Annotated in this window: 39 protein-coding genes; 28 read left to right on the forward strand and 11 right to left on the reverse strand. The window is 73.2% G+C overall.

Translation table 11 applies throughout. From position 1 onward, the window contains the following. Positions 1–36 precede the first annotated feature (36 nt). Positions 37–399 carry a DUF1844 domain-containing protein gene (locus V9U70_RS13745; protein WP_336675154.1) on the reverse strand — a complete coding sequence of 121 codons (363 nt, stop codon included), beginning with the start codon at positions 397–399 and terminating at the stop codon, positions 37–39. 330 nt (positions 400–729) lie between these two features. Here V9U70_RS13745 and infC point away from each other — a divergent pair, with 330 nt between their 5' ends. The 7 genes from infC to pheT all read left to right on the forward strand — a co-directional run bounded on the left by infC (position 730) and on the right by pheT (position 8331). Further along, complete coding sequence (infC, locus tag V9U70_RS13750) at positions 730–1458, forward strand: translation initiation factor IF-3 (RefSeq protein WP_336675156.1); 729 nt, start codon at positions 730–732, stop codon at positions 1456–1458. 120 nt (positions 1459–1578) lie between these two features. Continuing rightward, positions 1579–1773 carry a 50S ribosomal protein L35 gene (gene rpmI, locus V9U70_RS13755; protein WP_336675158.1) on the forward strand — a complete coding sequence of 65 codons (195 nt, stop codon included), beginning with the start codon at positions 1579–1581 and terminating at the stop codon, positions 1771–1773. Between the two features lie 107 nt (positions 1774–1880). Continuing rightward, on the forward strand, positions 1881–2264 hold the full coding sequence (rplT, locus tag V9U70_RS13760; RefSeq protein WP_003970214.1) for a 50S ribosomal protein L20: 384 nt from the start codon (positions 1881–1883) through the stop codon (positions 2262–2264). Between the two features lie 121 nt (positions 2265–2385). After that, a complete protein-coding gene (locus V9U70_RS13765; RefSeq protein WP_336675160.1) occupies positions 2386–3231 on the forward strand; it encodes a TrmH family RNA methyltransferase in 846 nt (281 codons plus the stop codon). Positions 3232–3404: 173 nt separating this feature from the next. Further along, positions 3405–4562 carry a sensor histidine kinase gene (locus V9U70_RS13770; RefSeq protein WP_336675161.1) on the forward strand — a complete coding sequence of 386 codons (1158 nt, stop codon included), beginning with the start codon at positions 3405–3407 and terminating at the stop codon, positions 4560–4562. Positions 4563–4678: 116 nt separating this feature from the next. Further along, positions 4679–5818, forward strand: coding sequence for a phenylalanine--tRNA ligase subunit alpha (pheS, locus tag V9U70_RS13775; RefSeq protein ID WP_336675163.1), 1140 nt, complete (start codon positions 4679–4681; stop codon positions 5816–5818). Beyond that, positions 5818–8331 (forward strand): phenylalanine--tRNA ligase subunit beta, encoded by a 2514-nt coding sequence (gene pheT / locus V9U70_RS13780; protein ID WP_336675165.1) that lies wholly within the window; start codon positions 5818–5820, stop codon positions 8329–8331. Before pheS ends, pheT begins: the two co-directional genes overlap by 1 nt. A 302-nt stretch (positions 8332–8633) precedes the next feature. Here pheT and V9U70_RS13785 read toward each other — a convergent pair whose 3' ends face one another. After that, on the reverse strand, positions 8634–9494 hold the full coding sequence (locus V9U70_RS13785) for a 3-hydroxybutyryl-CoA dehydrogenase (protein WP_336675167.1): 861 nt from the start codon (positions 9492–9494) through the stop codon (positions 8634–8636). 197 nt (positions 9495–9691) lie between these two features. Between V9U70_RS13785 and V9U70_RS13790 the strand changes: the two genes are divergently transcribed. Further along, positions 9692–10972 (forward strand): glycoside hydrolase family 10-like protein, encoded by a 1281-nt coding sequence (locus V9U70_RS13790; RefSeq protein WP_473828695.1) that lies wholly within the window; start codon positions 9692–9694, stop codon positions 10970–10972. A gap of 78 nt (positions 10973–11050) precedes the next feature. On the opposite strand, the gene V9U70_RS13795 is transcribed toward V9U70_RS13790, so the two are convergent. Then, positions 11051–11260, reverse strand: a complete 210-nt coding sequence (locus V9U70_RS13795) for a DUF1918 domain-containing protein (protein ID WP_336675171.1) — start codon at positions 11258–11260, stop codon at positions 11051–11053. 47 nt (positions 11261–11307) lie between these two features. Beyond that, on the reverse strand, positions 11308–12327 hold the full coding sequence (locus V9U70_RS13800) for a DMT family transporter (protein ID WP_336675173.1): 1020 nt from the start codon (positions 12325–12327) through the stop codon (positions 11308–11310). On the opposite strand from V9U70_RS13800, the gene V9U70_RS13805 reads away from it, so the two are divergent. Together V9U70_RS13805 and V9U70_RS13810 are read left to right on the forward strand one after the other, a co-directional pair. Next, the gene (locus V9U70_RS13805; RefSeq protein WP_336675174.1) at positions 12326–13810 is read left to right on the forward strand and encodes an aminotransferase-like domain-containing protein; all 1485 of its coding nucleotides are present in this window, start codon (positions 12326–12328) and stop codon (positions 13808–13810) included. The two genes, V9U70_RS13800 and V9U70_RS13805, sit on opposite strands and share 2 nt — an antisense overlap. A gap of 299 nt (positions 13811–14109) precedes the next feature. Next, a complete protein-coding gene (locus V9U70_RS13810) occupies positions 14110–14607 on the forward strand; it encodes a peptidylprolyl isomerase (RefSeq protein WP_336675175.1) in 498 nt (165 codons plus the stop codon). Between the two features lie 113 nt (positions 14608–14720). Here V9U70_RS13810 and V9U70_RS13815 read toward each other — a convergent pair whose 3' ends face one another. Continuing rightward, a complete protein-coding gene (locus V9U70_RS13815; RefSeq protein ID WP_336675176.1) occupies positions 14721–15113 on the reverse strand; it encodes a DUF5997 family protein in 393 nt (130 codons plus the stop codon). Positions 15114–15171: 58 nt separating this feature from the next. Between V9U70_RS13815 and V9U70_RS13820 the strand changes: the two genes are divergently transcribed. Continuing rightward, complete coding sequence (locus tag V9U70_RS13820; protein ID WP_336675177.1) at positions 15172–15966, forward strand: LysR family transcriptional regulator substrate-binding protein; 795 nt, start codon at positions 15172–15174, stop codon at positions 15964–15966. Positions 15967–16083: 117 nt separating this feature from the next. Further along, positions 16084–17394 (forward strand): hypothetical protein, encoded by a 1311-nt coding sequence (locus V9U70_RS13825; RefSeq protein WP_336675178.1) that lies wholly within the window; start codon positions 16084–16086, stop codon positions 17392–17394. A 119-nt stretch (positions 17395–17513) separates the two neighbouring features. On the opposite strand, the gene V9U70_RS13830 is transcribed toward V9U70_RS13825, so the two are convergent. The 3 genes from V9U70_RS13830 to V9U70_RS13840 all read right to left on the reverse strand — a co-directional run bounded on the left by V9U70_RS13830 (position 17514) and on the right by V9U70_RS13840 (position 21753). Next, on the reverse strand, positions 17514–18839 hold the full coding sequence (locus tag V9U70_RS13830; protein ID WP_336675179.1) for an SPFH domain-containing protein: 1326 nt from the start codon (positions 18837–18839) through the stop codon (positions 17514–17516). Then, positions 18836–20545, reverse strand: coding sequence for an SPFH domain-containing protein (locus V9U70_RS13835; protein WP_336675180.1), 1710 nt, complete (start codon positions 20543–20545; stop codon positions 18836–18838). The genes V9U70_RS13830 and V9U70_RS13835 overlap by 4 nt, the downstream gene beginning before the upstream one ends. Positions 20546–21198: 653 nt before the next feature. Then, positions 21199–21753, reverse strand: a complete 555-nt coding sequence (locus V9U70_RS13840; RefSeq protein ID WP_336675181.1) for a helix-turn-helix transcriptional regulator — start codon at positions 21751–21753, stop codon at positions 21199–21201. Between the two features lie 401 nt (positions 21754–22154). Here V9U70_RS13840 and V9U70_RS13845 point away from each other — a divergent pair, with 401 nt between their 5' ends. The 11 genes from V9U70_RS13845 (at position 22155) to V9U70_RS13895 (ending at position 35074) form a co-directional block, all read left to right on the forward strand. Further along, positions 22155–22859 carry a hypothetical protein gene (locus V9U70_RS13845; RefSeq protein WP_336675182.1) on the forward strand — a complete coding sequence of 235 codons (705 nt, stop codon included), beginning with the start codon at positions 22155–22157 and terminating at the stop codon, positions 22857–22859. 9 nt (positions 22860–22868) lie between these two features. After that, positions 22869–24143 carry an FAD-dependent oxidoreductase gene (locus tag V9U70_RS13850; protein WP_336675184.1) on the forward strand — a complete coding sequence of 425 codons (1275 nt, stop codon included), beginning with the start codon at positions 22869–22871 and terminating at the stop codon, positions 24141–24143. Positions 24144–24146: 3 nt separating this feature from the next. Beyond that, a complete protein-coding gene (locus V9U70_RS13855) occupies positions 24147–24950 on the forward strand; it encodes a HisA/HisF-related TIM barrel protein (RefSeq protein WP_336675186.1) in 804 nt (267 codons plus the stop codon). Between the two features lie 56 nt (positions 24951–25006). Next, the gene (locus tag V9U70_RS13860; protein ID WP_336675445.1) at positions 25007–25966 is read left to right on the forward strand and encodes a zinc-dependent alcohol dehydrogenase family protein; all 960 of its coding nucleotides are present in this window, start codon (positions 25007–25009) and stop codon (positions 25964–25966) included. A 100-nt stretch (positions 25967–26066) separates the two neighbouring features. Further along, a complete protein-coding gene (locus V9U70_RS13865) occupies positions 26067–29180 on the forward strand; it encodes an amino acid adenylation domain-containing protein (RefSeq protein ID WP_336675188.1) in 3114 nt (1037 codons plus the stop codon). A gap of 47 nt (positions 29181–29227) precedes the next feature. Next, entirely contained in the window at positions 29228–29911 is a 684-nt protein-coding gene (locus tag V9U70_RS13870) for a heme oxygenase-like domain-containing protein (RefSeq protein WP_336675189.1), read from the forward strand. Between the two features lie 293 nt (positions 29912–30204). Then, positions 30205–31233 carry an N-acetyl-gamma-glutamyl-phosphate reductase gene (gene argC / locus V9U70_RS13875; RefSeq protein ID WP_336675190.1) on the forward strand — a complete coding sequence of 343 codons (1029 nt, stop codon included), beginning with the start codon at positions 30205–30207 and terminating at the stop codon, positions 31231–31233. After that, positions 31230–32384, forward strand: coding sequence for a bifunctional glutamate N-acetyltransferase/amino-acid acetyltransferase ArgJ (gene argJ / locus V9U70_RS13880; protein ID WP_336675192.1), 1155 nt, complete (start codon positions 31230–31232; stop codon positions 32382–32384). Before argC ends, argJ begins: the two co-directional genes overlap by 4 nt. Further along, positions 32381–33319 (forward strand): acetylglutamate kinase, encoded by a 939-nt coding sequence (argB, locus tag V9U70_RS13885; RefSeq protein ID WP_336675194.1) that lies wholly within the window; start codon positions 32381–32383, stop codon positions 33317–33319. The genes argJ and argB overlap by 4 nt, the downstream gene beginning before the upstream one ends. Continuing rightward, on the forward strand, positions 33316–34512 hold the full coding sequence (locus V9U70_RS13890) for an acetylornithine transaminase (RefSeq protein WP_336675196.1): 1197 nt from the start codon (positions 33316–33318) through the stop codon (positions 34510–34512). The genes argB and V9U70_RS13890 overlap by 4 nt, the downstream gene beginning before the upstream one ends. A 25-nt stretch (positions 34513–34537) precedes the next feature. Next, the gene (locus V9U70_RS13895; RefSeq protein ID WP_336675198.1) at positions 34538–35074 is read left to right on the forward strand and encodes an arginine repressor; all 537 of its coding nucleotides are present in this window, start codon (positions 34538–34540) and stop codon (positions 35072–35074) included. A gap of 21 nt (positions 35075–35095) precedes the next feature. On the opposite strand, the gene V9U70_RS13900 is transcribed toward V9U70_RS13895, so the two are convergent. Continuing rightward, positions 35096–35797, reverse strand: coding sequence for a L,D-transpeptidase family protein (locus V9U70_RS13900; protein ID WP_336675200.1), 702 nt, complete (start codon positions 35795–35797; stop codon positions 35096–35098). A gap of 180 nt (positions 35798–35977) precedes the next feature. Between V9U70_RS13900 and V9U70_RS13905 the strand changes: the two genes are divergently transcribed. The 3 genes from V9U70_RS13905 (at position 35978) to V9U70_RS13915 (ending at position 39828) form a co-directional block, all read left to right on the forward strand. Further along, on the forward strand, positions 35978–37171 hold the full coding sequence (locus tag V9U70_RS13905; RefSeq protein WP_336675202.1) for an argininosuccinate synthase: 1194 nt from the start codon (positions 35978–35980) through the stop codon (positions 37169–37171). Between the two features lie 86 nt (positions 37172–37257). Next, positions 37258–38685, forward strand: coding sequence for an argininosuccinate lyase (argH, locus tag V9U70_RS13910; RefSeq protein ID WP_336675204.1), 1428 nt, complete (start codon positions 37258–37260; stop codon positions 38683–38685). Between the two features lie 171 nt (positions 38686–38856). Further along, on the forward strand, positions 38857–39828 hold the full coding sequence (locus V9U70_RS13915) for an aldo/keto reductase (RefSeq protein WP_336675206.1): 972 nt from the start codon (positions 38857–38859) through the stop codon (positions 39826–39828). A 26-nt stretch (positions 39829–39854) separates the two neighbouring features. Here V9U70_RS13915 and helR read toward each other — a convergent pair whose 3' ends face one another. Together helR and rox are read right to left on the reverse strand one after the other, a co-directional pair. Further along, entirely contained in the window at positions 39855–42023 is a 2169-nt protein-coding gene (gene helR / locus V9U70_RS13920) for an RNA polymerase recycling motor ATPase HelR (RefSeq protein ID WP_336675208.1), read from the reverse strand. Positions 42024–42126: 103 nt separating this feature from the next. Beyond that, positions 42127–43560, reverse strand: a complete 1434-nt coding sequence (rox, locus tag V9U70_RS13925) for a rifampin monooxygenase (protein ID WP_336675210.1) — start codon at positions 43558–43560, stop codon at positions 42127–42129. A gap of 364 nt (positions 43561–43924) precedes the next feature. Between rox and V9U70_RS13930 the strand changes: the two genes are divergently transcribed. Beyond that, a complete protein-coding gene (locus V9U70_RS13930) occupies positions 43925–44476 on the forward strand; it encodes a TetR/AcrR family transcriptional regulator (protein ID WP_336675212.1) in 552 nt (183 codons plus the stop codon). Continuing rightward, positions 44473–46017: an MFS transporter gene (locus V9U70_RS13935; protein WP_336675214.1), complete on the forward strand. Its 1545-nt coding sequence runs from the start codon at positions 44473–44475 to the stop codon at positions 46015–46017. Before V9U70_RS13930 ends, V9U70_RS13935 begins: the two co-directional genes overlap by 4 nt. Positions 46018–46055 lie beyond the last annotated feature (38 nt).

Genomic DNA, 46055 nt, shown 5'->3' on the forward strand with positions numbered 1-46055 from the left:
GGGCTCTCTCGCGACGGAACGGGGAGGGGTGGACGATCAGCCGTAGACCGGCCCGGTGTACTTCTCGCCGGGGCCCTGGCCGGGCTCGTCCGGCACCAGCGAGGCCTCGCGGAAGGCGAGCTGGAGGGACTTGAGGCCGTCGCGCAGCGGGGAGGCGTGGAAGGTGCTGATCTCCGTGGCGCTCGCGTCCAGCAGCCCGCCCAGGGCGTGGACCAGCTTCCGGGCCTCGTCGAGGTCCTTGTGCTGCTCGCCCTCCTCGGTCAGGCCGAGCTTCACGGCGGCCGCGCTCATCAGGTTGACGGCGACCGTCACGATCACCTCGACCGCGGGGACCTCCGCGATGTCGCGGGCCATGTCGTCGAAGCCGGGGTTCTCACTGCTGGGGGTCGCGTCACTCATGTCCCACACGATAAGGCCAGGCTGCGGCCCTCCCGTCCGCGGGAGGGACCCCCGCCGGAAGGCGAGGCACAGGATTAGCGCCCGCGCGGACAGGCTGCTAACCTTGTGTAACGACCGGCCGGACACCTATGTGCCCGGCCCACAAGTGGAGGCTCCGATCTCCCACCTGGTCGCCCCTGCGGGGCGGCGGGTCACCGGTCAGGCGGCGACCATCGTTCCGTACGGACGATGGAGCCGCCCGATAGCCCCGCGGCTCACCGTGGCGGTGTTCCGGTAGTTCTGGAGCCCTGCCTGTGTCCCGTCCGGGGCCTTTTTGTGCTTCCGGCTCGGTTGGTCTTACACAACAGACGTTACGCGGCTGTCCGCCAGGCGGTCGCGTGGTGCTACCGAGGAGGATCCATCAGCGCCGAGCCCCGCATCAACGACCGGATTCGCGTTCCCGAGGTCCGACTTGTCGGTCCCAGTGGCGAGCAGGTCGGGATTGTTCCGCTTGCCAAGGCCCTGGAACTCGCACAGGAGTATGACCTCGACCTGGTCGAGGTGGCGGCGACAGCCCGTCCGCCCGTGTGCAAGCTCATGGACTACGGGAAGTTCAAGTACGAGTCGGCCATGAAGGCCCGTGAGGCGCGCAAGAACCAGGCGCACACGGTCATCAAGGAGATGAAGCTCCGGCCGAAGATCGACCCGCACGACTATGACACCAAGAAGGGTCACGTCGTCCGGTTCCTCAAGCAGGGCGACAAGGTCAAGATCACGATCATGTTCCGTGGTCGTGAGCAGTCCCGCCCCGAACTGGGCTTCCGACTGCTTCAGCGTCTCGCTTCGGACGTCGAGGACCTCGGCTTCATCGAGTCGAACCCGAAGCAGGACGGCCGGAACATGATCATGGTTCTGGGCCCGCACAAGAAGAAGACCGAAGCCATGGCCGAGGCCCGCGAGGCCCAGGCCGCCCGCAAGGCCGAGCGTCAGGGCCCGAGTGACGCCGCGCCCGAGAGCGGCACCGCCGAGGCTCCGGCCGACGCGCCCGAGGCTTCGGCCGAGACACCTTCCGAGGCGTGACCGCGGGAGCCGCCATCCAGGCGGCTCCGGGTCCCCCCGGAATTCCCATAGAGATCTGACGCCCCTGCTCCCCGGTGCCCGCACCGCGAGGGGCGCCACTGACGAGGAGAGAACGGCGCGATGCCGAAGAACAAGACGCACAGCGGTGCCAGCAAGCGCTTCAAGATCACCGGCTCCGGCAAGGTGCTCCGCGAGAGGGCCGGCAAGCGCCACCTTCTCGAGCACAAGTCGTCCAAGAAGACCCGCTCGCTGACCGGCACGGTCGTCATGGCTCCGGCCGACGCCAAGAAGATCAAGAAGCTTCTCGGCAAGTGAGGTCCGGCCTCCGGCCCCCGCCGGAGGCACGACCTCGATCACACCGGGACCAATTCGTTTCCGGGCCGTGTGAGGACCACCACGGCCCCGCTACAAGGAGTCAACAAGTGGCACGCGTCAAGCGGGCAGTCAACGCCCACAAGAAGCGCAGGGCGATCCTCGAGGCCGCCAGCGGCTACCGCGGTCAGCGCTCGCGTCTGTACCGCAAGGCCAAGGAGCAGGTCACCCACTCCCTGGTCTACAACTACAACGACCGCAAGAAGCGCAAGGGCGACTTCCGTCAGCTGTGGATTCAGCGCATCAACGCCGCTGCCCGCCAGAACGGCATGACGTACAACCGCCTCATCCAGGGTCTGAAGGCCGCCAACATCGAGGTGGACCGCAAGATCCTGGCCGAGCTCGCGGTCAACGACGCCAACGCGTTCGCCGCCCTCGTCGAGGTCGCCCAGAAGGCCCTCCCGAGCGACGTCAACGCCCCGAAGGCCGCCTGATCCAGGCACGACCTTCCAGGTACGCGAACCGGACCCGCAGGCGCACACCGCCTGCGGGTCCGGTGCGTTGCCCCGCCCCCCGCACCGCCACAGCCGTACGCAGAGAGGCTCGCCGCCGACCATGGGCACCCCCGAACTGATCTCGCCGCGTTCCCCGCGCGTCGCCGCCGCACGCCGGCTGGCCAGACGGAACTTCCGCGGCAAGGAGCGCAGGTTCATCGCCGAGGGACCCCAGGCCGTGCGCGAGGCCGCCGCCCACCGGGGGAGCGGCGGCGAGTCGACCCTCACCGAGCTCTTCGCCACCCCGGAGGCCGCCGACCGGTACGCCGACATCGTCGCCGCCGCCCACCGGGCCGGCGCCCGGGTGCACCTGGCCGACCGCGACGTCCTCGCCGACGTCTCCCAGACCGTCACCCCGCAGGGCCTGATCGGCGTGTGCCGGTTCCTGGACTCGCCGTTCCAGGAGATCCTCGCGGCCAAGCCCGCCCTGGTGGCCGTGCTGGCCCATGTGCGCGACCCCGGCAACGCCGGCACGGTCCTGCGTTGCGCGGACGCCGCGGGCGCGGACGCCGTGGTCCTGACCGACGCGTCGGTCGACCTCTACAACCCCAAGTCGGTGAGGGCCTCGGTCGGCTCCCTCTTCCACCTGCCCGTCGCCGTCGGCGTCCCGGTCGAGCAGGCCGTGCGGGGGCTCCGCGACGCCGGGGTGCGCATCCTCGCCGCCGACGGGGCCGGGGCCGACGACCTGGACGACGAGCTGGACGCGGGCACCATGGGCGGCCCCACCGCCTGGGTCTTCGGCAACGAGGCCTGGGGGCTGCCGGAGGAGACCCGCGCGCTCGCCGACGCCGTCGTCCGGGTGCCCATCCACGGCAGGGCGGAGAGCCTCAACCTGGCCACCGCCGCCGCCGTCTGCCTCTACGCCTCCGCCCGCGCCCAGCGCCCGCGCCGCGCCCCCGACGCGTAAGCGGGAGACGGCCCGAGGGCTCGCCGCCGGACGGTTGCGGCCCGGCGCGTGCCCGGCTCGCCGGCGTACCCCCGTCGCGCGCCCCCGCAGGGTGTCGCCGGTTCCCTGACGCCTAGTAAGGTGACGAACTCGGGGGCCCACTGCACCGGTTCGAGAGGTGGGGATACGGGAGAATGGCTGTCGGCATGAGCTCGCCGCGTCCGGCGCACACCGCTGCGGAGCGCGCCGCGAGCAGGGAACCGGACCGGCGGGCGATCGATCCGGACGGCTCCGGCTTCGGCGTCGACCCCGACGATCTTCCCGACGGCCTCGTCGTCGCCGACGAGAGCGGACACGTCGTCTGCTTCAACGCCGCCGCGGTCCGCATCACCGCCACTCCCCGCACCGAGGCGATCGGCCGCCCCCTGGAGACCGCCCTCCCGCTGGAGGACCTCAAGGGCAAGCGGTGGTGGCCCCTGACCGACCCCTACGGCGGTCTCGCCATCCGCAACGGCCAGCCCGAACGCAATCTGCTGCTCCCCGGCGGTCGCGAGGTCCTCGTCTCGGCGCGCTACGTGCGCGAACGGCCCACCGGCCCGGTGCGACGGGTGGTGGTCTCGCTGCGCGGCACAGAGGCCCGCCGCCGTACCGAACGCAGCCACGCCGAGCTGATCGCCACCGTCGCCCATGAGCTGCGCTCCCCGCTCACCTCGGTCAAAGGTTTCACCGCCACCCTGCTCGCCAAGTGGGAACGGTTCACCGACGACCAGAAGCGGCTGATGCTGGAGACCGTGGACGCGGACGCGGGCCGGGTCACCCGGCTCATCGCCGAGCTGCTCGACATCTCCCGGATCGACTCCGGCCGCCTGGAGCTGCGCCGCCAGCCCGTCGACATCGCGGCCGCCGTCGCCCGCCACATCCAGGCGCTGACCGCGGGCGGCCAGGCCCCCGGACGCTTCCTCGTCCGCGCCCGGGGACCGCTGCCCGAGCTGTGGGCCGATCCCGACAAGGTCGACCAGGTCCTCGGCAACCTCCTGGAAAACGCGGTGCGCCACGGCGAGGGAACCGTCACCATTGAGATCGCCCCGGCGCCCGCACCGGGGGAGACCGACGAGACGGGAACGGCAGTCACCGTGAGCGACGAAGGCCCCGGCATCCCCGAGGAGTCGATGAGCCGCGTCTTCACCCGCTTCTGGCGGGGGAGCAAGCGCGGCGGCACAGGCCTGGGCCTCTACATCGTCAAGGGCATCGTCGAGGCGCACGGCGGGGCCATCACCGTCGGCCGCGGGCCCGGCGGAGGGGCCGAGTTCCGATTTATCCTGCCCGTGAGCGCCCCCGCCTACCTGGCGTGAGCAGCCCGCGGGCCTCCCGACCGTCCTGCGGCCTTTAGACTCGACCTTTGGCACTTTTGCGTCCTCCAGTCGTCGAGCGGGGTCGCGCCACCAGCCAATCGGAAGCACGGGAAGAGATGTCGGCACCGAACAAGTCGTACGACCCAGTAGAGGTCGAGGCACTGAAACCGGAAGAGATCGAGCGCCTGCGGGACGAGGCGTTCGCCGCCTTCGCCGCCGCCGGCGACCTCGACGCGCTCGCCCAGGCGAAGACCGCGCACACCGGTTCCACCTCGCCGCTGTCCCTCGCCAACCGCGAGATCGGAGCCCTGCCCCCGCAGGCCAAGGCCGAGGCGGGCAAGCGCGTGGGCCAGGCCCGCGGCGCCGTCTCCAAGGCGCTCGCCGCCCGGCAGGCGGAGCTGGAGGCCGAGCGCGACGCCCGGGTGCTCGTCGAGGAGGCCGTGGACGTCACCCTGCCCTACGACCGCACCCCGGCCGGCGCCCGCCACCCCCTGACGACGATCATGGAGCGCGTCGCGGACGTCTTCGTCGCCATGGGCTACGAGATCGCCGAGGGCCCGGAGGTCGAGGCGGAGTGGTTCAACTTCGACGCCCTCAACTTCGTGCCCGACCACCCGGCCCGCCAGATGCAGGACACCTTCTTCGTACAGGGCGCCACGCCCGACGGGAAGGCGACCGAGGGCGACGAGTCCGGCGTCGTGCTGCGTACGCACACCTCGCCGGTCCAGGCCCGCTCCCTGCTGGAGCGCAAGCCCCCCGTCTACGTGGTCTGCCCCGGCCGGGTCTACCGGACCGACGAGCTGGACGCCACGCACACGCCGGTCTTCCACCAGATCGAGCTGCTCGCCGTCGACGAGGGCCTCACCATGGCGGACCTCAAGGGCACCCTCGACCACATGGTCCAGGCGCTCTTCGGACCGGACATGAAGACCCGGCTGCGGCCGAACTTCTTCCCGTTCACCGAGCCGTCCGCCGAGATGGACATGGTCTGCTACGTCTGCCGCGGCGAGTCCGTCGGCAACCCCGACCGCCCCTGCCGCACCTGCGGCAGCGAGGGCTGGATCGAGCTGGGCGGCTGCGGCATGGTCAACCCCAAGGTCCTCACCGCCTGCGGCGTCGACCCCCGGAAGTACAGCGGATTCGCCTTCGGGTTCGGCATCGAACGGATGCTGATGTTCCGCCACAACGTCGAAGACATGCGAGACATGGTCGAGGGTGACGTCCGGTTCACCCGGCCGTTCGGGATGGAGATCTGATGCGCGTCCCGCTTTCCTGGCTGCGGGAGTACGTCGACCTGCCGGCGACGGAGACCGGCCGTGACGTACAGGCCAAGCTCGTCTCCGTGGGCCTTGAGGTCGAGACCGTCGAGCAGATCGGCTCGGGCCTCAAGGGCCCCCTGGTCGTCGGACAGGTCCTGACCATCGAGGAGCTGGAGGGCTTCAAGAAGCCCATCCGCTTCTGCACCGTCGACGTCGGCTCCGCCAACGGCACCGGCGAACCGCAGGAGATCGTCTGCGGCGCCCGCAACTTCTCGGTCGGCGACAAGGTCGTCGTGGTCCTCCCGGGCGCGGTGCTGCCCGGCGACTTCGCGATCGCCGCCCGCAAGACGTACGGCAAGACCTCGCACGGCATGATCTGCTCGACCGACGAGCTCGGCATGGGGGACGACGGCGCCCACGGCATCATCGTGCTGCCGCCGGAGCACGAGGTCGGCACCGACGCGATCGAGCTGCTCCAGCTCGTCGACGAGGTCCTCGACATCGCCGTCACCCCGGACCGCGGCTACTGCCTGTCGATGCGCGGCGTCGCCCGCGAGACCGCCATCGCCTACGGACTGCCGCTGCGCGACCCGGCGCTCCTGGACGTGCCCGCGCCCAACGCGTACGGCTACCCGGTCCGGATCTCGGAGCCGTCCCGCTGCGACCGCTTCACCGCCCGCACCGTCACCGGCCTCCAGCCGGAGGCGCGCTCGCCGATCTGGTTGCAGCGACGCCTCCAGAAGGCCGGGATGCGGCCGATCTCGCTGGCCGTGGACATCACCAACTACGTGATGCTGGAGCTCGGCCAGCCGCTGCACGCCTACGACCGCACCCGGGTCGAGGGGCCGATCGGCGTGCGCCGCGCCCAGCAGGGCGAGAAGCTCACCACGCTCGACGGCGCCGTGCGCGTGCTGGACGCAGAGGACCTGGTCATCACCGACGACCGCGGGCCCATCGGTCTCGCGGGCGTCATGGGCGGCGCCGACACCGAGATCGCCGACGCGGACGGCGAGTCCGTCCTCACCACCGAGGTCGTCATCGAGGCCGCGCACTTCGACGCGATCTCGATCGCCCGCACCGCGCGCCGCCACAAGCTGTCCTCCGAGGCGTCCAAGCGCTTCGAGCGCGGCGTCGACCCGCAGGCCGCCGCCGCTGCCGCGCAGCGCACCGTCGACCTGCTGGTCCTCCTCGCGGGCGGCACCGCGGAGGCCGGGGTCACCGAGATCACCGCTCCCTTCGCTCCGCGCACCATCGCCATGCCGGCCGACCACCCGGACCGGGTCGCCGGAGTGGACTACGGCCGCGAGACCGTCGTACGCCGCCTCCAGCAGGTCGGCTGCGACGTATACGGGCAGGACGAGCTGATCGTCACCGTCCCGTCGTGGCGGCCCGACCTGCACGAGCCGAACGACCTCGCCGAAGAGGTCATCCGGCTGGAGGGCTACGAGAACCTGCCCTCCACCCTGCCGACGCCCCCCTCCGGCCGAGGTCTCACCGACCGCCAGCGCCTGCACCGCCGCATCGGTCGCGTGCTGGCCGGAGCCGGATACGTCGAGGCGCTGAGCTACCCGTTCACCGGCGACGCCGTCCTGGACCAGCTCGGCCTGGAGGCGGACGACGAGCGCCGCCGCACGGTGAAGCTCGTCAACCCGCTCTCCGACGAGGAGCCGGCGCTGCGCACCACGCTGCTGCCGGGCCTCCTGGGCGCACTGCGGCGCAACGACGGCCGCGGCAGCCACGACCTCGCGCTCTTCGAGACCGGTCTCGTCTTCCGGCCGACCGGCTCCTGGACGCCGGCCGTCCGGCTGCCCGTCGACCGCCGGCCCACCGACGAGGAGATCGCCGGTCTCGACGCGGCCCTGCCGCATCAGCCCCGCCGTGCCGCCGTCGTCCTCGCGGGTGCCCGCGAGCAGGCCGGCTGGTGGGGCAGGGGCACCCCGGCGACCTGGGCGGACGCCGTAGAGGCCGCCCGCTCGATCGCGGGGGAGGCCGGCGTCGAGGTCGTCGTCCGCGCCGACCAGCACGCCCCGTGGCACCCGGGCCGCTGCGCCGCGCTGTACGTCACCGTGAACGGCGAGGAGACCCTCTTCGGGCACGCGGGCGAACTCCACCCGCGCGTCATCAAGGCGCTCCACCTGCCCGAGCGGACCTGCGCCGCGGAGGTCGAGCTCGACGTGCTGGAGCAGGCCGTCGACGGAGCGCTCCAGGCGCCGAGGATCTCCACCTTCCCGGTGGCGACCCAGGACGTCGCCCTCGTCGTCGCCGAGGACGTCCCGGCCGCACAGGTGGAGCGGGCGCTGCGCGAGGGCGCGGGCGAACTCCTCGAATCGCTGCGGCTGTTCGACGTCTTCACCGGCGAGCAGATCGGGGCGGGCAACAAGTCCCTGGCGTACGCGCTGCGCTTCCGCGCCGCCGACCGCACGCTGACCGTCGAGGAGGCCTCGGCCGCCCGCGACACCGCAGTCGCGCTCGCCGCCGAACGCACGGGCGCGGTGCTGCGCGGGGCGTAGTAGCTGCGAGGGCGCTGAGAAGGGGCGTACCCGGTCACCGGGTACGCCCCTTGCCCTGTTCCGGCGGGCAACGCGGGGACCGCGCGCCGGTCCGGGCCCTGCTGTTCACCCGGCCGCCGCGATGGCCGGGCGCGCGCGGGACGGAGCCCCGCCGGCCGCGCGACCGGCTGCGGCAGGCCCCGGGGACAGCGGGCGGTGAGCGGCTGCGATGACACCGCGCGGCCCGCCATGGAGCACCGCACGCGCCAGGACATGCCAGGAGCCGGCCCCGGGGCGCCCGGAACCGGCTCACGTGGGGGGCATCAGGCGTAGGGGTAGAAGCCCGATCCCGTCTTCCGGCCCAGCCGCCCCGCGTCCACCATCCGCTGGAGCAGCGGGGGAGCGGCGTACAGCGGCTCCTTGTACTCGGCGTACATGGAGTCGGCGACCGAGGCCACGGTGTCCAGCCCGATCAGGTCCGCGAGCTTCAGCGGCCCCATGGGGTGGGCGCAGCCCATCTCCATGCCGTTGTCGATGTCCTCACGGCTGGCGATCCCCGACTCGAACATCCGGATCGCGGAGAGCAGATACGGGATCAGCAGCGCGTTCACCACGAACCCGGACCGGTCCTGGGCGCGGATCGCGTGCTTGCCCAGCACGTCCTGGACGACGGCCTCGGCACGCGCGATCGTCTCGTCCGACGTGGTCAGCGCCGGGATCAGCTCGACGAGCCTCTGCACGGGGGCCGGGTTGAAGAAGTGGATGCCGATGACCTGATCCGGGCGCGAGGTCGCGACGGCCAGCTTCACCAGCGGGATGGAGGAGGTGTTGGACGCCAAGATCGCGTCCTGCCGGGTCACCACCTGGTCGAGCACCTGGAAGATCTCCGTCTTGACCTGCTCGTTCTCCACGACGGCCTCGATGACGAGATCGCGGTCGGCGAACTCCCCGAGGTCGGTGGTGAAGCTCAGGCGCCCCAGGGTCTCGTCCCGCTCCTCATCGGTGATCTTGCCGCGTTCCGCGGCCTTGGAGAGGGAGTTGTGCAGGCGGGTGCGGCCGATCTCCAACGCCTCGCCGGTGGTCTCGGCGACCATCACGTCGAGGCCGCTGCGCGCGCACACCTCCGCGATGCCTGCGCCCATCTGGCCACAGCCCACCACTCCGACGCGTGCAATGTCGGCCATAGAGTCCGTCACCTCGTGCCTTTCGCTGTTCGTATCGCAGGGTCCCGTGTGATTCCGGTGCCCGCCCCGACGCCACGACGTTACTCCGCGCGCCGACGCGGACCGCCCGCGGGTCAGGACGGCTACGGGTGGGCATGATGCGATGACGCACAGCTATCGGGGCCGGGTGCGGGAACCGAGGAACGAGGTCGAGCGGAATGCGGCGTACAGGTGTGGCGAGAAGGGCCTTCGTGCTGAGCGCGGCCGGTCTGCTGGCGGCGATGGCGTCCGGCGAGGCGGCCGCCGTCCCCGCGGCGGCGAAAGGGGGCGGCGGACGGCGCGCGGCGGGCGGGGGGCAGGTGCGCGGCATGTGGATCGCGACGGTCGCGAACCTCGACTGGCCCTCCGCGCCCGGGCTGACGGCGGCGCGGCAGGAGGCAGAGCTGATCGCGTATCTGGACCGGGCCGTGGACCTGCGGCTGAACGCGGTGGTGCTCCAGGTCCGGCCGACGGCCGACGCCCTGTGGCCCTCGCCCTACGAGCCGTGGGCCGCCTGCCTCACCGGGACGCAGGGCCGGGACCCGGGCTGGGACCCGCTCGGCACGGCGGTGCGCGCCGCGCACGCCAGGGGTCTGGAGCTGCACGCCTGGTTCAACCCGTACCGGGTCGCGAACCACACCGACCCGACCCGCCTCATCCCCTCCCACCCGGCTCGGCAGCACCCGGAATGGGTCGTGCCCTACGGCGGGAAGCTGTACTACAACCCGGGGCTACCGGAGGTCCGCGACTTCGTCCAGGACGCGATGCTGGACGCGGTGCGCCGCTATGACATCGACGCCGTGCACTGGGACGACTACTTCTACCCCTATCCGGTGGCCGGCCAGGACTTCGACGACGACGCGGCGTTCGCGCGGTACGGCGCGGGCTTCGCCGACCGGTCGGCCTGGCGGCGTGACAACACCGACCAGCTGGTGCGCCGGACGGCGGAGCGCATCCGCCGGATCAAGCCGCGCGTGCGGTTCGGCATCAGCCCCTTCGGGGTCTGGCGCAACGCCTCGACCGACCCGCTGGGCTCGGACACCCGGGCGGGCGTGCAGACCTACGACGACCTGTACGCCGACACCCGCTCGTGGGTCCGGCGGGGCTGGATCGACTACATCTGCCCGCAGATCTACTGGAACATCGGATTCCCCGCTGCGGACTACGCCAAGCTCCTCTCCTGGTGGAGCGAGACCGTCCGGGGCACCGGCGTCGACCTGTACGTGGGGGAGGCGCTGTACAAGGCGGGCGACCCGGCCCAGCCCGACGCCTGGCAGGACCCCGCAGAGCTCTCCCGCCACCTCACCCTCGCCCAGAGCCACGACGAGGTGGGCGGCCACGTCTTCTTCTCCGGCCGCAGCGTGGTCGCCGACCGGATCGGGGCCATGCGGCGTGTGGTGGCCGACCACTACGGCGACCGGGTCCGGCTCCACCCGCGCCGGGGGCGCCCCTCGCGGTGAGGCAGGCCGTGGCGGCCGCCCGCGGACGCTCCGGCCCCGGCTCCCGGCCGCGAGAGCCCGCGACCCCGGCCGTGCGGCCTACTGCGGTGGTCGGCCCTTCGGCGCCTCGATGTGCTGGACGACGCTGTCGGGGCCGGGGGACATCAGGGACTCGTGGCCGTCGGGGAAACGGAGCCGGAAGGGCGGAGCGCCCCCGTCCCCGAGCACTTCGACGATCTCCGCGACCCGGTCGTGCTGCCCCACGGTCCTGCCGTGCATCAGCAGCCGGTCGCCCGCGTGTGCTTCCATCGGGAGTGCCTCCTCACTGGGCGAGAGGGTGATCCGTACAAACCAGTCTATGTCCGTACGGGCCGGGCTTCCCCCGCTGGGCGGCGGCCCGCCCGCTGGGTGGCGGCGATGCAGAGGAGGACCGCCGCGGCCGCGACCGGAGCCGCCGCCGACACCTCCTCGCCGAGCAGGAAGAAGGACCACACCAGCGTCAGCAGCGGCTGGGCGAGCTGGAGCTGGCTGGCGCGGGCGACACCGATCGCGGCCATGCCCCGGTACCAGACGTACAGCCCGAGGAAGGTCGACACCGCGGCCACCCAGACCAGGCCGACGACGCCCCGCGCGGTCAGGCCGACCGGTTCGAGCGACAGGGCCACCGCGCCGCCCGCCACCGCGAGCGGCAGGCACAGGACCAGGGCCCAGCCGATGACCTGCCACCCCGGCATCGACCGGGCCAGCCGCCCGCCCTCGGTGTACCCGGCCGCGCACACCAGCAGCGCGCCGAAGAGGTACAGATCCCCGGTGGCCAGGGTGCCGCCGCTCTCCCGCACGGTGAAGGCGATCACCGCGGCGGCCCCGGCGACGGCCGCGATCCAGAACGTGCGCGAGGGCCGCTCCCCGGTGCGCAGCGACCCCAGGACCGCGGTGGTCAGCGGCAGAAGGCCCACGACCACGGCCGCGTGCGAGGTGGTGGAGGTCTCCAGAGCCAGCGTCGTCAGCAGGGGGAACCCCACCACCACCCCGCCGCCCACCACCGCGAGCCCGGCCCAGTGGCGACGCGCGGGCAGCGGGACGCGGGCGGCCAGCAGCACGCCGCCCGCGATCAGGGCCGCGAGCACCGACCGCAGGGAGACCAGGGACCAGGGGCCGAAGCTCTCCAGGCCCCACGCGGTGGCCGGGAAGGTGAGCGAGAACGCGACGACGCCGAGTCCGGCGAGGGCGGCGCCGCCCCGTCCGGCCGGAGTTGCCGCCTGGCCCCGCCGGCCGCCCCGTCCGCCGCCCGGAGCGTCCGAGACCGGTGGTGGAGTGGCCGTGTAACCCCGGACCGCTATCGTGGAAGTTTGGGTAGCGCTACTCTTCGTTCTCATGCATCAGCGTAGCAGCGTCACCGAACTGGTCACTTCTCTCCGTGCGGACCTCGACCGCTACTCCCCAGGTGGAAAGCTGCCGTCCAGTCGCGTGCTCGTCGAGCGGTTCCGCGTCAGTCCGGTCACGGTCTCCCGTGCCATCGCCCAGCTCGCGGCCGAAGGGCTCGTCGTCACCCGGCCCGGCGCGGGGGCCTTCCGGGCACAGCCCCGTACGGAGCCGTCCGCCCCCGGCGACACCTCGTGGCAGGAGGTGTCGCTGAGCGGCGACGGCGGGCCCTCGGCGGTGCCGCGCACCGTCGACGCCTCCGGTGTGCTGGTCACCCTCGCCGCCCCGCCGCCCGGCGTCATCGAGTTCAACGGCGGGTATCTCCACGCTTCGCTCCAGCCCGAGCGGGCGCTGTCCGCGGCCCTGGCCCGCGCCGGCCGCAGGCCCGGCGCCTGGGGGCGCCCCCCGACGGACGGGCTGCCGGAGCTGCGGTCCTGGTTCGCCCGGGAGATCGGGCCCGCGGTGACCGGGGCCGACGTCCTGATCACCGCGGGGGGCCAGAGCGCGCTGGCCACCGCGCTGCGCGCGCTCGCCCCGCCCGGGGCCCCGATTCTCGTGGAGTCGCCCACCTACCCGGGGATGCTCGCCGTCGCCCGCGCCGCCGGACTGCGCCCGGTCCCCGTCCCGATGGACGCCGAGGGGGTCAGGCCACAGCTGCTCGCCGACGCGTTCCGCGCCACCGGAGCCCGCGTCTTCGTCACCCAGCCGCTCTTCCACAACCCCACGGGGGTCACGCTCGCGCCCTCCCGTCGGCCCGAGGTCCTGGCCATCGCCCGCGCGGCGGGCGCGTTCGTCGTCGAGGACGACTTCGCCCGGAGGCTCGTCCACGACGACGCGGGACCGCTCCCCGAACCGTTGGCCGCCGACGACCCCGACGGCGTCGTCGTCCACGTCTGCTCGCTCACCAAGGTCACCTCGCCCAGCCTCCGGGTCGGCGCGCTGGCCGCCCGGGGGCCGGTGTTCGAACGCCTGCGCGCCATCCAGGTCGTCGACAGCTTCTTCGTACCCCGTCCGCTCCAGGAAGCCGCGCTGGAGCTCGTCGGCTCCCCGTCCTGGCCCCGCCACCTGGCCGGCGTCGCGACGGAGCTGAGGCACCGCCGTACGGCCATGGCGACCGCTCTCGCCGGCGAACTCCCCGCTCTCGTCCCGCCGCACCTCCCGGCGGGCGGCGGCAGCCTGTGGCTCCCGCTCCCGGCCGGCGGCGCCGGAACGGAGACCGACGAGCCCGCCGTCGTCTCGGCCGCCCTGCGGTCCTCGGTCGCCGTCGCCCCCGGCCGTCCCTACTTCTGCGCCGAGCCCCCGGCCGGACACGTACGCCTCAGCTTCGCCGCGGTCTCCGGGCCGGCCGAGATCGCGGAGGGCGTCCGGCGGCTCCGCAGCGCGTGGGAAGGGCTGGTCGCCCGGCCCGCCGACCCGGCGGGCGGCCGCGAGGGGTGAGGGGCGAGGGCGGGGGCGGGACCGGGACAGGCGCGCCGTGCCCGTCGCACGGGCGCGGCCCACGCCCCCGGGCGGCGGCCCCGCCCGGCCGGCGCCGCCCGGATGCCGCAATGGCTCTCGGGCGCCTGACGCGCGGCGCGGGCTCCCGGGCCGCCGGAGAGCCGCCGTGCGAGAGCCCTGGTGAAGGCGGTGCGCGCCGCACTCCGGGCCTCCGTCCGAGGACGGGCGCGTCCCCGGTCCCCTCCCGAGCACCCAACCCGGGTTTCACCTGCGGTTGCCAGGAATGTGAGGATGTCACCATGACAACCAAGGTCTACTTCGACATCACCATCGACGACGCGCCCGCCGGGCGCATCACGTTCAACCTGTACGACGACGTCGTCCCCAAGACGGCGGAGAACTTCCGTGCCCTCGCCACCGGCGAGAAGGGCTTCGGCTACGCCGGTTCGTCCTTCCACCGCGTCATCCCGGAGTTCATGCTCCAGGGCGGCGACTTCACCCGCGGTGACGGCACCGGCGGCAAGAGCATCTACGGCGAGAAGTTCGCCGACGAGAACTTCACGCTCAAGCACGACCGTGTCGGCCTCCTCTCGATGGCCAACGCCGGACCGAACTCCAACGGTTCGCAGTTCTTCATCACCACGGTGCTCACCCCGTGGCTGGACGGCAAGCACGTGGTCTTCGGCGAGGTCGCCGACGAGGACGGCATGGCCCTGGTCCGCAAGATCGAGGCGCTCGGCACCCCGAACGGCCGCACCCGCGCCAAGGTCACCATCGCCGAGTCCGGCGTTCTCTGACCGACGGAGAAACGGGCGAGGGGCGTTTGAAGACCCCCCGCCCGGATACGACGAGACGCCCGGCCCACGCGATGTACAGCGTGGGCCGGGCGTCTCGTCGTACGGCGCGGCGGTCAGACGGACCGGGCGGCCCGCTCCGCGTCGCGCTCCTTGATGCGGGCGGCCTCCTTGCGGACCTCGGCCTGCGTCGCCCGCTCCTTGCGGAGCCACTCGGGCATCTCGTCCTTCAGTGCGTCGATCTGCTCGGTGGTGAGCGGCTCGCTGACCCCGCCGCGGGCGAGCCCCGCGATGGAGACGCCGAGCTTCGCCGCGACGACCGGGCGCGGGTGCGGGCCGGTGCGGCGCAACTCCACCAGCCAGGCGGGCGGGTCGGTCTGGAGGGCGTTGAGCTCGGTGCGCGAGACGGCACCCTCCTGGAACTCGGCGGGGGTGGCCTGGAGGTACACACCCAGTTTCTTCGCCGCGGTGGCGGGCTTCATGGTCTGGGCGGTCTTGTGCGACGTCATGGGTCCAGGGTATCGACCACGGGACACACCTCCGACCACCGACCGGTAGCCTGGAGCGGTGACAGGCTCGGATACCCCCTCTTCCTTCAGGCTCGCGTACGTCCCCGGCGTGACGCCCACCAAGTGGGTGAGGGTCTGGCACGAGCGGCTGCCCGGCACCCCCCTGGAGCTGGTCCAGGCCACTGCGGCGGAGGCGCCGGAGCTGCTGGCGGACGGCGGCGCGGACGCGGGGCTCGTGCGGCTGCCGGTCGACCGGAGCCGGCTGAGCGCCATCCCCCTCTACACCGAGACGACCGTCGTCGTGATCCCCAAGGACCACGTCGCGACCGCCGCGGAGGAGGTGTCCCTCGACGAGCTGGCCGACGAGATCGTTCTGCACCCGCTCGACGACGTCCTCGCCTGGGAGGCGCTGCCGGGCCGCCCCGCCGTGGAGCGCCCGGCCACCACGGCGGACGCGATCGAGCTGGTGGCGGCCGGAGTGGGCGTCCTTCTCGCCCCGCAGTCCCTGGCCCGGCTGCACCACCGCAAGGACCTCACCTACCGACCGGTCGGGGACGCCCCCGAGTCGCGCGTGGCCCTGTCCTGGCCGGAGGCGGAGGTCGCCCCCGACCTGGTGGAGGAGTTCATCGGGATCGTCCGCGGGCGCACCGTCAACAGCACCCGTGGGCGTGCGGCCACACCGCCGCAGTCGGCGGAGAAGCCGGCGAAGGACAAGGGCAGGGCCAGGGCGAACAGGGCAGGCGGCGCCGGGCGCCCGCAGGCCGGAGCCCCCCGCCGGGGAAGCGCGGGCGCGTCCCGCGGCGGCAAGGCGGCCGGCCGGAGCGGCAAGCGCGGAAAGCCCCGCGGGCGGTAGCCCCCGCGGGCGGTTCGCCCCGGGCCGTGGCCGGCCCGCCGGAACGTGCAGCGCCACTCGGCGGCGGTTCTCTCGTTGACGTGGGCAACCGCCGCCTGCCCAGGGAGCGCCCGCCCGATGTCCGACACCCGCAGTACCCGACGCCTCGGCCTCCTCGGCATGCTGCTGATCGCCCTGGCCTTCACCGGGCTCCAGCTGACCGCGGTCACCGGACGCGCCTCACCCGATACGAAGAACTACCTCTCCTACGCGCTGACCCTCAGCGGGGAGAGCCGGCACGAGGCGGGCCTGAGGGCCGTCGCGTACTCCTGCGACAGCGCGCAGCACGCCCCCTTGGACACCGTGCCCTGGACGAGCAGGAAGGCGGCCGGGGAGTCGGAGGCCGCGTGCGTACGCCGGCTGACCGCCTCCATGGCCTACTGGTCCAGCCAGGGGAACAGCTCGGGGATGACGGCGCCGTTCGCCCGCCACCGGTTCATGGCCATCTTCGAGGCCCGCCCCGGCTATCCGCTGTTCCTGGTCCCCTTCCTGGCCCTGTTCGGAACCGTTTGGGGCCTCTGGCTCGCCGGGCTGGCCGTCGCGCTGGCCGGGAGCGTCTGCGTGCTGCTCACCCTGCGCTGCGCGGGCGCGTCCCGACGAGCCGGACTGGCCGGGCAGGCGCTGTACCTCGCCCTGCCCACCGGCACGGTAGCGATGAACCCGCTGAGCGACGGGCTTTCCCTCGCCCTGGGCACGGCGGTCGTCCTCGGCTGCACGCTGCTGCTGCGCGGTCGGCCCCGCACCGGCACGGTGCTCGTCGCGGGCGCGACGGCGCTGATGTTCCTGGTGCGCTACTCGCAGGCGCTGCTCCTCGTGGCCGCCTTGGCGGCCGCCCTCGCGCCCCGATGGGTCCTGCTCCGGCGGTGCGGGGCCCCGGCGTCGCCGGAGGGCCGTGCGGCAGTCCTGTGCGCAGCCCTGGCCGTGGCCGTCTACACGGGCGCCCACCTGCTGTCCTGGCCGATGGGGCAGGACAGCGCCCAGGATCTGCTGACCCACCACTACGAACGCCCCGACCTGCCCGACCCCTGGCCCGCGTTCCTCGCCCAGGAGGGCGTCTTCTGGACGGCGTGGCTCCGACGCCAGGTGGTCTATCCCGTGCTGCCCGTCCTGCTCGCCCTCTCGGCCTGGGCGCTGTCGGGACGACGCACCCCGCTCCTCCCGCTCGCCCTGGCGGCGGCCGCGGCGGGCCTCCTCAACCAGGCCGGGCACCCGAACCTCGCCCAACTGCTCGGCCACCGGCTGATCGTGTTCGTCTGGCTGCTTCCCGTTCTGACGATCCCGCTGCTCCTGGACCGCCCGGCCCGGTCGGCGGGGAGGACGCCCGCCGGGGGCCGGGCCGACGGGGAAGCGGGCGACCGACAGGACCGCGGCGCGGGCGTGCCGCCGTGACCGGCCGCCCCTGCCCGCGGGCGGCTGCCCGGGGCCGGCCCCGGGACACACCGGCGGCGGCTCCCGGCTCCGAGGGGAGCCGGAAGCCGCCGGGTCGAGCGTGACGGGCGGGGCTCGCCTCAGCCGTCGCCGTCCCCGGCCGGCTGCCCGTCCGCGGAGGACCGCGTCGGGGCCGCGGGGAGCGACGTCATCCGCGGCAGCAGCTGCGCGGCGAGCAGGGTCGAGAGCGCCGAGGTGTCGCCGCTGCCGCCGTCGGTGCGTACGACCACCGGCTGCGGCGCCTTCGACGCCAGCTCCGCGCCCACTTCGAGGCGGCGGCGGGCCAGCTCGTACTGGAGCACCGCGCGGTTGTCGCGGTAGGCCTTGGCGAGGGCGCGCTGGGCGCGGGCCTCGTTCTCGGCGGAGATCAGACCGCTGCGACCGCGGGTCTCGATCTCGAAACGGACCCGCTGGGCGTTGGTCTCCTGCTCCTCCAGCAACTGGGCGACCTGCTCGCGGGCGTTGTTGAGCGCGGCCTTGACCTCGACGATGCGCGCGTCGCGCACCTTCTTGGCCCGCTCGATGTCCATGCCGAGGCTGTCGATGCGGCGCTTGCGGGTCAGCCCCCACTCCTGCTCGTACGCCGTGCGCTCCTTGGCGACCCGCTCCCTGGTCGCCAGGTGCTGCTGGTACTGCGTCGGCAGCTGGACGTCCGGGATGTTGGAGCCGGTGATGCGCACGCCGTAGCGCTCCAGCTGCCGGTTGAGCAGCTCCTGCATGTCGGCCACGTCCGAGCCGCGCAGGTCGTACGCCCGCTCGGTGCGCATCTTGCGGGCGCGCTGGCGGATGGCGTCCTGGACGGCGCTGGACAGCACCAGGTCGAAGTTGCCCGCGCCGATCGTGCGCACGAACCGGACCGCGTCCGTGATGCGGAACTTCAGGAAGAACTCGATCGACCGCAGCGGGACGTTCTCCTGCGTCGGGCAGGCCATGACCGGTGCGGAGTACGGGATCTCGGTGGCCGTGTCGACCACGAAGTCCACCCTCGACCAGGGGTGCCAGAGGTAGTGCCGACCGGCGTCCAGGGTGCGGGTGACCGCACCGTAGCGGGTCAGGACACCGTTGGTGCCCTGCTCGATCTCGACGATGGAGGAGCGCCACCACCACAGCGCGCCGATGACCAGGAGCAGACCGCCGGCCGCGTAGGCGAGCCCGGCGAGTGTGGCGTAGGCGAAGTCCGCCGCGCCGTCGGAGTCCGCCTCCCGCAGCGACAGCATCACGCCCGTGAGCAGCGCGAACAGGCCGAGCCACAGGGGCAGCATCCACCACAGCCTGCGCCGGTGGCGGGGGATGATGACCGGGATCAGGGTGCCGGCCTCGCCGCCGCGCAGCAGCTGGGCGATGTCGCTCCAGGGTGCCACCGCCTCGGAGATGACCGACCTGCGGTTCATACGTGCGGTACTCACTGACCGGCCTCCTCGGAGAAGTCGGGAACCTCGGACGCCTTGGCCTGCTCGGCCGTCTCCTGGCCGGTCGAGGAGGCCGCCGGTGCTCCGTCCTCGGCCGACGGCACGGTGGGCCGTTCGGCCTGGAGCAGCACCACGATCTCGTCCTCGCGTCCGGCGATGCGCTCGCCGATCGCGGTGAGCTGCCCGCGCATGGCGGCCATGTCCGCCTCGCTGAACAGCTCCTCGCCGCGCTCGCCGACCATCTCCCGGGCCAGTCGCAGGAAGTCGACCCCGGCGGCGTCGCCGTCCGCGGAGCCGCCGATGCGCACGAGGCGCGGCAGGTGGTCGGCGACCTGCTCCAGGGTGTCGAGGATCTGCTGCTGATAGCGGTATTCGAGGATCTCGGGGGCCTCGGCCGCGGTCACCGCGCGGATGTCGAGTGCCTGTGCCTCCAGCAGCGCCGCGTTGGCCTTCGCCTCGGACTCGGCCTGTACGTAGCGCTGGCGGGCCAGGGCCTGCGCGCGGTTGGTCTCGCGCTCCACGGCGGTGTCCATCTGGGCCTGGTACTGGGCGATGTCGGCGTGGATGGCGGAGAGCGTCTCGTGGCTGGTCGCCAGCTCCTTGCTCAGGTCGCCCTCGTCCTGCTCCTTGCGGAGCATCAGCGCGTACTCGTGGGTGTAGGCCTCCTTCGCCATCCGCACCATCTCCGGGGCGGCCAGGTCCATCCGGTAGTTGCGGTCGGAGGGCTCCGCGTGGGTGATGTTGGCGTTGGTCAGCTCGACCGCGGGCCGGAACTGCTGGTTCAGCTGCTCGAGGAGCCGGCCGGTGTCCTCGCCGACCATGTCGTAGATCCCGGCGGCCTCCTGCTCGTAGATGAGGCTGCGGATCGTCTCGCTCACCGCGTTGCTCAGCTTCTCCTCGAAGCCGCGTACCGCGCCGAGCGTGTAGACGAACTCGGTCGCGTCGCTGATCCGGAACTGGATGAACAGGTCGATCGAGGCCTTCACCCCGCCCTTGGTCGGCGCCTCGCGCACCGGTGCGTTGAACGGGTACTCGCGGGTGGTGTTGAGGATGTACGAGACCCGCTTCCACGGGCTGATCAGGATCACCCGGCCCGGGCCGACGACCTTCTCCAGCTTCCCGAAGCGCGTGATCAGCGCCTGGCAGCCGTCCGGGACCATCACCATGCCCTGCCGCCACCACACGAAGGCGACCGCGGCCACGGAGATCACCCAGTAGTGCAGTCCGAAGAGCGGGTTGGTCAGCGGGGAGTCGTCCACCGTCGACACGACCGCGGTGCCCACCGCGCCCAGGGCGAGCAGCGACAGCACCGGGAGCATGCTCAGGAACGAGCGGCCCTTCGGAAGCACCATCGGGCAGATCGCGTGGACCTGCTCGCCGCCCTCACGCTGCTGCTCGCTCTGGTTGAGCGCCTCGCCGGCCTCGTCGAGGGCGACCGTCTTCTGCGCCATGACCGTGGCGATGGAGCCGCCCTGTTCCCTCGCGGCCGGGAAGTCGGCGGGGTCCATGCCCTCCTCCTCCGGCGTGTGCGACTCCTCGTCGGCGTCGTCCCGCCTCCGGCCCGCCTGCCCCCGGCTCTGCGGCCGGCCGGCCGACCGGCCCGCGCGCTGCCGGACCTCCTCCTCGGCCGCCTGCCGGGGATCGGCACCGGAGGCCACCGCTGAGGCCACCCTCCGTAGGCTCTGCGCCTTGGTTTGTGCCATTGTTCCCCCTTTTCCTTGCTTTTCTCGTGGTCGTCTTGCTGGTCTGGTCCGTATGACTGGCTGGGTGCGCTGTACCCCGTGTGGGCACTCTTGATCGTGTTCCTGGTTACAGTCATCCCACACCACAGGCTGCGGCGGGAACAGGACGGCTCCGCCGATCGTGGCCGTCGCTGACGAGCCGGGTGAGAAAGGGACCCCGCAACCGGCCCCGGACGGCTCACGGGCCGGCCCCCGGGACCGCGGCGCCCGCGCCCGCTCGCCCCCTGCGCGCAGCGGTGCCGCAGGGCCGGTTCGAGGGCGGAGGCCAGGCGGGGGCGCCTGGGCCACCGAGGGCGGGACCGAGATCCTCAGCCGGTGCATGACGGTCGGAGAGGCGCGGGTCAGGAGCGCGTGGAGGGCGTTGGTCGGCGATTCCCGAAAGGGGCGGCCGACAGGCCATGACGGTGGGCTTCCCTCCCTCGACCGGCCGCGGCCCCGTCAGCGGCGTCGCCCACGAGCCCGTTCCGACTCGGGCGACGGTCGATCGACGCCATGGCACGGGACGTCCGGCAGGCCCTGGCCGGGACGTTCCTGGGACCCGCTACGCCGACCGCGTCAGTGAGCCGGGCCGGAGGAGTCGGCGTGGCCCGAGTCGAGCGCACGCGAAGGCCGGTTCACGGACCTGGCTCTCGCCTCGGCCCGCCACGTGTCTCTCCTGCCGCCCGGACCGCTCCGGACCCTCCGGGCGACTCGCGCCTGCCCCGTGGTTCGGGGGCCTCGTCCCCGGGCGGGGCGCCCGGGGCCTCTGCCCGGCCGGTGTCCGAGGCCGCGGTGAGGAAGCCCGCCATGGCCTCGGCGCGTCCGGCGACACCCAGCTTGCGGTAGACGGCGTGCAGGTTGTTCTTCACCGTGCGCTCGGTGATGCCGAGACGCCGAGCGATCGCCCGGTTGGACATCCCCGTCAGGAGCAGTGCGAAGACCTCTCCCTCGCGCGGAGTCAGGCTCCGGCGCCCCTCGGCCCCGGCCGACGGGGACGGGACGGCGAGGGGGCCGCCGCCGGCGGCCGGAGCGCGGGGAGGCCCGGGCGGCGCCGGGGCCGCTGCGCTCCCTCTCTCCAGCAGCCGCAGCATCGCGTGCAGTAATCGCTCGATCTCCTGCACGGAAGCGAGGAGTTCGCCCAGGGAATCCGGTGTGACGGAGTCGGGGGAACGGAACCGCTTGTCGGACACGCGTGCCTCCATGTGCGCGCACACCGGAAACGGCGGCGCAGGTGGTGAGCCGTCCTCGTGATCACATGCGTGGCCGGGCGATCGATCTGCCCGAGCGGCGTGAGGTTTTGTCCGCCTCTTACCCGCAGCGCTTGTCACGGAAGCGTCGGCAGCGGACCGGTCCGCCAGCGATCATTTTCGGCACTACAGAGCGACGACTTTGCCGCCGCGCTCCGCGCCAGGGCGGAATGCGATGCGCATTTCTGCGTCACCCCTGGTCAGAGGCGTCGAACAGGCCATAGGTACCGGGGACTCGTCCCAAGGTACCGGCGTTTTCACGGTGTCGGGCGAATAGGCGCGGGAACTCGGTGACGCATGCTCGAATTCCCCTTTTTATCGCAGAGTCGGGAAGGTGTTCCTCGGTGAAACTCGATTCGGCCCGCCGCGCCGATCTCCTGATCCACGCGCAGCACGAAAAGCACGCGCAGCGGCCCAACGCACTGCTCGCCCTCGCCCGGAAAGGCCCGGTGGACACCGACGTGCTGCGCCGGCTCGTCCAGGCCGACTTGTTGTGCCTGCACGCGGAGACCGTCGCTTACGCGACCCTGCTGGCCCGATTTCCCCGTGGCCCGGGCGGGGAGCTGTTCGTCCGGCTCAACGAGGCTCTGCTGCCGCGCCTCCCGCAACTGGAGCGGTGCGCCGCCGCGCTGGGTGCGGCCCCAACCCAACTGCCCTGCCCGGGCGGGTCGTTCGGCGCGTTCTCGTTCCCCGGGGCGCTGTCCTGGGTGGCCCTGCACGCCGAGCAGGCGTCCGCCGCGCTGGCGGTGCACACCGACTTCGCCGCCTACTTCCCCGCGTGCCAGGAGCTGGTGCGGCTCCTCGACGCGGCGGGCGCCGACCTGCCGGAGGAGTTCCGTACCTGCTACGGCGGCCCCCTGCCCGAGGAGCTGCTGGACCTGGCCGCCGACGTGGTCGAGGACGGCCTGGGCCACGGCGACGAGCCGGAGACGGCGACGGCGGTGGCCGACCTGCTCCGGACCAGCCTGGACGGGTTCTGGCAGTTCGCGGCCCAGGGACCGCCCGCCGCGCTGAGCGGGGCGGGCTCGCCCGCCCCGGCGGACGGGTGAGGGGTAGTGATGCGCATCGGAATCGCCGGTGGCGGGCTCGCGGGGCTCACGCTGGCCTGGCTCCTGGACGGCTGCCACGATGTCGTGCTCCTGGAGGCGCGCCCCCGGCTGGGTGGCAACGCCGAGTCGGTGCCCGCCCGGAGCGACGGGCGCACCCACGGGGTGGACCTCGGGGTCAGAGAGACCGCGCCCGGCTCCTTCCCGGTCTGGCGCCACGTCGCCACCGAGGTCGGGTTCACCGCCGAGGACCTGGTCACCGCCCCCGCCACCCGGACGCTCTCACCGGCCGGGCAGCCGGAGCCGGCCTGGGTGTCCCCGGCGGGGCCCTCCTTCGACAGCCGTCCGGTGACACCGCGGGGACCACTGCGCAGAGCCCTGGCCCGGTTCGCGACGGAGGCGGCTCGCTGGCAGGCGGAGGAGCTGAGCTGGGACGTCACGCTCGGCGAGCTGACGGAGACGTGGCCGGAGCAGGACCGCGCCCACGCGGACCTGCTGTGCGCGCTGCCCGCCTCCCTGCACGGCTGCACGGTCCAGGAGGCCCGCGGGCTGTCGGCGCGGGCGGCGGGGGCGCCGTTCGCCGGCCCGGAGCCGAGCCAGGAGCGGGCGCCGGAGGTCACCTACCTGCGCGGCGGGGCGGGAGCGCTGGTCAACGCGCTCGCCGGGGATCTGCGGGCGGCCTTGGTGCGGGTGGGCGCCCCGCTGCGCGCGGTCGCAGCGGAGGGGGAGGGGTTCGTCCTCATCGACACGGTCGGCGGCGTCCACACGGTGGACGCCGTGGTGCTGGCGCTGCCCGCGGACCGCGCCCGCGAGGTGCTCGTTCCCCTGGCCGGCGCGGAGGAACTGCGCACCGTACTGGGGGCAGTCCCTTACCGGTCCCTGACCTACGCGCTGCACCGCGACCCGTTCGGCATGCCCGCCGACCGCGCGGCATGGTCCACCACCAATACCGCTCTGCACGAGGGGTGGAGCGAGACCACCACGTGGTACGGGCCGTCGTTCGGCGCCGACCTGTTCGTCAGCCAGCTCACCCACCGCGCCGACCGGCCCCGACACGAACTGGCCCGTTCCGCCTACCGGTCCGCCCTGCCCACCCCGGAAGCGACCCGGGCCCGGAACCGGCTGGCCCGCGGCCGCGGCCGGCAGAGGCTCTTCTTCGCGGGCCACTGCACCACCCCGATCGACACCCAGGAGGCGGCGATGGCCTCCGCCGTCGCCGTGGCCGAACGACTGGCGCCCGGCGCCGACCGGCTGCGGCGGCTCCGACACGAACTGAAAGGCGGCTGAACGATGACCCACGACAAAGCATCCCGCGGCCTCGAAGCACGATTCGCCGAGGCGGTGATCCCCTGCATCGACGTCGGTGAGGGACGCGCCACCGAACCGGCCGGCCACCCCGGTCTCTCCGACCCCGGGGACGTCGTCGAGATCGCGCGCGGCTACGCCCACGGAGGCTCCACGACGCTCTTCCTCGACGTCCTCGACGCGTGGGAGGACACCGGCTACCTGCCGGACCTGCTGGGGGAACTGGTGGAGACCGGCCTCGCGCCGGTCGTCTCCGTCCAACAGGGCGTCCTGCCCTCGCTCGCGGCGGGCGAGGGCCTGCTCGCGGCGGGCGCGGCCAAGATCTCGGTGAGCACCAGCATGGCAGAGGAGCCCGACCTCGTCGCCTCGGCCGCGGCCGAGTTCGGCGGTGACCGCCTCCTCGGCGTCCTCAACTGCGCGGCCGACGGACAGGGCGGGTGGCGCGTGCTCATCCACGGCGGTGACACACGCACCGGCCTCCAGGCCACGGACCTGGCGCGCCGGTACGGCGAGCTGGGCCTGGCGGCGGTGCTCGCCAACAGCGTGGACAGGGAGGGCACCTCGGCCGGGTACGACCTGCGCCTGACCCAAGCCGTGGTCCGGGCCTCGGGCCTCCCGGTGATCGCCTCGGGCGGCGCGGGCGCGGCCGGGCACCTGGCCGCCGCGCTGAAGCCGGGCCTCGCCTCCTACGTCCTGGTCAACAAGCTCGTGCACTCCGGGAAGGCTTCGATCGCCTCCCTCGGCGCGGAGCTGGCCGCCACCGGGCCCGCGGTGGGGCGCGGGCGGTGAAGGCGCTGGTCTTCGCACGGCACGGTGAACCCGAGCGAGTGCTCCGGCAGGCCGAGATGGCGGTGCCGGAGCCCGGCCCCGGAGAGGTGCGCGTGCGGGTGACGTCCCGTCCGGTCAACCCATCGGACCTGCTGTTCATCAAGGGCCGGTACGGGCGTCGGGCCCGCTTCACCACCCGCCCGGCCGCGCCGGCCGGCGGCGCCGCGGTCAGTGTCGCCGGCTTCGAGGGCGCCGGTGTGGTCGACGCCCTGGGGCCGGGCACGGCCGGCCCGCCGCCCGGCGCCCGGGTGGCCGTCGCCGCCGACGGCACCTGGCAGGAGTACGTCTGCGCCCCGGCCACGGCCGTGCTGCCGGTGGCCGAGCGCACACCTGCGGACACCGCCTGCCAGCTGACCGTCAACCCGTTCACCGCCCAGCTCCTGCTGGACGACCTCGGCCTCCGGGACGGCGGCACCGTGCTGCTGACCGCGGGCGCGTCCGCCGTCAGCCGCATGGTCGCCTGGCTCGCCCACCGACGCGGGGTGCGCTGCCTCGCCGCCGTCCGGCGGGCCGGGCAACTCCCGGCGCTGGAGCGCGGCGGCGCGGTCCCGCTGCTGGCCCGGACCCATGCCGACCTGGCCGAACGCGTCCGGGAAGCCACCGACGGCCGCGGGGTGGACGCCGCGCTGGACGCCGTCGGCGGGACCGCGGGCGGCGCCGCGCTGCGCTGCGTGCGCCCCGGCGGACAGTTCGTCTCCTACGGCCTGCTCTCCGGCCGGCCGCTGCCCGTGCCGCCCGAGACGCTGCTCTTCCGCCGGGTGCGCGTGTCCGGGTTCTGGCTGCCGGAGCGGCTGGAGCAGCTGCGGCGGCAGGGGGCGGCGGGCCTGCGGCGCCTGACGGACGAGGTCGACACCGCGGTGGCGGCCGGGCTCCCGGGCTTCGAGGTGGCCGCCCGCTACGCCCTCGGCGACCACGCCAAGGCCTTGGACCACGCGGTGCGGCCGCGCAGCACCGGCAAAGTCCTCCTCACCGGCTGACCGTGTCTCCGGCCCTGCCGCCGTGCCGGCCCCGCCCGTGCTGCGGCGACGACGTGCCCCCACCACGCGACCGTCATCCCCGATCACAGAAAGGTCTCCCATGACTCGCACCGGCCCCCACGACCACCCCGTTCCGGAGCAGGTCCGGCGATGGAACGCCACGGCTGCCGACTACCCGCGCGACGCGCTCATCCCCGGCCTCTTCGCCGAACGGGCCGAGCGCGAACCCGACGCCCTCGCCCTGCTCTGGCCCGGGGGACGGTGGACCTACCACCGCCTCCAGGAGCGCGTACGCCGGACGGCGGCCCATCTGCGCTCGCGGGGCGTGGACGACGGCGACACCGTGGCGATGCTCCTGGAGCGGTCCCCGGACGCCGTCGTGGCGGCACTCGGCATCCTCGAAGCCGGGGGCGTCTACCTGCCGCTCGACCCGGGGCACCCGGACGCCCGTCTGGCCGCGGTCCTGGAGGACTCCGGGGCCGGCCACGTGATCGCCCCGCCGGGCACCGCGCTGCCCGGTTCCTCGACCGCGGTGCTCGTCGCGCCCGACGAGGCCGCCGCCCATCCGCTGCCGCCGCGCGAGACCCTGTGGACGGGCGGGCGCCGGGCGACCGACGCCGCCTACATCGTCTACACCTCCGGGTCGACCGGCACACCCAAGGGGGTGGTCTGCTCCCACCGCGGGCTGGTCCGGTTCGCCGCGGCCGACCATCCGTCGATCCCGGGGCCCGGCGAGCGGCTGCTGGCCACCACCAACCCGACGTTCGACCTGTCCTGCTACGAGTTCTTCTGCACCCTGCTCAACGGCGCCTGTCTGGTGCTGCCGGAGCCGGAGGCCCCGCTGGACACGGAGTCGCTGGGCGCGGTCCTGCGCGACCAGGGGATCACGGTGGCCTGGCTGAGCGCCGGGCTGTTCCACCAGCACGCGCAGGCGGCGCCCGGCATGTTCGCCGGCCTCCGGTGCCTGATGGCGGGAGGGGACACGCTGAGCCCGTCGGCCGTCCGGGCGGTGCTCGACCACGGCCGGCCCCGTTTCCTGGTCAACGGGTACGGGCCCTCGGAGAACACCGTGATCAGCACCGGCCACGTCATCGAGGAACTCTCCCCGCACGCCGAACTCGTGCCCATCGGCACCCCGTTGCCCAACACCACCGCCTATGTCGTCCGGCACGACGGGCGGCCGGCCGCCGTGGGCGAGGAGGGCGAACTGTGGCTCGGAGGCGACGGCCTGGCGCTGGGGTACCTCAACGCCCCGGAGAAGACGGCCGAACGCTTCCCGCCCGACCGCTTCGGCGACGATCCACAAGGGCGGCTCTACCGGACCGGCGACATGGCACGGTGGCGCGCGGACGGCGTCCTGGAGTTCCTCGGCCGACGGGACCGCCAGGTGCAACTGCGCGGTTTCCGCGTGGAGCTCGACGAGATCGAAAGCGTACTGAGCACCCACACCGACGTGCGCGAAGCAGCCGTCGACGTGCTCGGGGAAGGCGGCGGCGAGCGCCTGGGGGCCGCCGTGGCCTGCGCCCCGGACGTGGACGCCGAGTCCCTCGTCCGCCGGCTCCACGCACACGCCCGCGACCGGCTCCCGTCCTACATGGTGCCCGCCCGGATCGTCGCCACGGCGGAGCTGCCGCTGACCACGAGCGGCAAGGCCGACCGGAGCCGCCTGCTGGCCCTCGTCGGCGAGCGGGAGCCCGCCGGCGCCGGCGGGGACGCCCCCAGGGGCGACGCGGAGGAGGCCGTCGCCCGGATCTGGGGCGACCGGCTCGGCGCCGACGCGGTGGGCCGGGACGACGACCTCTTCGCCCTGGGCGGGACCTCGCTGCTGGCCACCCAGGTCGCCGCGGCCGTCCGGCGGCACTTCGACATCCCCGCCGAGCGCAGCGCGGAGCTGATCCGCAGCCTGCTGGACAACACCACTCTCGCCGCCTTCACCGCCCGGGCCCAGGAGCTGGCCGACCCGGGGGCGGAGCCGGCCGGCGCGGACGGACGGCCCGACTTCGCGACCGAGGCGCGTCTGGACCCCGCCCTGCGGTTCTCCTCGCCCGCGGCCGCCGCCGAGGTACCGGGCACCGTGCTGCTGACGGGGGGCACCGGCTTCCTCGGCGTCCATCTGATCGACCGGCTCGTTCGCGCCGGGGCCGACCGGGTCTACTGCCTCACCCGCGCCCGGGACACAGCGGAGGGCGCCCGCCGGATCGCCGCCCGCATGCGCCGCTACGGCCTGGACCCCTCGACGTGCGAGGACCGTGTCACGCCGGTGCCCGGCGAGCTGGCCGCGCCGCGCTTCGGCCTGGGCGACGGCGAGTGGGACGCGCTGGCCCGCGCATGCGACCTCATCGTCCACTCCGGCACCAGCGTCAACTTCGCCTATCCGTACCGGGCGCTGGCCCCCGTCAACGTCGGCGGCACCCGCACGGTGCTGGAACTGGCCGGCGCCCACCGCCTCAAGACCGTCCACCACGTCTCCACGATCGGCGTCATCGCGGGTTTCGGCGCCGCCGGGGTGCGGCACGTGAGTGAGGACACCCCCCTCGACCACCCGGACCGGTTCTCGCTGGGATACATGGAGACCAAGTGGGTGGCCGAGCGCCTGGTCGGGCAGGCGGCCGAGCGGGGCCTGCCCGTGGCGGTCCACCGCCCGTACGAGATCACCGGCACCACGGAACGAGGGGTCTGGAACACCGACACGATGATGTGCGCGCTGTTCCGCACGATCGCCGAGAGCGGGCTCGCCCCTGACATACCGCTGCCGTTGGACTTCGTCCCGGTGGACTACACCGCTGATGTCATCACCCGGATCATCACGCACGAGAAGCCCGACGGCCGCGTCTACCACATCACCAATCCGCACGACGCACGGTTGGACCTGGCCGTCGAGCGGCTGCGCGCCATGGGATACGGCATCGAGAAGGCGCCCTACGCCACCTGGGTGGACACGGTGGCCCGGTGGACAGCCGAGGAGCCCGAACACCCGATGGCCCCGTACATCCCCCTGTTCACCGAGCCCGCCCACGGGAGCGGCATGTCCGTCAAGGAGATGTACTTCGCCGGCGCCTTCCCCGCGTTCGACCGGGAGAACACCGAGCGGGCCACGGCCGGGAGCGGACTGGAGTGCCCGCCGGTCGACGCCCGGCTGATCGACCTCAACCTGCGCCACCTCCGCGACGTCGGCTACCTGCCCCCGCCCGAGGCGCGGACACCCGCCCACTGAGCGGAACCCCCCTGCCTCCGGAAGAACGGCGAACAGAAGGGAACCCCATGAGCACCACGAACCCCATGAGCACCACGCACCACACCGAAGCCCAGCGGGCCGTCGCAGAGGTCGAACGCCTCCGAGGGCTCCGCCCGGTCGGCAACCCGCTGCCGGAGACCGTGGCCCGGGGCGGGGACCCCACCGCCCATCTGCGGCGCCTGGTCGCCATCGAAGCACAGTGCCACGCGGCGGAACTCGCCGCCTACGGCACCCTGCTCGCCCGCTTCCGCAGCGACCGCGCCACCGAGCTCTGGCTAACCTTGGCCCGGCTCGTCCAGGAAGCGACGCCCAAGCTGCGCGAGGTCGCCCGCCTCCTGGGACTGACGGAGGCCGACCTGACGCGCCGGTCCGCCGAACGCGGCGCCTACGCGTTCAACGGAGCCCTGTCCTGGGTGGCGCTGACCGGCTGTCAGGCGGCTGCGGCCCTGGCCATGCACACCGACATGGTCGTCTACTTCAGCGGAGGGACGGCCGTGGCCGGCCGACTGCGCGAGGCGGGAGCCGACGTCCCGCAGGAGTTCGTCGCCTACTACGACGACGCCGGCGATGACGCCCTGCGCGAGCTGGCGCTCGAGGTGGCTCAGGAGGGCCTGGACCGCGGCGACGACCCGGACGAGGCCGTCTTCCACGCCCGCCGTGTCGAGGAGGCCATCGGCGACATCTGGGCCACGGCCGCGATCACGGTCTGAGGCCGCAGACCCGTGGCCGGGGGCGGAGCCCGCTCCCCGGCCGCGTATCTGCGCGGAAGCCGTCCCGACCGGGCCGCCGTGCCGGCGCGGTCGCCGTCCGGACCGGGAGCTCCACGACCCGACGGAACCGGGCCCGGGTGTATCGGGCGACGATCACCGAGTGGTCGGTGCGAGGTCGTCGATCCAGCTCACGGAGGCCCGCAGGGGGCCCGGCCCGGTGGCCCCCGAGAGGGTTCTTTGCATAAAAGTGCAATGTTGCGTATAGTCATGCCATCAACGATGGAGGGTGGCCGATGGTCGTACGTGCAGCGGTGGCAGGGGCGAGCGGATACGCCGGCGGTGAGCTGCTCCGTCTTCTGCTGGCGCACCCCGAGGTCGAGATCGGCGTCCTCACCGGCCACTCCAACGCCGGACAGGCCCTCGGCCCGCTCCAGCCGCATCTGCGGCCGCTGGCCGACCGGGTGCTGGAGCCCACCACCGCCGGAGCCCTCGCCGGGCACGACGTCGTCTTCCTGGCGCTGCCGCACGGGCAGTCCGCAGCCGTCGCCGAGCAGCTCGGCGCGGAGGTCCTCGTCGTCGACATGGGGGCCGACTTCCGGCTGAGGGACGCCGGTGACTGGGAGGCGTTCTACGGCTCCCCGCACGCCGGGACCTGGCCGTACGGGCTCCCCGAGCTGCCGGGCGGCCGGGCGGCGCTCGCGGGGGCGCGGCGGATCGCGGTGCCCGGGTGCTACCCGACCGCGGTCTCCCTCGCGCTCTTCCCCGCGTACGCGGCCGGTCTCGCCGAGCCGGAGGCCGTGATCGTCGCCGCGTCGGGCACCTCCGGGGCGGGCAAGGCGGCCAAGCCGCACCTGCTGGGCTCAGAGGTGATGGGCAGCATGTCCCCGTACGGCGTCGGCGGCGGGCACCGTCACACCCCCGAAATCGTCCAGAACCTCAGCGCCGCCGCCGGTGAACCGGTCACCGTCTCCTTCACGCCCACCCTCGCCCCCATGCCGCGCGGCATCCTCGCCACGTGCAGCGCCAGGGCGAGGCCCGGCGTGAGTGCCGAGAGCCTGCGCGCGGTGTACGGGAAGGCGTTCGCTAACGAGCCGTTCGTGGACCTCCTGCCCGAGGGGCAGTGGCCCGCCACCGCCGCGGTGTACGGCTCCAACGCCGTACAGATCCAGGTCGCCCACGACGAGGCCGCCGGACGGATCGTGGTCATCTGCGCCATCGACAATCTCGCCAAGGGCACCGCGGGCGGGGCCCTGCAGAGCATGAACATCGCCCTCGGGCTTCCCGAGGACACAGGTCTCACGACGATCGGAGTGGCACCGTGAGCGTCACGGCAGCACAAGGGTTCTCGGCGGCGGGCGTCGCCGCGGGAATCAAGGAGAACGGCAACCCGGACCTGGCCCTCGTGGTCAACCACGGTCCGCGCCGCGCCGCCGCGGGCGTCTTCACCTCCAACCGCGTCAAGGCCGCCCCCGTGCTCTGGTCGGAGCAGGTGCTCAAGGGCGGCGAGGTCAGCGCCGTCGTCCTCAACTCCGGCGGCGCGAACGCCTGCACCGGTCCCAAGGGCTTCCAGGACACCCACGCCACCGCGGAGAAGGCCGCCGAGGTGCTGGACGGGCACAGCGCGGGCGAGATCGCCGTTGCCTCCACCGGGCTCATCGGCATCCCGCTCCCCATGGACAAGCTGCTCCCCGGCGTCGAGCAGGCCGCCGCCGCCCTCAGCGAGCACGGCGGTGAGAAGGCCGCCATCGCCATCAAGACCACCGACACCGTGCACAAGACCGCCGTCGCGGGCGGCGAGGGATGGACGGTGGGCGGCATGGCCAAGGGCGCGGGGATGCTCGCCCCGGGCCTCGCCACCATGCTCGTCGTCCTCACCACCGACGCCGACGTCGCCACCCCCGCGCTCGACGCCGCGCTCCGCGAGGCTGCCCGCACCACCTTCGACCGGATCGACTCCGACGGCTGCATGTCCACCAACGACACCGTGCTGCTGCTCGCCTCCGGCGCCAGCGGGATCACTCCGGAGCGGGACGAGTTCGCCGAGGCCGTACGGGCCGTCTGCGCCGACCTCGCCCGGCAGCTCATCGGGGACGCCGAGGGCGCGTCCAAGGAGATCCGGATCGAGGTGGTCAACGCGGCCACCGAGGACGACGCCGTCGAGGTCGGCCGCTCCATCGCCCGCAACAACCTCCTCAAGTGCGCCGTCCACGGCGAGGACCCCAACTGGGGCCGCGTCCTCTCCGCGATCGGCACCACGAAGGCCGCCTTCGAGCCGGACCGGCTCGGCGTCGCCATCAACGACGTCTGGGTCTGCAAGGACGGCGGCGTGGGCGAGGACCGCGAGCTCGTCGACATGCGCTACCGGGAGGTCAGGATCACCGCCGACCTCGCCGCCGGCGCCGAGTCGGCCGTCATCTGGGCCAACGACCTGACCGCCGACTACGTCCACGAGAACAGCGCGTACAGCTCATGAGCACCGCGCGGAAGCACACCGCACTCCCGAAGGCGCAGATCCTCATCGAGGCGCTGCCCTGGCTGACCCGCCACCACGGCAGGACCGTCGTCATCAAGTTCGGCGGCAACGCCATGATCGACGAGGAGCTGAAGGCCGCCTTCGCCCAGGACGTCGTCTTCCTGCGGCACGCCGGCCTCAAGCCCGTCGTCGTGCACGGCGGCGGACCGCAGATCAGCGCCCAGCTCGACAAACAGGGTCTGGTCAGCGAGTTCAAGGCGGGGCTGCGGGTCACCACCCCCGAGGCGATGGACGTCGTCCGGATGGTGCTCGCCGGCCAGGTCCAGCGTGAACTCGTGGGACTCCTCAACCAGCACGGGCCGCTCGCCGTCGGCATGACCGGCGAGGACGCCCACACCATCACCGCCGTGCAGCACCGGCCCACCATCGACGGCGAGGCGGTCGACATCGGCCGGGTCGGCGAGATCACCGCCATCGACACCGGGGCCATCCAGGCACTGCTGGACGACGGCCGTATCCCGGTCATCTCCTCCATCGCCCGTTCCGACGACGACCACCACGTCTACAACGTCAACGCCGACACCGCGGCCGCCGCGCTGGCGGCCGCCCTGAACGCCGAGACGCTGATGGTCCTCACCGACGTCGAGGGGCTGTACGAGGACTGGCCCCACAGCGACGACGTGATCAGCCGGCTCACCGCGAGCCAGCTGGAGAAGCTGCTCCCCGAGTTGTCCAGCGGCATGGTCCCCAAGATGCGGGGCTGTCTGCACGCCGTGCGCAACGGCGTGCAGACCGCCCGCGTCATCGACGGCCGGGTCCAGCACTCGATCCTGCTGGAGATCTTCACCGACGAGGGCATCGGCACGATGGTCGTGCCCGACGCCCCCGTCCACGTCCACGGAACACCCACGGCACACGGGCAGGGGGCCTCATGACCGGCACCGGACTCACCGCACGGTGGCAGGGCGCGCTGATGGACAACTACGGCACGCCGCGGCTGCCGCTCGTCCGCGGCGAAGGGGCCCACGTCTGGGACGAGAGCGGCGCCCGCTACCTCGACTTCGTCGGCGGGATCGCCGTCAACGCCCTCGGCCACGCCCACCCCGCCGTCGTCGAGGCCGTCTCCACGCAGATCGCCTCCCTGGGGCACGTGTCGAACCTGTTCATCGCGGAGCCGCCCGTCGCGCTCGCGGAGCGGCTGCTCCAGCTCTTCGGCCGTCGGGGCCGGGTCTTCTTCGCCAACTCCGGCGCGGAGGCCAACGAGGCAGCCTTCAAGATCGGCAGGCTCACCGGGCGCACCCACATGGTCGCTGCCGACGGCGGGTTCCACGGCCGGACGATGGGCGCGCTGGCCCTCACCGGTCAGCCGGGGAAGCAGGAGCCGTTCCGGCCGCTGCCCGGCGACGTCACGCACGTGGCGTACGGGGACGCCCAGGCGCTGCGGGCCGCGGTGACCACCGACACCGCGCTGGTCGTCATCGAGCCGATCCAGGGCGAGAACGGTGTCGTCGTGCCGCCCAAGGGCTATCTGGAGGCCGCCCGGGAGATCACCCGGGCGACCGGCGCCCTGCTCGTCCTGGACGAGGTGCAGACCGGCGTCGGCCGCTGCGGGCACTGGTTCGAGCACCAGGCCCACCAAGGAGTCGAGCCGGACATCGTCACCCTGGCCAAGGGGCTGGGCGGCGGCCTCCCGATCGGCGCGACGATCGCCTTCGGGCCGACGGCCGACCTCCTGGAGCCGGGGCACCACGGCACGACGTTCGGCGGCAACCCGGTCGCCTGCGCCGCCGGGCTCGCCGTCCTGGGCACCCTCGCCGCGGACGGGGCGCTCGATCACGTCAAGCGGCTCGGGGAGAAGATCCGCGACGGCGTCGAAGCGCTGGGACACCCGCTGGTCTCCCACGTCCGCGGCCGCGGCCTGCTGCTGGGTATCGTGCTCACCGGACCCCTCGCACCGCAGGTGCAGCAGGCGGCCCAGGGAGCCGGCCTCCTGGTGAACGCGCCCGCCCCCGATGTCGTACGGCTCATGCCGCCGCTGATCATCGGAGACGCGGAGGTGGACGCGTTCCTGGAGATCCTGCCGAGCGCTCTCGACGCGGCACACGGGGACGGACGATCCGGAGCATGAGCCTCCGGAGAATGAGGCGACGACGATGACCGAGGCGCAGGAAACCGAGCAGGGCGGACCGTCCGTGCCGCAGACCCGCACCGCCCGCCACCGCCGGATCGTGGACATCCTGAACCGGCAGCCGGTCCGGTCGCAGAGCCAGCTCGCCAAGCTGCTCGCCGACGACGGGTTGAGCGTCACCCAGGCGACCCTCTCCCGCGACCTCGACGAGCTCGGCGCGGTCAAGATCCGCAACACCGGCGGCGAGCTGATCTACGCGGTGCCGAGCGAGGGCGGTTTCCGCACCCCGCAGGCGCCGCTGGGCGGGTCGGCGAAGGAGGAGCGGATGCGCAGGCTCTCGGCCGAACTGCTCATCTCGGCGGAGGCCTCCGCCAACCTCGTGGTGCTGCGGACCCCGCCGGGCGCGGCCCAGTTCCTCGCCTCGGCCATCGACCAGGCCGAACTGCACGACATCCTCGGCACCATCGCGGGCGACGACACGCTGATGCTCATCAGCCGCGACCCGAACGGCGGCCAGGCGCTCGCCGACCATCTGCTGCGCCTCGCCCAGAACGACCGCTGAGCGGCCCCGTCCAGCGGCCGGTCAGTAGCGGGTGATCGCGGTCGGGCCCGACGAGGTCCCGACCGCGATGTGCGGCCGGCGCGCCGGCCGCGCCCAGGCCAGGATCTCGGCCATGGCGTCCGCCGGCACGGAGACGCAGCCGGCGGTCGCCCCGCGCCCGTTCACATGCAGGAAGATCCCCGCGCCCCGGCCGCGCACCGGGCGGTCGTAGTTGAAGCCGATCACCAGCGCCCGGGCGTACTGCGTGCCGTAGGAGACCAGGTGCTCGGCCTCCTCCGCGCGGCAGTCGGCGGGCCGCGGCTCCACCCACCGGTTGTACGCCCGCGAGGCGTTGTCCTGGCACCACCAGGAGTCCGGGCCCACCGCGCGGTAGGGGTACGTCGACCCGGCCGGGGCCTTGTCGACGCCGAAGGCGTACGGAAGGTCGTACAGGCCGGTGGGCGTGGTGCCGGCGCCCTGCTCCCGGGTGCTCCCCTCGACCAGCCCTCCCGACCCGAAGCGCGCGGGCGCCGATCCGGCTTCTGCCCACCGCCCCCCGCGCCGCTCCCACCAGGTCACCGTGCCCGTGGTCGAGCCGGTGTGCGGGGCCTCCGCGGTGATCAGCTGGGAGCCGCCGCCCGTGTCGGCCATCCGGTCGGGCAGGGGAGGGGCGTCGGCCCGCCCGGCCCCGAGGGACCCGGCCAGGGCGAGGAGCGCGGCGACGGCCGCCAGTGGTCTGCGCATGCTCCGGACCGTACGGCGAGCGGGCCGCGCGCCCCACCGGGCCTGCTCCGAACGGCCCAGCGGCCCCCTGCGGCAGGTGCGGGCGGCGACCGCTTCCCCGCTCCGACCCGCCCCTTTGACAAACCATACAGAGGACTGCATAGTTATACCCATCAGTGATTGCACCGTAAGGAGAAACCCGTGACCGAGCGCGTCGTACTCGCCTACTCGGGCGGCCTGGACACCTCCGTCGCCATCGGCTGGATCGCCGAGGAGACGGGCGCCGAGGTCATCGCCGTCGCCGTGGACGTCGGCCAGGGCGGCGAGGACCTGGACGTCATCCGCAAGCGCGCGCTCGCCTGCGGTGCCGTCGAAGCCGAGGTCGCGGACGCCAAGGACGAGTTCGCCGAGGAGTACTGCCTCCCGGCGATCAAGGCCAACGCCCTCTACATGGACCGCTACCCGCTGGTCTCGGCCCTCTCGCGGCCGACGATCGTCAAGCACCTCGTCGCCGCCGCCCAGAAGCACGGCGCCGGGATCGTCGCCCACGGCTGCACCGGCAAGGGCAACGACCAGGTCCGCTTCGAGGCCGGCATCTCCGCGCTCGGACCCGACCTGAAGTGCATCGCCCCGGTCCGCGACTACGCGATGACCCGGGACAAGGCGATCGCCTTCTGCGAGGAGAAGAACCTCCCGATCGCGACCACCAAGAAGTCCCCGTACTCCATCGACCAGAACGTCTTCGGGCGCGCCGTCGAGACGGGGTTCCTCGAGGACATCTGGAACGCGCCGATCGAGGACATCTACGAGTACACCTCGAACCCGGCCGCCCCGCGCGAGGCCGACGAGGTCGTCATCTCCTTCGAGGAAGGCGTGCCGGTCGCGATCGACGGCCGCCCCGTCACCGTCCTCCAGGCGATCCAGCAGCTCAACGAGCGCGCCGGCGCCCAGGGCGTCGGCCGGATCGACATGGTCGAGGACCGGCTCGTGGGCATCAAGTCCCGCGAGGTGTACGAGGCGCCCGGCGCGATCGCGCTGATCACCGCCCACCAGGAGCTGGAGAACGTCACCGTCGAGCGCGAACTGGCCCGCTACAAGCGGCAGGTCGAGCAGCGCTGGGGCGAGATGGTCTACGACGGCCTGTGGTTCTCCCCGCTCAAGCGCGCGCTCGACGGCTTCATCAACGAGGCCAACCAGCACGTCACCGGTGACATCCGGATGACCCTGCACGCCGGCCGTGCCGTCGTCACGGGCCGCAGGTCCGACGCGTCGCTGTACGACTTCAACCTCGCCACCTACGACTCGGGCGACACCTTCGACCAGTCCAAGGCGCAGGGCTTCATCGAGCTGTTCGGCCTCTCGGCCAAGATCGCGGCCAAGCGCGACCTCGCCTGACCCCCCTTCGTTGAACAGCCGCCTCCCCGTCCTCCGCGGCGGGGAGGCGGACGCATATCCGTCCCCTGGCCTTTGAGGAGCACGCAGTGAGCAGCAACAACGGTGACGTCCGGCTCTGGGGCGCGCGATTCGCCGACGGACCGGCAAAGGCGCTGGCCAAGCTGTCGGCCTCCGTCCACTTCGACTGGCGGCTCGCGCCCTACGACATCGCCGGCTCCCGCGCCCACGCCCGCGTCCTCACGAAGGCGGGCCTGCTCACCCAGGACGAGCTGGCCCGGATGACCGCCGGTCTCGACCAGCTCGAAGCGGACGTCTCCGACGGGTCCTTCACCGGCACCATTGCCGACGAGGACGTCCACACCGCGCTGGAGCGCGGGCTGCTGGAGCGCCTCGGCCCCGACCTCGGCGGAAAACTGCGGGCCGGCCGCTCGCGCAACGACCAGATCGCCACGCTCTTCCGGATGTACCTGCGCGACCACGCCCGGATCATCGGCTCTCTGATCGCCGACCTCCAGAGCGCGCTCGTCGGCCTGGCGGAGGCCCACCCGGACGTCGCGATGCCCGGCCGGACCCATCTCCAGCACGCCCAGCCCGTGCTCTTCGCCCACCACGTGCTCGCCCACGTCCAGTCCCTGTCCCGGGATGCCGAACGGCTGCGCCAGTGGGACGAGCGGACGGCCGTCTCCCCGTACGGCTCCGGGGCCCTCGCCGGGTCCTCGCTCGGACTCGACCCGGAGGCGGTCGCCGCCGACCTGGGCTTCCAGCACGGTTCGGTCGCCAACTCGATCGACGGCACCGCCTCGCGGGACTTCGTCGCGGAGTTCGCGTTCATCACCGCGATGATCGGCGTGAACCTCTCCCGGATCGCGGAGGAGGTCATCATCTGGAACACGAAGGAGTTCTCCTTCGTCACCCTGCACGACGCCTTCTCCACCGGCTCCTCGATCATGCCCCAGAAGAAGAACCCGGACATCGCGGAGCTGGCCCGCGGCAAGTCCGGCCGCCTCATCGGCAATCTGACCGGGCTGCTCGCCACGCTCAAGGCGCTCCCGCTCGCGTACAACCGCGACCTCCAGGAGGACAAGGAGCCCGTCTTCGACTCCTGCGACCAGCTCGAAGTCCTGCTGCCCGCCTTCACCGGCATGATGGCCACCCTCACCGTCAACCGTGAGCGCATGGAGGAGCTGGCCCCGGCGGGCTTCTCGCTCGCCACCGACATCGCGGAGTGGCTGGTCAGGCAGGGCGTCCCGTTCCGGGTGGCGCACGAGGTGGCCGGCGCGTGCGTCAAGGAGTGCGAGCGCCACGGCATCGAGCTCGACCAGCTCACCGACGAGCAGTTCGCCAGGATCTCCGAGCACCTCACCCCGGAGGTCCGCACGGTCCTGAACGTGCGAGGAGCGCTCGCCTCCCGCAGCGGCCGGGGCGGAACGGCCCCCTCCGCCGTCGCCGTACAGCTCGCCGAGGTGAAGGACGACCTGGCCGCCCAGCACGCCTGGGCGTCGGCACGGCAGTAGCGACCGCCCCCCGGGCAGAGGTCGACGGGCCCCCGGGCGCCCCGGGGGCGCCCGGGGGCCGGCCGGAGGGACGCGCCGCGCGGGCCGGTTCGGGTCGGGTGTACGAACGGTGTCGCGGGCTACGTTCACCCGGGTAGGAGTCTTCAGACCCCCGACCCAGAGGAGCCCGCGATGCCCTTCGCCGCCCTGGCCGCCGCGACGACCCCGACCGCCCACATCGGTCTCGGCCTGGCCGCCGTCGGGAGGCCCGGCTACATCAACCTCCACCGAGACCGGGACCTGCCCGCCGACCGCAGCGTCGACGCCCTGCGCGACCGCACCCACGAACTGCTGGACGCGGCCTACGCGCAGGGCGTCCGGTATGTCGACACGGCCCGCTCCTACGGGCGGGCCGAGGAGTTCCTCGGCGAGTGGCTCGACGCCCGGCCCGCGTTCACCGACCTGGTCGTCGGCAGCAAGTGGGGCTACACCTACACCGCCGACTGGAACGTCCAGGCGCAGGCCCACGAGGTCAAGGACCACAGCCTCGACGCCTTCGAACGCCAGCACGCCGAGACCCGGGCCCTCCTCGGCGACCGGCTCGCCCTCTACCAGGTCCACTCGGTCACCCCGGACAGCCCGGCCCTCACCGACCAGGAGCTGCAGAGGCGTCTCGCGGCCCTGGCCGCCGACGGGGTCTCCGTCGGCCTCTCCACCAGCGGGCCCGCCCAGGCCGACGCGATCCGGGCCGCGCTCGCCGTCAGGGTCGACGGCGAACGCCTCTTCCGTACCGTCCAGGCCACCTACAACGCCCTGGAGACCTCCGCCGGGGCAGCGCTCGCCGAGGCGCACGACGCCGGGCTCACCGTGATCGTCAAGGAAGGGCTGGCCAACGGCCGCCTGGCCGGCGACCAGGCGCCCGCCGTCGTCCAGGAGATCGCCGCCGACGCCGGCGTGGGCGGCGACGCGGTCGCCCTCGCCCTGATCCTGCACCAGCCCTGGGCCGGGGTGGTCCTGTCCGGGGCGGCCACGGTCCAGCAGCTCGCCGGTAACCTGCACGCCGCCGTCGTCGACCTGGACGACGAGCAGCGGGCCCGGCTCGACGCCCTCGTCGAGGAGCCCGAGGCCTACTGGCGCCACCGGGCGAGCCTGCCCTGGGGCTGAACCGGTCCGGGCGGCCCCGGCCAGGTTCAGGTGCTCGTGAGGACGACGAGCCGCTGGGTCGCCCGGGTCATCGCCACATAGCGGTCGACCGCCCCCGCGACGCCCTCGCCGAACCGGTCCGGGTCCACGAGGACGACCAGATCGAATTCCAGGCCCTTCGACAGCTCCGGCGTCAGCGACCGCACCCGGGGCGTCGCCCGGAACGTGGGGTCGCCGATCACACAGGCGGTCCCGTCGTCGTGCTCGGCCAGCCAGGCGCCGAGCACCGCCTCCAGCTCGTCGGCCGCGCCGTGGGCGACCGGGACGCCGCCGCTGCGGACGGACGTCGGGACGTTGGCGTCCGGGAGCACGGCACGGACGACCGGCTCGGCCTCCGCCATGATCTCCTTCGGGGTGCGGTAGTTGATGGTCAGGGAGGCCAGCGCGATCCGGTCGAACCCGACCCGCTCCAGCCGCTCCCGCCAGCTCTCGGGGAACCCGTGCCGGGCCTGCGCGCGGTCCCCGACGATCGTGAAACTCCTCGACGGGCACCGCGCCAGCAGCATCTGCCACTGGGCGTCGGACAGCTCCTGGGCCTCGTCCACGACGACGTGGGCGAAGGGCCCGGCGAGCAGATCGGCCTCGGCGCCGTCCGCTCCGCCGTCGCCGTCGACCAGGGCGTCCTGGAGGTCCCGGCCGTGCAGCATCGCCAGCGCGCCCTCGCCGTCGGCGTCCGCGTCGACCAGGGTCTCGTCCGCGAGCAGGCTGTCGATGACCTGCGCCATGTGCGCGCGCTCGGCGGCGACGGCGGCGTTCCGCCGACGTCTGCGCCGTGACGCCTCCGGGTCCCCGAGCCGCTGCCGGGCCGCGTCCAGGATCGGCAGGTCGGACACCGTCCAGGCGTGCGCGTCCGCCCGCTGGAGGCGTCCGACCTCCTCCGGGCTCAGCCAGGGCGCGCACCTGCGCAGGTAGGCGGGCACCGACCAGAGGTCCCCGACGAGGTCGGCCGCCTCCAGCAGGGGCCACGCGCGGTCGAAGGCCGCGAACAGCTCCCTGTTGTGCCGCAGCGACCGGCGCAGCGACTCCTGGGGGGCGTCGCCGTCGTGCTTGTCCACCAGGATCGTGAGGAGCTCCTCCCAGACCTGGTCGCGTGCCTCGTTGTGCTGGGCCCCGGGGCCCGCGGCCTCGAACGCCGAGGCCCAGTCGGCGGGGCTCAGCCAGACGTCGGACCAGTGGGTCTCCACCAGCAGCCCCTCCGCCGGCGGCTCCTCGTAGAACCGCACGGCCGGCTCGACCGCTTTCACCAGCTCCGCGGACGCCTTCAGGCGGGCCACCTCCGCATCGGCCTCGACCGTCGCGGCGGCCCCCTCGGCGACGAGGTCGCGCAGGGTGCAGGTCCGCACGCCCTCCTCCCCGAGGCTCGGCAGGACATCGGAGACGTATCCCAGATAGGGCTCGTGCGGGCCGACGAACAGCACCCCGCCCCGCCGGTGGCCGACACGGGGGTCGGCGTGCAGGAGGTACGCCGAACGGTGCAGGGCCACGACGGTCTTCCCCGTGCCAGGCCCGCCGTCCACGACGAGCGCGCCCCGCGAGCCGGCGCGGATGACGGCGTCCTGGTCGGCCTGGATGGTGCCGAGCACATCGCGCATCCGCGCGGAGCGGTTCTCGCCCAGGCCGGCGATGAACGCCGACTGGTCGTCGAGCGCGGCGCGCCCGGTGAGCCCGTCCGGGGTGAACACCTCGTCCCAGTAGTCGCTGACCCGGCCGCCGGCCCACCGGTACCTCCGGCGGCTCGCCAGCCCCATCGGGCGGGCGTGGGTGGCTCCGAAGAACGGCTCCGCCGCGGGCGAACGCCAGTCGATCAGCAGCCGCCGGCCCGTGCTGTCGGTCAGTCCGAGCCGTCCGACGTACAAGGGGTCACCGCCGTCCGCGCCGACCATGCGACCCAGGCACAGGTCCAGGCCGAAGCGGCGCAGGGTGCGCAGGCGGGCGGTCAGCCGGTGGATCTCCGCGTCCCGGTCCATCGCCTGTCGGCTCGCCCCGCCGGGGGCCCGGCGCTCGGCGGCCAGGCGGTACGTCAGCTCGGCGATGGACTGGTCGAGGCACTGGGCGATGGCGGCGAAGTGCTGCTCGTCAGCGGCGATCAGGGCCGGGTCGGCCTTGGGGGAGAGACGGTCGGGGAGGTCGAAGGCGCTGGAGGTCAGGGGCTTCACGGCGTCGGTTCCGTTCTGGGGCGCGGGTCGTCCCGGTCCAGGGCGAGGGGACCGGGGGAGGGGAGGGTCCGGGAGTACGGCGGCCGGGCGGCGGCCGGCATGCTCAGCCGACGGGCGCGCCGAACCAGCGCGCCAACGCGTCGAGCAGGCCGGACCCGTCCTCGCCGGCCCACGCCACGTGGCCGTCCGGCCGCAGCAGCACGGCTGGCGCGCCCAGCTCCGCGCCGACGTCCACCACGTGGTCGACCCGGTCCGACCAGCCCGCCGCCGACAGCCCGCCGGTCCGGTCGAGCAGCAGCCCGCGACCGTCGTGCATGAGCTCGTAGAGGCGGCGGCCCCGCCCCAGCGGGACGTCCCGCAGGCGCCGGCCGAGCAGCTCATGGCCCTCGCCGAGGTCGTAACGGACGTCGAGGGCGGTGATCATGCCGGTCACGTACCGGTTCACCTCCTCGAAGTCCATCAGCTTCGAGAACAGCTCCCGCAGCGCGGTCGCCCCCGGGTCGCTCCCGAGCAGCGTGATCTGCGCCCGCGTGTTGTCCAGCACACGGGCCCCCACCGGGTGCCTTTCCGCGTGGTAGGTGTCCAGGAGCCCTTCCGGCGCCCAGCCGTTGACCGCGGCCGCCAGCTTCCAGCCCAGGTTGAACGCGTCCTGCACACCGAGGTTGAGCCCCTGCCCGCCGGTCGGCGGGTGGATGTGCGCGGCGTCGCCGGCCAGCAGCACCCGGCCCACCCGATAGCGCTCCGCCTGCCGGGTGGCGTCGCCGAACCGGGACAGCCAGCGGGGCGAGTGGACGCCGAAGTCGGTGCCCGCGACGTCCCGCAGCCGCTGCGTGAACTCCTCCAGGGTCGGTGCGGCGGCCGCACGGTCCGCGGACACCTGGACGGCGGGCACGATGACGCGGAAAGTCCCGTCCCCGTTGGGGATGGCGCCGAACCGCAACTGCGTTCTGCGCACCTCCTCGACGACGGCGGCGACCGTCGCCGGGTCCTCCGCCATCTCCAGGTCGCCCAGCCATGTCTCGACCGTGGCGGGCTCGCCGGGAAAGGCGACGCCGAGCAGTCTGCGCACCGTGCTGCGGCCGCCGTCGCACCCGACGAGGTAGCGCGAGCGCAGACGCGTGCCGTCGGCCAGCTCCACCGTCACCCCCTCCTCGTCCTGGCTCAGCCCGGCCACGGCGCAGCCGCGCCGGAGGTCGGCGCCGAGTTCGACGGCCCGCTCGCCGAGCAGCCGTTCGGTCACCGGCTGAAGGGTGGACAGTCCGTACGGGTGCGCGGTGTCCAGCCGGTCCGGCCAGGGCTTGGGGATGCCGCCGAACATACCGCCCACCTGGAACTTCTCGCTGACCGCGAGGAACCGGTCCAGCAGCCCGCGCTGGTCCATCACCTCGACGCTGCGCGCGTGCAGGCCGCGCCCCCGGGACTCCGGGGTCGGCTCGGCCAGCTTCTCCAGTACGACCGTCCGCACGCCGGCCAGTCGCAGTTCACAGGCCAGCATCAAGCCGGTCGGCCCACCGCCCGCAATGATCACGTCGATCATCGTTCGTTCCCGCTTTCGTCGATGTTTCCAGGAAGCCGGACCCGTGGGCCCGGGCTTCGGCCGACGATTCTGCGGCACATGGGGGGCCTTGCCGCAAGGCCCCCCATGCGCTATAAGTTAAGAGTGGCAAGGAGTGGGTTCTCCTCCAACCGCCTCTCTTCTCCCTCCTCCCGCTGCGCGATGCGCTCGTGCCGTGCGCCTCCGTGGCGCGTGACCGCGAGGCCGAGCCGGTCGTGGGCGGCGCGGGCGTTATCGGCATTGCCCCCCGCCGACAGGCGTGCACCGTTCGGCCCCCGCGGTCCCGCCCGGGGCCCGGAGTTCCCTCGATGAGACGTATCTGTCTCATGTGGAATATGCTCGTCTCATGACTCTGGATCGTGAGCAGGTGCTGCGCAGCGCGGCCGCCCTGCTGACCCACAAATCGACCGCCACCATGGACGAGGTCGCCAAGGCCGCGGGCATCGGGCGGGCCACCCTCCACCGCCACTTCGCCGGGCGCGACGCCCTGGTGAAAGCACTGGAGGATCTCGGCATCCAGGAGTTCGAGGCGGCCCTCGACGCCGCCCGGCTCGACGAAGGCACCTCAGAGGAGGCGCTGCGGCGCCTCATCGCCGCCGTCGAGCCCAGCGCCGGTCTGCTGTCCTTCCTCGTCACCGAGAACCAGCTCTTCGAGGGCGACGAGATCAACGAGGGCTGGAGCCGGGCCGACGCCCGGGTCTCGGCCTTCTTCCAGCGCGGCCAGGAACGCGGCGAGTTCCGTATCGACCTCACCCCCGCCTGGCTGACCGAGGCCGTCTACGGGCTCGTCGGCAGCTGTGCGTGGGCCGTCCAGGTGGGCCGGGTCGCCGCGCAGGACTTCCAGCACATGATCGTCGAGCTGCTGCTCGGCGGAGCCCGCCGGAGCGTGGAGCGATGACCAGTGCCGACCGGCAGCCCGACGCCAGGGACGCCACGCACCGCCCGGGACGGTGGATCGCCCTCGCCGTGCTCGTACTCGCCGTGCTGCTGGTGGCCGTCGACGCCACCGTCCTCGGGCTCGCCACCCCGTTCCTCAGCGAGGACCTCGCGCCCACCGGCAATCAGCTGCTGTGGATCGGGGACGTCTACTCCTTCGTCATCGCCGGCATGCTCGTCTCGATGGGCAGCCTCGGCGACCGCATCGGCCGCAAGAAGCTGCTGCTGACCGGAGCCGTCGCCTTCGGCGCGGTCTCCGTTCTCAACGCCTACGCGACCACGCCCGAGATGATGATCGTGGCGCGGGCGCTGCTCGGCGTCGCGGGCGCCACCCTGATGCCGTCCACCCTGGCCCTGATCCGCAACCTCTTCCACGATCCGCGTGAGCGCAGCCTCGCGATCGGCATCTGGGGCGCGATGGCCTCGGCCGGCGCGGCGGTCGGCCCCGTCGTCGGCGGGTTCCTGCTGGAACACTTCTGGTGGGGCTCGGTCTTCCTGATCAACCTGCCGGTGATGGCGGTGCTCGTCGTCGTCGGCGTCAAGCTGATCCCCGAGTCGAAGAACCCCGCCCCCGGCCCCTGGGACCTGCTCAGCGTCTGTCTCTCGCTGGTCGGGATGATCGGAGTCGTGTACGCCATCAAGGAGACGGCCTCGCACGGGACGAGCTGGGAGGCCGGTGCGGCGGCGGTCCTCGGCGTGGCGGCCCTCACCTGGTTCGTCCGCAGGCAACTGCGGCTGCCCGCGCCCCTGCTGGACATGCGGCTCTTCCACCACCGGGGCTTCTCCGGCGCGGTCCTCGCCGACCTGCTGACCATCCTCGGCCTGTCCGGACTGGTCTTCTTCCTCTCCCAGTTCCTGCAACTGGTGCAGGGCCGGGGCCCGCTGGAGGCCGGCCTCGCCGAACTCCCCGCCGCCATCGGCGCGGTGACCGCAGGCCTGCTGGCCGGATACGCGGCCCGCCGGTTCTCCGTCCGCTCGGTGGTCGCGGGCGGACTCGCCGCTGTCGGGCTGGCGCTGGGGACGGTGACCCTGCTCGACCAGCACACCGGCTACCCGCTGCTCGGATCGATGCTGCTGGTCGTCGGCGTCGGCGCCGGGTTCTCCTTCACCGTCACCGCCGACGTCATCCTCTCCAGCGTCCCCCAGGAACAGGCGGGCTCCGCGTCCGCCGTCTCCGAGACGGCGTACGAACTCGGCGCGGCCCTCGGCATCGCCCTGCTCGGCTCCATCGTCACCGGCGTCTACCGGGGCTTCGCGACCCCCTCCGGCATCCCCGCCGACGTCGAGGCCGCCGCCCACGAGTCGCTGGGCGGAGCGGTCGAAGCCGCCACCGCCCTCCCCGCGGCCCAGGCCGCCCCCTTGGTCTCCGCGGCCCAGGAGGCCTTCGTCGAGGGGCTGCGGTCCGCCGCGGGCGTGGGGTCGGCCGTGCTGCTGGCGGCGGCCGTCGCCGCCTGGTTCCTGCTGCGGGGCCAGAAGCTGGAGGACGGCATCGAGCACCCCTGACCGTCACCGCCACGGCGGCACGCGGAAGGGCCCGCGTC

Source organism: Streptomyces pratensis, from assembly GCF_037137275.1.
Lineage (GTDB): Bacteria > Actinomycetota > Actinomycetes > Streptomycetales > Streptomycetaceae > Streptomyces > Streptomyces pratensis_B.

Coding starts and splice junctions, on each gene's coding strand:
- V9U70_RS13855 (WP_336675186.1), top strand. CDS start 24,147: ATGACCCACGACAAAGCATCCCGCGGCCTCGAAGCACGATTCGCCGAG.
- V9U70_RS13915 (WP_336675206.1), top strand. CDS start 38,857: ATGCCCTTCGCCGCCCTGGCCGCCGCGACGACCCCGACCGCCCACATC.
- V9U70_RS13935 (WP_336675214.1), top strand. CDS start 44,473: ATGACCAGTGCCGACCGGCAGCCCGACGCCAGGGACGCCACGCACCGC.
- V9U70_RS13890 (WP_336675196.1), top strand. CDS start 33,316: ATGACCGGCACCGGACTCACCGCACGGTGGCAGGGCGCGCTGATGGAC.
- V9U70_RS13765 (WP_336675160.1), top strand. CDS start 2,386: ATGGGCACCCCCGAACTGATCTCGCCGCGTTCCCCGCGCGTCGCCGCC.
- pheT (WP_336675165.1), top strand. CDS start 5,818: ATGCGCGTCCCGCTTTCCTGGCTGCGGGAGTACGTCGACCTGCCGGCG.
- V9U70_RS13805 (WP_336675174.1), top strand. CDS start 12,326: ATGCATCAGCGTAGCAGCGTCACCGAACTGGTCACTTCTCTCCGTGCG.
- V9U70_RS13810 (WP_336675175.1), top strand. CDS start 14,110: ATGACAACCAAGGTCTACTTCGACATCACCATCGACGACGCGCCCGCC.
- V9U70_RS13850 (WP_336675184.1), top strand. CDS start 22,869: ATGCGCATCGGAATCGCCGGTGGCGGGCTCGCGGGGCTCACGCTGGCC.
- V9U70_RS13825 (WP_336675178.1), top strand. CDS start 16,084: ATGTCCGACACCCGCAGTACCCGACGCCTCGGCCTCCTCGGCATGCTG.
- V9U70_RS13900 (WP_336675200.1), bottom strand. CDS start 35,797: ATGCGCAGACCACTGGCGGCCGTCGCCGCGCTCCTCGCCCTGGCCGGG.
- V9U70_RS13785 (WP_336675167.1), bottom strand. CDS start 9,494: ATGGCCGACATTGCACGCGTCGGAGTGGTGGGCTGTGGCCAGATGGGC.
- pheS (WP_336675163.1), top strand. CDS start 4,679: ATGTCGGCACCGAACAAGTCGTACGACCCAGTAGAGGTCGAGGCACTG.
- argC (WP_336675190.1), top strand. CDS start 30,205: ATGGTCGTACGTGCAGCGGTGGCAGGGGCGAGCGGATACGCCGGCGGT.
- V9U70_RS13800 (WP_336675173.1), bottom strand. CDS start 12,327: ATGAGAACGAAGAGTAGCGCTACCCAAACTTCCACGATAGCGGTCCGG.
- argB (WP_336675194.1), top strand. CDS start 32,381: ATGAGCACCGCGCGGAAGCACACCGCACTCCCGAAGGCGCAGATCCTC.
- V9U70_RS13870 (WP_336675189.1), top strand. CDS start 29,228: ATGAGCACCACGAACCCCATGAGCACCACGCACCACACCGAAGCCCAG.
- V9U70_RS13815 (WP_336675176.1), bottom strand. CDS start 15,113: ATGACGTCGCACAAGACCGCCCAGACCATGAAGCCCGCCACCGCGGCG.
- V9U70_RS13745 (WP_336675154.1), bottom strand. CDS start 399: ATGAGTGACGCGACCCCCAGCAGTGAGAACCCCGGCTTCGACGACATG.
- rpmI (WP_336675158.1), top strand. CDS start 1,579: ATGCCGAAGAACAAGACGCACAGCGGTGCCAGCAAGCGCTTCAAGATC.
- V9U70_RS13835 (WP_336675180.1), bottom strand. CDS start 20,545: ATGGCACAAACCAAGGCGCAGAGCCTACGGAGGGTGGCCTCAGCGGTG.
- V9U70_RS13790 (WP_473828695.1), top strand. CDS start 9,692: ATGCGGCGTACAGGTGTGGCGAGAAGGGCCTTCGTGCTGAGCGCGGCC.
- V9U70_RS13865 (WP_336675188.1), top strand. CDS start 26,067: ATGACTCGCACCGGCCCCCACGACCACCCCGTTCCGGAGCAGGTCCGG.
- V9U70_RS13795 (WP_336675171.1), bottom strand. CDS start 11,260: ATGGAAGCACACGCGGGCGACCGGCTGCTGATGCACGGCAGGACCGTG.
- V9U70_RS13895 (WP_336675198.1), top strand. CDS start 34,538: ATGACCGAGGCGCAGGAAACCGAGCAGGGCGGACCGTCCGTGCCGCAG.
- V9U70_RS13860 (WP_336675445.1), top strand. CDS start 25,007: ATGGCGGTGCCGGAGCCCGGCCCCGGAGAGGTGCGCGTGCGGGTGACG.
- V9U70_RS13930 (WP_336675212.1), top strand. CDS start 43,925: ATGACTCTGGATCGTGAGCAGGTGCTGCGCAGCGCGGCCGCCCTGCTG.
- rox (WP_336675210.1), bottom strand. CDS start 43,560: ATGATCGACGTGATCATTGCGGGCGGTGGGCCGACCGGCTTGATGCTG.
- V9U70_RS13770 (WP_336675161.1), top strand. CDS start 3,405: ATGGCTGTCGGCATGAGCTCGCCGCGTCCGGCGCACACCGCTGCGGAG.